This window comes from Metapseudomonas boanensis (assembly GCF_042232855.1).
GTDB lineage: Bacteria > Pseudomonadota > Gammaproteobacteria > Pseudomonadales > Pseudomonadaceae > Metapseudomonas > Metapseudomonas boanensis.
Genome location: NZ_CP113889.1, coordinates 3300248 through 3355358 on the forward strand (window position 1 = coordinate 3300248; position 55111 = coordinate 3355358).

The following is a 55111-nucleotide window of genomic DNA, read 5'->3' on the forward strand; positions in this document are numbered from 1 at the left end:
TCGCCGGAGTTCTGGCCGTCCATCGAGATGTAGTCGAACGGCTCGTCGCCATTCACCTTCTGGTAGGCCAAGGTGAACTTGTGCGCGCCGATGGAGTAAGCGGCAGCAGCGGACCAGGCGGTGCTGTCGAGGTCGCCGGCCAGGGCTTTGCCTTCGTCCAGGGTGCGGTAGACGTTGAAGTCAAGGTTCAGGGCTTGGCTGTCGCTGAACGGAATGTTCCAGTTCAGGTTGCCGTAGTACTGATTCCAGATGTCTTCCAGTTCCGACCCGTACACGCTGGCGGTGACGTTGTCGCTGAAGGCGTAGGAGCCGCCCACGTAGTCGGCGCTGTCGCTAGCGATGCCGGTGTAGGTGGTGGTGATTTCGCCGTGGCTGTTGGTGGAAGCACTGCCATCGCGAATGGAAGTGAAGTGGCCGGCGTCGATGTTCAGGCCTTCGATCTCGCTGCTCAGCAGCTGGAAGCCCTCAGCGGAGCCTGGGAACAGGCGAGCGGTACCGGTGGCGAAGACCGGGGCGGTCGGGAACAGGTTGCCGTACTTCAGCTGGGTGTTGGAAATCTGCGCTTTGACAGCGCCGCCAGCGTAGGAGTATTCGTCCTGGGAGCGGCCATCGCTACCGGTGGGCAGCAGGCCAGTTCCGTTGGTGCCGTTACCGCTGTCGAGCTTCAGGCCCAGCATGGCATGGGCATCAACGCCAAAGCCAACGGTGCCTTGAGTGAAGCCGGACTCGTACATGGCGCTGATGCCGTGCGCCCACTCTTTGCGGTAGTTCTGGCTGGTCGAGGGGTTGTTGCGGAAGTCGCGGTAGAAGAAGAAGTTCTTGTTCAGCAGGGTCAGGTTGCTGTCTTCTACGAAGCCCTTGGACTCGGACTGGCTGGACGCTACTGCCAATTGAGTGGTGCCCGCAGCAACGGCCAGGGCGATAACGCTCCACTTCATCACTTGCATTGTGATTGCTCCTTTGGTTTTGAAGATTCTCGCCGCTTTCTTATATATGGAAGGCGGTTCTTTCTTTTTGTGTCGGCGCTAACTTATAGCACGACGAAAATTATGGCGATAGTTGAAACCCGGTCCTTACGATTTCTTCACGACGCTGTCGCAATTTGAGAAGGGTTGTGTCGCATATTTGTAGGTTTTTGCCGTACATCCTTTCATCCCCAGGCCCTTGAAGCGGGACCGATGGCTCTCCACTGATCTCGACGCCGCCTGGTCTTTGACCTCCAGTTGACTAGCAACAACCGTGCACAAACTCTTGCTCGCTCAGGAAAAAAATTCTGACTGGTGCCCGGGCGGCCCCGTAAGGGTATCAGTTTGTGTTGATGTGCTGCGCTGGAATGGGTTTCTGGGGCAGGCTTTCCGGTTGGGTCGAGGGAGGATCCGGGCTTGACATGGCGTAGGGTGATTGATCCCGATTGCTTGTCCCTGATTGCTGTGCACAAAGACGTAACCTTGCTGTGGCGACTCGTAACGAAAAGGGTCGATGTGGGCTGTTTTGGTGCGCAGAGTAACGTCAATGTCTCGTTGCTGTTCCTTCGGCATCGGGCGAGTGCGTATGCGTGGATGCTGGTTCGAGTGTATCAGCGGTATGGCCGTGAGCGATGTTGGGCAGTAAGCCTTCTTATATAAGGAGGGCAACTCGGAACCTTTCGAGTTTCGTTTCGGGGTGGCATTGGCTTATGCTGCGCGCGCTCCGGCTTACCGATCTCACTGCTTTGCTGGTGGTTGCTGGAGGACTAAGCTCAACACTCACGCAGTCGAACAGGAGAGTCAGTATGTTCGCCCTGGATCCGAGGCTTCAGAAGGACACATTGGTCATTGGCGATTTTCACCTGTGTCGTCTGCTGTTGATGAACGATGCGCAGTACCCCTGGTTCATTCTGGTGCCGCGTCGGAATGAGGTCAGCGAGCTGTTCCAGCTCAGTGATGAGGACCAGCAGCAATTGTGGCGTGAGTCGACATTCCTTGCTGAAACCCTGAAGGACACCTTCCGCGCCGATAAAATGAATGTGGCAAGCCTTGGCAATGTCGTCAGTCAGTTGCACATGCATGTCATTGTTCGTCGACGTGATGACGTGAGTTGGCCTGCTCCAGTGTGGGGGCGCCATCCGGCTCAGCCCTATAGCGATGAGCAGGTGGCCGCAATTTGCACCAAGCTGCGTCTGGTGCTGACGGACGACTTCCGTTTTTGTGAGGGGTGAGCCATGAGCCTGGAAATGCGTATTGCGGAGCTTGAAAGCCGTTTGGCGTTTCAGGATGACACTATCCAAGCCCTCAACGATGTACTGATCGCTCAGCAGCGCGTTGTCGATCGGATGCAGTTGCAACTTACCGCGCTGGCCAGGCGCCAGGAGGAATTGCTCAGTCAGTTCGGTTCGGTCGAAGATGAGGCGCCGCCGCCTCACTATTGATCGGCTCTCATGAAAAAGCCCGCCATTAGGCGGGCTTTTTCGTGTCATTGACCTATTCAGCGTCGGGTGGGCTGAGCGGCGATTACGTCCTCCGCTTGCAGGCCTTTGTCGCGTTGAATGACCGAGAACTCAACGCGCTGTCCTTCGATCAGCACGCGGTGGCCTTCGCCTCGGATGGCGCGGAAATGCACGAAGATATCGTCCCCTGAGTCTCGGGAGATGAAGCCGAACCCTTTGGAGGTGTTGAACCATTTCACTGTGCCGGTCTCGCGATTGCTCATGTCCTGGGAGAGGAGGGCAGTCTGTGTGACTTTGCGCAGGTTGACTCCCAGGTGCAGTGCGATTGCCAAGATCGCACTAGAAATGCTGATCAGGATGGCGGGTTGTTCACTGATGGTGGTCAGTGGTGCCAGAAGGATCAGCGTTTGCAGAATGACAGACAGCACCAGAAGTGCGGAAACCAAGCTCTGGAGCTGGTTGCGAGAGCCTTTCGACCACGCTGGAACGACGGGGGCCAGTAGAAGGTTGAGCAGGCCGAACAGGGCCAGGTAGACGGCATCCGGTTGTTGCAGGTAAGGCAGGGTATCGGCACGCAGGCTTGGGATGAAAGACAAAAACAAAGCAGCAGCGCCCGTCAGGAGATGGACGATTTTCAAGATGTTCAATGGGCTCACCTTCGACATGAATCATCAGCGGAAGAGCCGTGTCTGCCTGAAACCCAGGAGCAGTCTGGGCAAGAAATGGACGCAGACACTGGCCTATGCCGCAATCCTGGTATTGAGATCGCAGCACGGGGCGTATTTAACAGCAAAGGGCTGGGGTTCTCAATTCAAGCGCTTGGCACCGGCTCCTTGATTGCCGGATGAACCTGGTTGCGTCCATTGCGCTTGGCTTGGTAGAGCGCATCGTCGGCGCGGGTTATCAGGGTTTCCACCGTATCGCATGGCTCGGCCAGGGCCATCCCGAAGCTGGCGGTGATGGTGTCCAGCACCTGATCGGTACGCCGCACCTTCACTCGAAGTGCCTGAACCTTGCTACGTAGCTGTTCGGCAAAGTTGCGTGCCACTTCGAGGTCCTTGCAGTCACGCAGAATGATGCAGAATTCCTCGCCGCCGTACCGCGCGGCCATGGCGCGAGGGGGGAGCAGGTCGCGCAACAGTTGTCCCACGTGTTGCAGAACACGATCGCCCAGGGGGTGGCCGAACTGGTCGTTGAACTGTTTGAAGTGATCGATATCGAGCATTACCAGGGCAAGGCCCTGATGCCCATTGTTGAGTGATTGCTCGAGCAGGCGGGTGAATGCCTGCCGATTGAAGACTTGCGTCAGACCATCGAGCGTTGCAGCCAGTTGAGCGCGCTCCAGCTGATTGCGCAGGTGCTGGATTTCTGACTGGGCGGCGCGGAGTCGATACAGGAACTGCTCCTGCTGCTCTTGCATGACCTGGGTGCTTTGTTGCAGCTGGCTAAGCACGTTTGGGAGGTCGTCGATGATCGGTTCGTGCAGCGCGGCCAGGCCTGCAGCGAGGCTGGTCTGATAGGAATGACTGCCACTGACGCTGCGCGAAACGTCGCCCTCGATATCGTCGACCAGATCGATGACCTGCTGCTGCCCTGTGCGAGCCTCCTCAAGCTCTCCGCGGATGATGTAGTCGCGAAACAGCTTCAGGGCAGAGTCGGGCGGAAAGACGTCGAAGTCACTAACGATCTTGTCGAGGCGACGATTCAGATCGGGCATCATGCCCTTGCTGTAGGTGTACCAAAGTGCATAGTGCACTGGGTTTGGGGGTATTGCGTGGCGCACCATCAGCGGCACGGCTTGCTTTAGCAGGTCGGCGGCTTCTCGGGTTTCTTCGGGGTAAAGCTCAAGCAGCGACGGAGGTTTCGGAGGCTGGCTCATGCACTTCACTGTTGCGATTTTTCGAGTTGGCAGAGCATAGAACAGCGAGGCTCTCGTCGCATAGCGGAAGGCCCGGAAAACCGGGCTTTCCGTAGTGGTTGGCTAGCTCAGGCTGCCAGGAGGCTGCGCAGCATCCAGGCGGTTTTCTCGTGCACTTGCATACGCTGGGTCAGTAGGTCCGCAGTGGGTTCGTCGCTGACCTTGTCCAGCAGCGGGAAAATACCGCGCGCTGTGCGTACGACCGCTTCCTGGCCCTGGACCAGTTGCCTGATCATGTCCTCGGCACTGGGGACGCCTTCCTCCTCTTTGATGGAGGACAGTCGGGCATAGGCAGCGTATGTTCCCGGAGCCGGGAAGCCCAGTGCGCGAATGCGTTCGGCGATGGCATCCACCGCCAGGGCCAGTTCGTTGTACTGCCCTTCGAACATGAGGTGCAGCGTGTTGAACATGGGGCCTGTGACATTCCAGTGGAAGTTGTGGGTCTTCAGGTAGAGGGTATAGGTGTCAGCCAGCAGGCGAGACAATCCTTCGGCAATGGCTGCGCGGTCCTGCTCGGCGATTCCAATGTTGATTTCCATACCAGTTCTCCTCTGGGTAGCTGCGGGCTTGGCTGGCCCGGTGATGGCCACAGACTAGCACAGGCTGATTGCGGCTCGGCCTTGGCTTGAGTCAATGGAGGCAATGGTTAGAAGTAATTGGCAGGCCTTGGATTCAACCATTTTCTGGTGCGGCGGGGGCTGATTGAGCTGGAGCTGCTTCCGGCAATCGGTGCTTGCCTGGAGGGGCTAGCGGATCCGGCCAGTTGTCGTTGCGCCTTGTTGTGTCGGGTGGCTGGTTGGTATGGGGTGAGGGGCGGCTGCGCCGCGGCGATTAAACCTATATAATCGCGCGCTTTGCCGCCTAGCCTCGGCTTGCGGCTCGTTTGCACCGATGACCGGAGTCGGCAGATGCCTATTTATGAGTATCAGTGCGCTTCCTGTGGCCATCAGCTGGAAGCGATCCAGAAGTTCAGCGATGCACCGTTGGTCGATTGTCCGACCTGCAAGGCGCCCGAGTTGAAGAAAATACTCTCCTTGCCAGGGTTCCGCCTCAAGGGCGGGGGCTGGTACGAGACTGACTTCAAGACCGGCGCGAAGAAGAACCTGGCCGCTGGCGATGCCGCCCCGGCCTGTCCGGCAGGTGGCTGTGTCGCCGCTGGATGTTCCGCCGCTGACTGAGCGGCCCGACGAATTCAAGACTCAAGAGAAGCGAAACACGACCATGATGCGCAGCCACTATTGCGGCCAACTGAACGAGAGCCTGGACGGCCAGGAAGTCACCCTCTGCGGATGGGTACACCGTCGCCGTGACCACGGTGGGGTCATTTTCCTCGATATCCGCGATCGCGAAGGCCTGGCCCAGGTGGTTTTCGACCCGGACCGCGAAGAAACTTTCGCTCGGGCTGACCGCGTGCGCAGTGAATATGTCGTCAAGATCACCGGAAAGGTGCGTCTGCGCCCGGCCGGCGCAGTCAATCCGAACATGCCCTCTGGCGCCATCGAAGTGCTTGGCTACGAGCTGGAAGTGCTGAACCAAGCCGAGACTCCGCCGTTCCCGCTGGACGAATACTCCGATGTGGGCGAGGAGACCCGCCTGCGTTACCGCTTCATCGACCTGCGCCGCCCGGAAATGGCCGCCAAGTTGAAGCTGCGCTCAAGCATTACCAGCAGCATCCGTCGCTACCTTGACGAAAACGGTTTCCTCGATGTCGAGACGCCGATCCTGACCCGCGCAACTCCAGAGGGCGCGCGCGACTATCTGGTGCCGAGCCGCACCCATGCGGGCAGCTTCTTCGCTCTGCCGCAATCTCCGCAGCTGTTCAAGCAGTTGCTGATGGTTGCTGGCTTTGACCGTTACTACCAGATCGCCAAGTGCTTCCGTGATGAAGACCTGCGCGCCGATCGCCAGCCGGAATTTACCCAGATCGACATCGAGACCAGCTTCCTCGATGAAAGCGACATCATGGGCATCACCGAGAACATGATCCGCAAGCTGTTCAAGGAGGTGCTGGGCCTGGAGTTCGATGAGTTCCCGCACATGACCTTCGAAGAGGCCATGCGTCGCTACGGTTCCGACAAGCCGGACCTGCGCATTCCGCTGGAGCTCGTCGACGTTGCCGACCAGCTCAAGGACGTCGAGTTCAAGGTGTTCAGTGGCCCGGCCAACGATCCGAAAGGCCGCGTTGCCGCCCTCCGTGTGCCGGGCGCTGCCAGCATGCCGCGGAGCCAGATCGACGACTACACAAAGTTTGTCGGCATTTACGGCGCCAAAGGCCTGGCCTACATCAAGGTCAATGAGCGCGCCAAAGGCGTCGAGGGCCTGCAGTCACCGATCGTCAAGTTCATCCCTGAGGCCAACCTCAACGTGATCCTCGATCGCGTGAACGCTCAGGATGGCGACATCGTGTTCTTCGGCGCCGACCGCGCCAAGGTCGTCAGCGAAGCCCTGGGCGCACTGCGCATCAAGGTCGGCCATGACCTGAAGCTGCTCACGAAGGAGTGGGCGCCGATGTGGGTCGTGGACTTCCCGATGTTCGAAGAAAACGACGACGGCAGCCTGACTTCGTTGCACCACCCTTTCACCTCGCCCAAGTGCTCCCCTCAAGAGCTGGAAGCCAATCCGGCTGCCGCCCTGTCCCGTGCCTACGACATGGTGCTGAACGGTACTGAACTGGGTGGCGGCTCCATCCGTATCCACGACAAGTCCATGCAGCAGGCGGTATTCCGGGTGTTGGGCATCAGCGAAGAAGAGCAGGAAGAGAAGTTCGGCTTCCTCCTCGATGCCCTGAAGTTCGGTGCTCCGCCGCATGGTGGCCTGGCCTTCGGTCTGGATCGCCTGGTGATGCTGATGACCGGCGCCCAGTCGATCCGCGAAGTGATCGCCTTCCCGAAAACCCAGAGCGCTGCATGCGTCATGACCCAGGCGCCGGGCGCCGTGGATGCCAAGGCTCTGCGTGAACTGCATATTCGTCTGCGCGAGCAGCCGAAGGCCGAGTAAGTCGAATCAACCCGGGCGGCGCCTGTTGCGCGCCGCCCCGTCACGAAGAGTACGGAGTGAGTTATGGCTGGTCATTCCAAATGGGCCAACATCAAGCACCGCAAAGAACGCCAAGATGCCAAGCGCGGCAAGATCTTCACCAAGCTCATTCGTGAGCTGACCGTGGCCGCCAAGCATGGCGGCGGCAACCCGGCGGACAACCCGCGTCTGCGCCTGGCTGTCGACAAAGCGCTGACCGCGAACATGACTCGCGACACCATTGACCGTGCCATCGCCCGTGGCGCCGGCTCCAATGACACCGACAACATGGTCGAGCTGAGCTACGAAGGCTATGCGCCGAGTGGTGTGGCCATCATCGTCGAAGCCATGACCGACAACCGAAACCGGACTGCGGCCGAAGTGCGTCATGCCTTCAGCAAGTGCGGTGGCAACCTGGGTACCGATGGTTCGGTTTCCTACATGTTCGATCGCAAGGGCCAGATCAGCTATGCCCCTGGCGTGAACGAAGAGGCCCTGATGGAAGCGGCTCTCGAAGCAGGTGCGGACGATGTAGTGGCTGAGGAGGACGGCTCGGTCGAGGTCTACACCACCTTTGCCGATTTCCTTTCGGTCAACGAAGCGCTAACCGCAGCGGGCTTCAAGGGTGACGAGGCCGAAGTGGCGATGATCCCCTCGATCAGTGCGCCTGTCGCTGACCTCGAGACAGCCCAGAAAGTCTTGAAACTGATTGACATGCTGGAAGATCTCGACGACGTGCAGAACGTCTACCACAACGCCGAGATTCCTGACGAGATCATGGAGCAGCTCGGCTGATCGACACCGGTCACCTGAGTCTGGAGGGCCGGAAGCTGGCTGCGCTGTTGCAGGTGCCGCCACTTCCGGCTCTTGGCTTTCTGTCTCGAGTTCCTCATTTATGACTCTGATACTTGGCATCGACCCTGGCTCCCGCATCACTGGCTATGGCGTTGTGCGCGATACCGGTCGTGGCTGTGAGTACGTGGCTTCCGGCTGTATACGGACGGGCGCCGGTGTGCTGCATGAGCGGTTGCAGATTGTCTTTCGCGGCGTGCGCGAGGTGATCCAGGCCTACGGCCCGGTGACGATGGGCATCGAGCAGGTATTCATGGCGCGCAATGCGGACTCCGCCCTTAAGCTGGGCCAGGCTCGTGGCGCCGCGATTGTGGCGGCTGCCGAGGAAGGGCTGGAGATTGCCGAATACACCGCCAGTCAGGTCAAGCAGGCCATTGCCGGAACCGGCGGGGCCGACAAGCAGCAAGTGATGATGATGGTCATGCACCTGCTGAAGCTGGTACAGAAGCCGCAGATCGACGCATCCGATGCCCTGGCTATTGCCTTGTGCCATGCGCACCACCGGCAGAGCCTCATTCCCCATGGCCTGGCAAGTGCCAAGCGCCGTGGTGGTCGGCTTCGTTTGTAACCTCTTCAAAGGACGTTATTCGTGATTGGACGCCTGCGTGGCACCTTGGCGGAAAAGCAGCCGCCGCACCTGATACTCGACATCAACGGCCTTGGCTACGAGGTGGAAGTGCCGATGACGACCCTTTATCGCCTGCCATCGGTGGGCGAGCCGGTGACTCTGCACACCCATCTGGTGGTGCGTGAGGATGCCCACCTGCTTTATGGCTTCTTCGAAAAGCGCGAGCGCGAGCTCTTTCGCGAACTGATCCGCCTCAACGGAGTGGGGCCGAAGTTGGCCTTGGCTCTGATGTCGGGCCTGGAAGTGGATGAGTTGGTACGCTGCGTGCAGGCTCAGGATACCTCGACCCTGGTGAAAATCCCGGGCGTCGGCAAGAAGACCGCTGAGCGCCTGCTGGTGGAGCTGAAGGACCGCTTCAAGGCCTGGGAAAGTATGCCGGCCATCGCCACCCTGGTGGTCGAGCCTCGCGGCGGTGTGGCAGTCTCCACCGCGGAGAATGATGCCTTGAGTGCGCTGGTCGCCCTCGGCTTCAAGCCGCAAGAGGCCAGTCGCGCAGTGTCCTCCGTCAAGGAAGATGGGCTGTCGAGCGAAGAAATGATTCGTCGCGCCCTGAAAGGGATGGTGTAAGCAACCATGATTGAAGCCGACCGCCTGATCACCGCCAGCAGCCGCGACCGTGACGAGCAACTGGATCGCGCCATTCGCCCGCTCCGGTTGGCCGACTACATAGGTCAGCCGGTGGTGCGCGAGCAGATGGAGTTATTCATCCAGGCCGCCAAGGGGCGTAGCGAAGCCTTGGATCACACCTTGATCTTCGGTCCGCCCGGCCTCGGCAAGACGACCTTGGCGAACATCATTGCCAGCGAAATGGGGGTGTCGATCAAGAGCACCTCTGGGCCGGTATTGGAGCGCCCGGGTGACCTGGCGGCGCTGCTGACCAACCTGGAGGCAGGCGATGTGCTTTTTGTTGACGAGATCCACCGCCTCTCGCCCATCGTCGAAGAAGTGCTCTATCCGGCGATGGAGGACTTCCAGCTCGACATCATGATCGGCGAAGGACCTGCGGCCCGCTCCATCAAACTGGACCTGCCGCCCTTTACCCTGGTGGGCGCCACAACGCGTGCTGGCATGCTGACCAATCCGCTGAGGGATCGTTTCGGTATCGTCCAGCGCCTGGAGTTCTACAACACGCAGGACCTGTCCACCATCGTCAGCCGTTCCGCTGGCATCCTTGGCTTGCCGATCGAGGCTGAGGGGGCCTTCGAAATCGCCCGGCGCGCGCGCGGTACGCCGCGTATCGCCAACCGCTTGCTGCGTCGGGTGCGGGATTTTGCCGAAGTGCGCGGCCAAGGACATATCACCCGCACCATCGCCGACAAGGCCCTGAACCTTTTGGATGTGGATGAACGTGGCTTCGACCATCAGGACCGGCGTCTACTGCTGACCCTGATCGACAAGTTCGACGGCGGCCCGGTAGGCATCGATAGCCTGGCTGCAGCCATCAGCGAGGAGCGTCACACCATCGAAGACGTGCTGGAGCCCTACCTGATTCAGCAGGGCTACATCATGCGCACGCCAAGGGGGAGGGTAGTGACCCGTCATGCCTACCTGCACTTCGGGCTGAATGTGCCCAAGCGCATGGCCGATAACCCGACCGCTGATCTCTTCGAAGCGGGTGACGAATAGCGAAGTCCGTGGTCAAAGCGGTCTTCAGGAACCACGGACGGAAAAAACAGTTGCCTGCCCGGATTGGCAACCTTTGGAGTAAGCACTAGAGTATGCGCGCGCAAAATGGGGCCCAGCCTTTCCAGCATCGTTGCCGTGTCTATTACGAAGACACCGACGCTGGCGGCATTGTCTATTACGTCAACTACCTCAAGTTCATGGAGCGGGCTCGAACCGAGCGTCTGCGAAGCCTGGGCTTTGCCCAGTCAGAGCTGGCCGGAGAGAACCTGCTGTTCGTCGTGCACTCGGCTGAAGCCCGTTATTTCGCGCCAGCCAAGCTCGATGACGAGTTGGATGTCAGTGCTGAAGTGATCGAGTTGAACCGTGCCAGCCTGCGATTTCGTCAACAGGTCAGGCGCATCGCTGATAATGCGCTGCTTTGCGAAGGGCAGTTCCTGGTCGCCTGTGTGCGTACCGACAGTTTGAAACCCCGGGCGATTCCCGAAGTGCTGCGTTCGGCCTTCGCTGTCGACCCGGGTCTATCCCCAGCAGGAGATTAAGCGTGGAAGCCAACGTCGTCGACCATACCTCCATGTGGAGCCTGATCAGCAACGCCAGTATCGTGGTGCAGCTGGTGATGCTGACCCTGGTGGCCGCATCGGTCACCTCCTGGATCATGATTTTTCAGCGCAGCAACATGCTTCGCGCTGCCAAGAAGGCCCTGGAAACCTTCGAAGAGCGCTTCTGGTCGGGTATTGACCTGTCCAAGCTCTATCGTCAGGCGGGCAGCAACCCCGACCCGGACAGCGGCGTGGAGCAGATTTTTCGCGCCGGCTTCAAGGAGTTTTCCCGCCTGCGCCAGCAGGCCGGTGTAGACCCGGATGCGGTCATGGAAGGTGTTTCCCGAGCCATGCGCGTGGCGATCTCCCGAGAAGAAGAAAAGATCGAGCAGAGCCTGCCCTTCCTGGCGACTGTGGGCTCCACCAGTCCCTACATCGGCCTGTTCGGCACCGTCTGGGGGATCATGAACTCCTTCCGTGGTCTGGCCCAGGTCCAGCAGGCCACCCTCGCCACTGTAGCTCCGGGTATCGCCGAAGCGCTGATCGCCACCGCCATCGGCTTGTTCGCCGCGATTCCCGCTGTTATCGCCTACAACCGTTTTGCCGCTCGCGGCGAAACCCTGATCGGTCGCTACTACACCTTCGCCGACGAGTTCCAGGCGATCCTGCACCGTAAGGTGCACACCAGCGACGACTGAGGCGCAGGTACCCCGAGAGGATAGGTTTCAAGTCATGGCCAGAATTCGCCACAAACGCAAACCGGTCGCCGAGATGAACGTGGTGCCTTACATCGACGTGATGTTGGTACTGCTGGTGATCTTCATGGTCACCGCGCCCATGCTCAATCAGGGCGTCAAGGTCGACCTGCCGAAAGTCTCCAGCGAGGCACTGCCGCAGGACAACAATGCTCGGGTCCTGACCATCTCGATCAAGGCCGATAAGTCCTATTTCTGGAATATGGGCGAGGAGGTCGATACCGATCAGGGCAAGAACAGCGACACCGCTGTATCCCTCGACCAACTGGTGACTGCAGCTTCCGGGATCATGGCCGAGAACAGCCGCCAGGGTAAAACCGTCCAGGTGTTCGTGCGCGGCGACAAGTCGGTCGACTACGGCGCCGTCATGGCGGTCATGGGTGGTCTGCAGAAGGCTGGCGTGGCCAACGTCGGGCTGATTACCGAGGCGCCCTGATGCAGCAGCAGAGCGAACGCTCCTCCTCGGAAAGCTACTTCTGGCCGACCGTCTGGGCCGTGGGTCTTCACGTCCTGATGTTCGGCATGCTGTTCGTCAGCTTTGCCTTTACCCCCGAGTTGCCGCCATCCCGGCCGATCGTGCAGGCCACCCTGTACCAGCTGAAATCGCAGAGTCAGGCGACGACGCAGACCAACCAGAAGATCGCCGGCGAGGCCAAGAAGACGTCCGCTCCCCAGTTCGAAACCGAGCAGATGGAGCAGAAAAAGTCCGACGAGCAGAAGGTTGCAGCGGCCAAGGCGGCGGAACAAAAGAAAGCCGATGAGGTTCGAAAGGCCGAGCAGGCGAAGAAGGTCGAAGAAGCCAAAAAGGTAGCCGAAGCCAAAAAGGTGGAGGAGACCAAGAAGGCAGAAGAGAAGAAGCTGGCCGATATCGCCAAGAAGAAAGCCGAAGAGCAAGCCAAGAAGAAGGAAGCTGAAGAGGCCAAGAAAAAGGCCGCGGAAGAGGCGAAGAAGAAAGCTGTAGCCGAAGCCGCGAAGAAAAAGGCTGCCGAGGAAGCCAAGAAGAAAGCTGCAGCGGAGGCCGCCAAGAAGAAAACGGCTGAAGAAGCCAAGCGCAAGGCCGCAGAAGACAAGAAGGCCGCTGCATTGGCGGAACTGCTGTCCGAGGACGTTGGGCGTCAGCAGGCATTAGCCGATGAAGTCGGCGACCAGGTTGCCGGCAGCCTCGATGATCTGATCATCAAGCTGGTCAGTGACCAGTGGCGTCGTCCGCCTTCGGCTCGTAATGGCATGAGCGTAGAAGTACTGATCGAGATGCTGCCCGACGGCACCATCACCAATGCCAGTGTTACTCGCTCCAGCGGCGATGCGCCGTTCGACAGCTCCGCCGTGAGTGCGGTGCGCAGTGTCGGGCGCATTCCCGAGATGCAACAACTGGATCGCGCTACCTTTGACCGGATGTACAGGCAGCGCCGCATCATCTTCAAACCGGAGGATTTAGGTCTGTGAACACGCTGATTCGTATCGTCCTGCTCGGAGTGGCCATGCTGGTTGGCTCCGTCCAGGCCGCTGACCCGCTGGTAATCACCAGCGGTACTGACCGGGCGACCCCCATCGCCGTGGTGCCGTTTGGCTGGCAGGGCGGCTCCGTGCTGCCCACCGACATTTCCGACGTGGTTGGTAACGACCTGCGCAACTCCGGCTATTTCGAACCTATCCCGCGGCAGAACATGATCAGCCTGCCGACCCAGGCCAGCGAAGTCATTTACCGCGACTGGAAAGCCCTGGGCGCCCAGTACGTGCTGGTGGGCAGCATCGTCCCGGCCGGTGGCCGCCTGCAGGTGCAGTTCGCTTTGTTCAACGTCACTACCGAGCAACAGGTCATGGCGGGTAATGTCAGTGGCTCCACTGACCAGTTGCGCGACATGGCGCACTACATTGCCGATCAGTCGTTCGAAAAGCTCACCGGCATCAAGGGCGCCTTCTCCACTCGCATGCTCTATGTGACTGCTGAGCGTTTTTCGGTAAACAATACCCGCTACACGCTGCAGCGTTCCGACTATGACGGCCAGCGCGCCGTGACCCTGCTGCAGTCGCGTGAGCCGATCCTGTCGCCGCGTTACGCGCCTGATGGCCGCCGCATCGCCTATGTTTCCTTCGAGCAGAAGCGTCCGCGCATCTTTATCCAGCATGTAGACACGGGTCGCCGCGAGCAGATCACCAACTTCGAAGGGCTCAACGGCGCGCCGGCCTGGTCGCCGGAAGGCAATCGACTGGCTTTCGTGCTGTCCCGTGATGGCAACCCGGAGATCTATGTGATGGACCTGGGTAGCCGTCAGCTGCGTCGTGTGACCAACAACATGGCGATCGATACCGAACCCTTCTGGGGGGCTGATGGCCAAACCATCTATTTCACTTCCGACCGTGCCGGCAAGCCGCAGATCTACAAGACCAGCATCGGCGGTGGCGAAGCGCAGCGCGTGACCTTCGTGGGTAACTACAACGCCAACCCGAAACTGTCGGCTGATGAAAAGATGCTGGTGATGATCCATCGCCAGGACGGCTTCACCAACTTCAAGGTCGCCGCCCAGGATCTGACCCGCGCCGGCTCGGCTCCGCGCATCCTTTCCGGCACTTCTCTGGACGATTCGCCCACTGTTGCGCCTAATGGCACCATGCTAATCTACGCAACTCGCCAGCAGGGCCGGGGCGTGCTGATGCTCGTGTCTACAAACGGGCGCGTACGTAATCCGATTCCCACAGTTCAGGGCGACATTCGCGAACCGTCCTGGTCGCCGTACCTGAACTGAAGCGGTTACCCAAAAAAAATACCTTTTGCTAAACACACCTGGGGTTCATTAGGAGTTACATGATGGAAATGCTGAAATTCGGCAAATTTGCTGCTCTCGCACTGGCCATGGCCGTAGCTGTTGGTTGCTCGTCCAAAGGCGGCGAAGGCACTGGCGAAGGTGCCGTTGACCCGAACGCTGGCTACAACGCTGGCGGTAGCGGCGTAGATGGCAGCATGAGCGAAGAAGCCGCTCTGCGCGCTATCACCACCTTCTACTTCGAGTACGACAGCTCCGACCTGAAGCCGGAAGCCATGCGCGCTCTGGACGTACACGCCAAGGACCTCAAAGGCAACGGTGCTCGCGTCGTTCTGGAAGGCCACACCGACGAGCGCGGTACCCGCGAGTACAACATGGCTCTGGGCGAGCGTCGTGCCAAGGCAGTTCAGCGCTACCTGGTCCTGCAGGGCGTGTCCCCGGCTCAGCTGGAACTGGTTTCCTACGGCGAAGAGCGTCCGGTTGCCACTGGCACCGACGAGCAGTCCTGGGCGCAGAACCGCCGCGTAGAACTGCGCAAGTAATTCGCCATGCGCAAGTGCCGTCGTGCTTTGACCTTCTTGGCCCTCTCCAGCCTGCCGTTCGCAGCGCTGGCTGAGGTTCCCGTGGTGGACAATGATGCTGCCGTCTACGGTGGCACCTATCCGCCTGCCGGTTACGGCACGGCTGGCGCCTACGCCGGGACGGGGGCTTCGGCCCCTGCCTCTGCCCCAGTCTCGGCGCAGGGCGAGCTATTCATGCAGCTCCAGCAGATGCAGGAAGAAATTTCCCGTCTGCGAGGAATGCTTGAGGAGCAGCAGTACGAGATTCAGCGAATGAAGCAGGAAAACCTGGAGCGTTATCAGGACCTGGATCGTCGTCTTTCCGGAGGTGCCGCAGCTGGCGCGCCGGCTACTCTGAATACTCCTCCCGCTGGCGCACCCGCAGCCGGCAGCGCCCCGGCGCCTCAGCAGCCCGCAGCCAGTGCTGAGCCCGGCGATCCGGCCAAGGAAAAGCTGTACTACGACGCTGCCTTCGACCTGATCAAGACCAAGGACTTCGATAAGGCTAGCCAGGCGTTCAACGCTTTCCTGCGCAAGTACCCCAATAGCCAATACGCCGGTAATGCCCAGTACTGGTTGGGCGAAGTCAATCTGGCCAAAGGTGACCTGCCGGGTGCGAGCCAGGCGTTCGCCCGCGTTGGCCAAGCCTATCCGCAACACCCCAAGGTACCTGATTCGCTCTACAAGCTGGCGGATGTCGAGCAACGCATGGGCAACACCGCCAAGGCGAAGACTATTCTCCAGCAGGTCGTCGCGCAGTATCCTGGCAGCTCTGCCGCCCAGCTGGCGCAGCGCGATCTGCAACGTCTTCCCTGATCCTGATTCAGCGATCAAGAAAACCCGCGCTCGTCGCGGGTTTTTTCGTTAGAATCCCCGTCCTCTAACCCTCCTTTCCCGCAACGGAGGCGGATGGCCTGTTTCGCCGTCACGCCCGTGGCTGATATGCAACATACCCTGCGAATTACAGAGATTTTCTACTCGCTGCAGGGGGAAACACGTACCGCCGGCCTGCCGACGGTTTTCGTGCGCCTCACCGGCTGCCCCCTGCGCTGTCAGTATTGCGATACCGCCTATGCGTTCAGTGGCGGTGAGATCATGACGCTCGACACCATCCTCGAGCAGGTAGCGAGCTACAAGCCTCGCTATATCTGCGTCACTGGTGGTGAGCCACTTGCCCAGCCCAATTGCATCCCGTTGTTACAGCGCCTCTGCGATGCGGGCTACGAGGTTTCCATCGAGACCAGTGGCGCCCTTGATGTGTCGGCGGTGGATTCGCGCGTCAGCAAGGTCGTTGACCTGAAGACGCCAGGTTCGGCCGAGGTCGGACGCAATCGCTATGAGAACATCGCACACCTGACGCCCAATGATCAGGTGAAGTTCGTCATCTGCTCGCGCGAAGACTACGACTGGGCCGTTTCCAAGCTTATCGAGTACGGGCTGGACCAGCGGGCTGGCGAGGTCCTGTTCTCGCCAAGCCACAAGCAGGTGGACGCCCGAGAGCTGGCGGACTGGATCGTCTCCGACAACCTGCCTGTTCGGCTGCAGTTGCAGTTGCACAAGATTCTCTGGAACGACGAGCCGGGTCATTGATCGAGCCCGGTTGCGCACCATTCCAGTCCTTGCGCTAAGGCGCAAGGCAGAGCGATATCGAGGGAAATGCTATGAGCGAGAAGAACGCTGTCATCCTGCTGTCCGGTGGTCTGGATTCGGCCACCGTCGTAGCCATGGCTCGCGCTGAAGGCTACGCCTGCTACACCATGAGTTTCGACTACGGGCAACGTCATCGAGCCGAACTCAACGCGGCTGAGCGTGTTGCGCGGCAGTTGGGTGTGGTGGAGCATAAAGTGATCGGGCTCAACCTTAATGGTATTGGCGGCTCGGCGTTGACGGATGATTCCATCGAGGTGCCCGAGAGCCCCACTGAGGGCATTCCGGTCACCTATGTCCCGGCGCGTAACACCGTCTTTCTTTCCTTGGCGCTGGGGTGGGCCGAAGTGATCGGAGCGCGTGACATCTTCATCGGCGTCAATGCGGTCGACTATTCCGGCTATCCAGACTGCCGCCCAGAGTTTGTCGAGGCGTTTGAGCGCATGGCGAACCTGGCGACCAAGGCCGGTGTGGAAGGGCAGGGATTCCGTATCCGCGCACCGTTGCAGAACCTGAGCAAGGCGGAAATTGTTCAGGCGGGAATACGGCTTGGGGTTGATTACGGCCTGACGGTATCGTGCTACCAGGCTGACGACGACGGCCGCGCTTGCGGGAAATGTGATAGCTGCAGATTGCGCGCTGCGGGTTTCGTTGTAGCAGGGGTGCAGGATCCCACACGCTATCTGTAAAAAAATTACGATGAGGTGTTGAATTCCTGAATTAAATCAGTATTATACGCCTCGCGTTGGGTCGTTAGCTCAGTCGGTAGAGCAGTTGGCTTTTAACCAATTGGTCGTAGGTTCGAATCCTACACGACCCACCACTCCTTCCATTCTGTTGTAGCTTTCATTCTCGCCGTTCAGGCATCTTCTCCCAAAAATCGAAAGTTAAGGCTCATCTCTCGGGTGTTTCCGCCTGGATGCCGAACCTGGGATTTTCCATTTTTCCTGCCCGACCCACCTCTGTGTTCGCAAGCCAAGCAGCAGTCTGCAGAGCTGACCCGGTGGCTCTCAATCTGCGCTATCATCCGCGACCTGCAGCCAGTGGCCAGCGAGTTGGGCCTCAGGTGTGGGTGGTATAATTTTCTTCCGTATTACTGCGCCGGCAGGTTCAGCACACATGACACAGCTTTCCGAACGCTTCCTGGTCCAAGCTCACCTTGCCGCCAAGCAGCCCAAACCGCTGACGGCGGAAGAGGAAGCGCATTTTCGTTCTGCCATCACCGCTGAGCTGAAGGCTCAGAATGCCGTGCTGGTGGCCCACTATTACTGTGATCCGGTGATTCAGGCGTTGGCTGAAGAGACGGGCGGCTGCGTGGCCGACTCGCTCGAGATGGCCCGATTCGGCAATCAGCATCCGGCGCAGACGGTGGTTGTGGCCGGCGTCCGCTTCATGGGCGAGACCGCCAAGATACTCAATCCGGAAAAGCGTGTGCTGATGCCAACCCTGGAGGCAACTTGCTCGCTTGACCTGGGCTGCCCGGTGGAGGAGTTCTCGGCCTTCTGTGACCAGCATCCGGAGCGCACGGTGGTGGTCTATGCAAACACTTCAGCTGCGGTGAAAGCGCGTGCTGACTGGGTGGTGACGTCCAGTTGTGCATTGGAGATCGTCGAAAGCCTGATGGACAACGGCGAGAAGATCATCTGGGCGCCTGACCAGCATCTGGGTCGTTACATCCAGCGTGAAACCGGAGCCGACATGCTGCTCTGGGACGGTGCCTGCATCGTCCATGAAGAGTTCAAGGCCAAGCAACTTGAGGACATGAAGGCGCTCTACCCGGACGCGGCTGTGCTGGTCCATCCTGAGTCACCTGAAGCGGTCATCGAACTCGCCGATGCAGTAGGCTCCACCAGCCAGCTGATCAAGGCTGCCCAGATGTTGCCGAACAAGACATTCATCGTCGCCACTGACCGGGGCATCTTCTACAAGATGCAGCAGCTCTGTCCGGACAAGCAGTTCATAGAGGCGCCTACCGCTGGCAACGGTGCTGCCTGCCGTAGTTGTGCGCACTGCCCTTGGATGGCGATGAACACCCTGGAGCGAACCTTGAAGTCCCTGCGCGAAGGCAGCAATGAGATCCTAGTTGATCCGGCACTGATCCCGCGTGCGGTGCAACCGCTCAAGCGCATGTTGGACTTCACTCAGGCCGCTCGCCTGAAGTCGACCGGCAACGCCTGAGCTTGGCCTCATGCATCAACAAAACCCGGCAACAATGCCGGGTTTTTTTGTCCAGGGAAAAAGCTATTCGTTTTCTGCCGTGGGGCTGGTACGTGGCCAGGCGTCGAGGACAGCTTTGAAAAGGGTGGCCAGGGGGATGGCGAAGAATACCCCCCAGAAGCCCCACAGACCGCCAAACAGCAGCACCGCGCAAATGATCGCAACGGGATGCAGATTGACCGCTTCGGAGAATAGCAGGGGCACCAGGACGTTGCCGTCGAGCGTTTGGATCACACCATAGACCACCATCAGATAGATGAACTGGTCTCCCCAGCCCCATTGGAACAGGGCAATCAGGGCGACCGGTACCGTTACCACGACGGCTCCGATGTAAGGCACCACCACCGAAAGACCTACCAGCAATGCCAGCAGGGCGGCGTAGTTGAGACCCAGGGACACGAATGCCACGTAGGTAACTCCGCCGCAGATCATGATTTCGATGACCTTGCCGCGGATGTAATTGGCAATCTGGTCGTTCATCTCATCCCAAACCTGTGTCATCAGGGCGCGCTCCTGCGGCAGGTAGCCGCTTAGCCAGCGACCGATCAGCACGCGGTCTTTCAGGAAGAAGAACACCAGGATGGGCACCAGGACCAGATAGATCATGATGTTGACCAGTAGCGGCAGGCTAGACAGCGAGAAGGTCAACGCCCACTGGCCGAACTTGCCGATCTCGCTGCGGGTGACCTCGATGGCCTTGAGCACTTGCTCGTCAGTGACTAGGTGTGGGTACCGTTCCGGCAGCAGCAGTAGCAGTGATTGCCATTCGCCGAGCATGCGTGGAATTTCGCTGAAAAGGGTGCTCAACTGCTGCCAGAGGAGCGGAACCAGCACCACCAGGATCACTGCCAGGGCGCTGATGAAAAGGGTAAATACAATCCACACTGCGAAGGATTGGGGTAGGTGCAGGCGCTCCAGCAAGTTGACCGCGCCTTGCATCAGGAAGGCCAGCACCAGGCCGGCAAGCACCGGAGCGAGCATATCGCCGAGGGTAAGTATGGCCGTGAAACCGAGTACGAGGATTACAGCTAGTACGACCGCTTCTTCATCCGAGAAGTAGCGTTGAACCCAGTCGCGAAGCACCTTGAGCATCAAAAATCCTTGGGTAGGCCCGCAGTGCGGGCTGGTGCAAATCAGGCTTTGCGCAGCCAGTAGCGGTAGACGCCGTCTTCGACCTCTTCGTGGAGCAGTTGGTGCCCGGCGAGCTGGGCGAATGCTCGAAAATCGCGTTGCGAGCCAGCGTCGGTCGCGATGATCTTGAGCACGGCCCCGCTGGGCAGGCGATTGAGTTCGAGCTTGGCTTTGAGCAAAGGAAGCGGGCAGTTGAGGCCGCTGGCGTCCAGCTCGGCGTCGAAAGTGTCTGTTCGACTCGCTGTGTCAGTCATCGATTATCTCCAGGGAAGGACGCTAGGATACCCAACGCAGTGCAACCCTGGCCAGCCGGCCGGCAGGGAGGCTAAAGTGATGGCTTTGCCGCCAAGAGCCTCGTGCATGAATCTGCTGCGCCCCACTCTGTTGACGCTTGCATGCCTCCTCGCGCCGCCAGTCATGGCGGATGACCTGCCCTCGTTGGGCGATTCGAGTTCATCGATCGTATCTCCGGATCAGGAGCACCAACTCGGCCGGGCCTGGTTGAGCCTACTGCGCGGTCAGGTCGACCAACTATCTGACCCGCAGCTGAAAGACTACGTCGAGACCAGTGTCTATCGTCTATCGGAAACGAGTCAGCTGCAGGATCGGCGGCTGGAGTTCGTGCTGCTCAATAGCCCACAGTTGAACGCCTTCGCTGCCCCTGGTGGGATCATTGGCGTCAATGGTGGTTTGTTTCTATACGCGCCAACCGAGGCTGAGTATGCCTCGGTACTCGCCCACGAATTGGCGCACTTGTCACAGCGGCACTTCGCCCGGGGTGTCGAGGCCCAGCAGCGGATGCAGATTCCGGTCATGGCGGCCATGCTCGCTGGCATCGTTGCTGCTGCAGCTGGTGCGGGCGATGCGGGCATGGCGGCAATCATGTCTACCCAGGCGGCGGCAATACAGGAACAGCGCCGATTCTCCCGGCAGAACGAGCAGGAGGCGGACCGCATCGGCCTGCTCAACCTGGAGAAGGCAGGATACGATCCGCGTGCGATGCCGCGAATGTTTGAGCGCCTCATGCGCCAATACCGCTATGACGCCAAGCCGCCGGAGTTCCTGCTCACTCACCCGGTGAGCGAGTCGCGGATCGCCGATACGCGCAATCGGGCGGAGCAGTTTCCGCCGGGTGGTGTGGAAAACAGCCTGCGCTACCAGCTGATGCGTGCTCGGGTGCAGCTCATGTTCGAGGAAACGCCAGGCATAGCCGCCAAGCGTTTCCGTGCCATGCTTGACGAGGATCCCAAGCTGGACGCTGCCCGCTATGGTCTCGCAATTGCCCAGATCAAGGGCGGCCAGCTCAACGAGGCACGCAAGAACCTCGAGCCGCTGTTGGCCAGGGCGCCGAACGAGATCGTCTATAACCTCGCCCAGGTAGATCTGGAGATCACCGGTAATCGCCTGGACGTTGCCCAGCAACGCGTCGATCGGATGCTGGGGCTTTACCCCAACAACTACCCGCTCAGGCAGATGCGCAGCGATCTCTTGATCAAGCAGGGCAAGGCTAAGGAAGCAGAGAATATGCTGGATGGCTTGCTCAAGAGTCGACCGCAGGATCCAGATGTCTGGTATGAGGTTGCCGAGGTTCGAGGCTTGGCAGGCAACACTATTGGCCTGCACCAGGCTCGCGCGGAGTATTTCGCCCTGGTTGGCGATTTCGATCAGGCGATTGAGCAGCTGGACTTCGCCAAGCGCCGTGCCAGCACCAACTTCCCGCTGGCTGCGCGAATCGACGCTCGCCAACAGGAAATGATCGAGCAGCAGAGAGTGGTCAAGCAGATGATGCGCTGATCCCGTCTGCGTCTTCTGGAAACAAAAAGGTCGCGATGGAAGTCGCGGCCTTTTTTGCTTTCGTCGGGCGGATCAGCCCTTGTTTAGTGCCTGGGCGGAGGCGAGTACCGCATCCACGTGGCCGGGCACTTTCACGCCTCGCCATTCCTGGCGAAGCACGCCTTCCTTGTCGATCAGGAAGGTACTGCGGTCCACGCCCAGGTACTCCTTGCCGTAGAGCTTCTTCAGCTTGATCACGTCGAACAACTGGCAGAGCGCTTCGTCCGGGTCGGAAATCAGTTCGAAGGGGAACTCCTGCTTGCACTTGAAGTTCTCGTGGGACTTCAGGCTGTCGCGCGAGACGCCGAATACCACGGTATTGGCGGCCTGAAAAGCGCTGTACTGGTCGCGGAAGCCCTGACCTTCGGTGGTGCAGCCAGGTGTGCTGTCCTTTGGATAGAAGTAGATCACCACCTGCTTGCCTTTGAGTGCCGAGAGGCTCACCTGCTGGCCGCTGGTGGCTTGGACGACAAACTCGGGAACGGGTGTATCCAGGGCTACTGCCATGTCTGCTGCTCCTTCAAGGGTGTTGCGGGCGCCACGGTTCGATCAGTGCATCCAGGTTGAGCGCGTCGGCGAAATCCAGGAACTGGTCGCGCAGCCAACTGATCTGCGTACCGGCGGGTAGTGTCACTGTGATGGTCGCGTTGAGCATGGTGCCGTTGGTCTGCGGCGCCTGATAGGTGTCGCAGGTAAGGCTTTCCAGCTCGACGCGGTGATCGATGAAGAACTGGCACAGCTCATTGAGGATGTCGGGGCGATAGACTGCACTGACATAGGCGACGTACGGCAACGATTGCGGACGTGGCTCCAACGCGCTGCTGCGTACCACATTGGCGGTGAACGCATGGCGTTTGGCGAGAATCGGCAGACCGGACTCCAGGCGCGCCAGGCCATCCCAAGTGCCGGACACCTGGACCACCAGGGCGCAGTACTCACCATGGCGAGTCAGTCGGCTGCTGACCACTGCGCAGCGGTTTTCCTGGCTGGCACGGCACAGCACATTGGTCAGCTCCATCGGGTTGCGGCCAAGGGCACTGATCACAAGGAATTGTTCGCGGGGCGGGGTGGTGGACATGCAGCATTCCTAAAGCGAGGGGAGGGCGGGCGGGGCCGCACTGTTCAAACCGGAAAGGTTAGCGAAAAGCGCCGCCGAGGGAAATGCTTCGACCTGTTTGACGGCCGTGCGCTCAGCTTGTGCAAGGCCATAGGCGACAGTACCATTACGGCTCTCTTTTTCCGGCAGGAGCGGTTGCATGATTGCGGGCAGTATGGTGGCACTGGTTACGCCCATGGATGCACAGGGTCAACTGGACTGGGACAGCCTGACCAAGCTTGTGGACTTCCATCTCCAAGAGGGCACCAACGCTATCGTCGCGGTCGGCACCACGGGTGAGTCCGCTACGCTGGATGTCAATGAACACGTAGAGGTGATCCGTCGCGTGGTGGATCAGGTCAATGGCCGCATCCCGGTCATCGCCGGCACCGGCGGCAACTCCACCCGCGAGTCGGTGGAACTCACCAATGCGGCCAAGCAGGTCGGCGCTGACGCCTGCCTGCTGGTGACGCCGTACTACAACAAGCCGACCCAGGAAGGCCTGTACCAGCATTTCCGCCACATCGCCGAAGCCGTGGCCATTCCGCAGATCCTCTACAACGTACCGGGCCGCACCGTTTGCGACATGCTTCCGGAGACTGTCGAGCGCCTGTCGAAGATCGGCAACATCATCGGTATCAAGGAAGCCACCGGCGACCTGCAGCGCGGCCAGGAAGTCCTGGATCGTGTCAGCAAGGACTTCCTCGTCTACTCCGGTGACGATGCCACTGCCGTCGAACTGATGCTGATGGGTGGCAAAGGTAACATCTCGGTGACCGCCAACGTCGCCCCGCGTGCAATGGCGGACCTTTGCGCTGCTGCCATGCGTGGTGATGCCGAAACCGCTCGCGCCATCAACGACAAGCTGATGCCGCTGCACAAGGCTCTGTTCATCGAGTCCAACCCGATTCCGGTGAAGTGGGCCCTCCACGAAATGGGGCTGATCCCCGATGGCATCCGCCTGCCGCTGACCTGGCTCAGCCCGCGTTGCCATGAACCGCTGCGTCAGGCACTCCGCCAGTCCGGCATTCTGGCTTAATCCGAGGAAGCATTACGCATGAAGCGACTGGCCGGACTCTCCGCACTCGCCTTGATTATCTCCAACACCAGCGGTTGCGGCTGGCTTTGGGGCGAAGACGGCTACTTCCGCGACCGCGGCAGTGATTACCTTGAAGCGCGCCAGACTGCGCCCATGCAAATGCCCCCGAGCGTCGAAGCCAAGCGCATCGACCCGTTGCTGCCGGTACCCATGAACGTCGCCGACAGCCGTGCTGAAGGTGAGTTCGAGGTACCGCGTCCGCTGGCTCTGCAAGCCAAGGGCGAGGTCAGTGACTACAGCCTGCAAAAAAGCGGCGAATCCCGCTGGGTAGTCGCCCAGCGTGCTCCTGCGGAAGTCTGGCCGGTTGCTCGCCAGTTCTTTGAAGATGGCGGCTTCCGCGTCGTCGACGAGCGCCCGCAGACCGGCGAGTTCAGTACCAGCTGGCAACGCCTAGACCATCTTTCCGCTCCTCTGGCGCGCCGCCTCGGCAGCCGCGTGGGCGGTGTTGAGCCAAACAGCGAAATGCGCGCTCGTGTTCGCATCGAGCCGGGCGTGCAGCGTGGTAGCAGCGAAATCTTTGTTCTGACTACCACTCGTCCTGCCGGCAGCAGCGCCGATACCGATTGGCCGAGCCGCTCCGACAGCCCGAGCCTCGAGGCCGCGCTGCTCGATGAGATGCTTGCCAGCATGGCTCGCAGTGCGGAGCAGGGCGGTTCCGTCTCCCTCCTGGCAGCACGTGATTTCGATGCACCGAATCGCGTAACCCTGTCCGAAGATGGCAACGGCAACCCCATGCTCAGCCTGGGCGCTGATTTTGACCGTTCCTGGTCCAGCATCGGTCGCGCCCTGGAAGCGGGCGACGTACGCGTCGACGACATCAACCGCAGCCTGGGTGTTTACTACATCAACCTGGCTGAGCGTGCTGAGAAGAAGGATGAGAAGCCCGGCTTCTTCGCCAGCCTGTGGGGTGGCGAGCCAAGCCAGGAAGAGATCGATGCCCGCGCTGAGCGGTACCAAGTTCGCCTGACCCAGGTTGGCGATACCGTGCAGGTTACCGTGGACAAGGACATCAACACCGTTGCGCCAGCCGATGTGGCACGCCGCATCCTGACTCTGATCCAGGAAAACCTCGGCTAATCTTGGCTAGCCGCGTCCTCAGCGGCGGGCTGTTGAAACCGAAAGGCGAAACCCATGGGTTTCGCCTGTTTCGTTTGATATAGGCGGAAAAACGACATGAGCACTCCCACCACCCTGAGCCTGAAGAAAATCTACTCGGGCAAGGTCCGCGACCTCTACGAAATCGATGCCAAGCGCATGCTGATGGTCGCGACCGACCGCCTCTCCGCATTTGACGTGATCCTCGATCAGCCGATTCCGGAAAAGGGCAAGATCCTCACCGCCATCTCCAACTTCTGGTTCGACAAGCTCACCGGCCTGGTGCCCAACCACTTCACTGGTGACAGGGTGGAAGACGTCGTGCCGGCCGCCGAGTTGCCGCTGGTGGAAGGCCGCGCTGTGGTGGCCAAGCGTCTCAAACCGGTTGCAGTCGAAGCTATCGTGCGTGGCTACATCGTTGGTTCCGGCTGGAAGGAATACCAGAAGACCGGCACTGTCTGCGGCATTCAACTGCCGGCCGGTCTGAAAGAAGCCTCCAAGCTGCCCCAGCCGATCTTCACCCCCTCGACCAAGGCCGCTGTCGGCGACCATGACGAGAACATCTCCTTCGAACAGTGCGAAGCCATCATCGGCAAAGAGCTGGCGGCCAAGGTGCGCGACACCGCTATCGCCCTCTACAGCACGGCCGTCGAATACGCTGCCACCCGCGGCATTATCATCGCAGACACCAAGTTCGAATTCGGCCTCGATGAAGACGGCACCCTGACCCTGATGGATGAGGTGCTGACTCCTGACTCCAGCCGCTTCTGGCCGGTAGAAAGCTACGTCGAAGGTAAGAACCCGCCCAGCTTCGACAAACAATTCGTTCGCGACTGGCTGGAATCAACCGGCTGGAACAAAGAGCCGCCAGCTCCGGCCGTGCCTGCCGAAGTCGCGCAGAAGACCGCCGACAAATACCGCGAAGCCCTGACCAAGCTGACGTCCTGACGGGTCGTATCTCTCCTCTCTCCGCGGGAGGGGCGGGCGTGAGGGATGCCAATCTCTCGCGCCCCGTTGGGCTTTGGTTCGCCCAACCCAACCTGTATCAGGTACTTCAATACTTCAAATGCGCGTGCCAAACCTGTCTCACCACGCAACCATCTGAAACCACGCGAAAAAATCGCTTTTCGGGCTTCGCCAATGGCCTCTGAGCTGATATCATGCGCGCCGCTACGGGAAGATGCCGGAGTGGCCGAACGGGACGGATTCGAAATCCGTTGTGTCAGCAATGGCACCTAGGGTTCAAATCCCTATCTTCCCGCCATTCAAAGAGCCCCCGATTCCGCAAGGAGTCGGGGGCTTTTTATCGACCGCAAGTAACCCTTCACACCAACGGATCATCGATCGGCTTGATCAGGCCGGGGTGGTCGTTGTGGGTATTTCCTACGGCCCGGCTGACCGGGTACCACTCGAACGCTTCCGCAGTTGAAGCATTGAAGCGAGCAATGTCTTCGGCTTCTTCGGAAGTGACGCCGGGGTCGAGCCAGGCTCGTGCGAGTCCTGGGGACAGGACGATGGGTTTGCGCTCGTGAATGGTTGTCAACCCGTCATCGGCGGCGCTACTGAGGATCACGAAGCCATCACCCTCCAGGGGCTCTTGGCCCTCGCGGGGAAACTGGCCAATGGCGGCAAAGAAGAGCGGCTGGTGATTCTTCAGGCGAATGAAGTAGGGCTGCTTGAGTGTGGGATCGGTCAGGCTGGCTCTCCACTCGTACCAGCCGTCGGCACCGATCAGTGCGCGACCGGTTTTCCAGATGTTGCGGAAGAAGTTGCTCGTGGCTACGGTCTCGATCCGGGCATTGAACGGTGTCGGGTGCTTGCCTGTGGCCCAGATGGGCGCCCAGCCCCAAGTCACCAAGTCGTCGCGCAGGCCATCGTCATCCAGGTGCAGCAGATGGACTGGTGTGTGTGGCGCCACGTTGTAGCGGCCGATCGGTTCGTCCAGTTCGCTCATGCGCAGCTGTTCTGGCAGTAGGCCGAGAGCTTCTGCGTAGCGATGCGGCTTGCGGTTCTGGGCAAAGCGACCGCACATGGCTGAATCCAGTTGAAAGGGTGAACTAACAGCATAGGTTGGCAAGGCATATCCGGGGTGAATTGCCGATACTTTGCGGCGTTCCAGCTTTTCATCAAAAAGGCGACTAACAGCACGTTTTTTCATCAACCCGACGCGAACTGAACAGGCTGCGGCCAGTCTAGTTTCCTAGGCCACATCCCGAGGAAGCCGTACTGGACGATGGCGCAATGCCATTGCAGGCCTGCCACAACCACTTCAAAAGGATTGAAGTCATGACTCAGAAGAACAGCGTCAGACGTGTTGTTGGTTCTTTCGTTCTTGCCGTTTCCACGTCGTCCCTTGCCGCACCAGAGCCGGAAGGTGAACCCTTCAAGGAGTTCTGGAGCCCAGGAAAACCCAACCCCGGCATATGCAAGTCGTCCGTGCTGGTGGGCACACCGCTAGGTCTTCCGCGCTGCCTGGAAGCGACCAATGTGATGACGCGCCTACAAGCCTTGCAGGACATTGCCACTCTCAACGACGGTAACCGTGCCGCCGGCCTGCCGGGCTACCAGGCGTCCGTCGACTATGTGAAGACAACCCTGGAGCAAGCCGGCTATCAGGTGCAGGTGCAGCCATTTCCTTTCACCGCGTTCTTCCCCAAGGGGCCGGGAACGCTGACGGCACTGGCACCCTTGCCAGCCAACTATGTGTGGGAAGAGGACTTCAACTACCTGTCGCAGACCGAGGCGGGTGATGTCAGTGCGTCGGTGGTGGCGGTGGATCTGTCCCTGGGGGCTGGCAATACCTCCAGCAGCGCTTGCGAGCCTGAAGATTTCGCTGGTTTCCTCAGTGGCTCCATCGCCTTGGTCCAGCGTGGCAGCTGTACCTTTGAGATCAAGGCGGAGAACGCTGCCGCTGCAGGTGCTGCCGGGGTCATCATCTTCAATCAGGGCAATACCGAGGATCGCAAGGGGCTGGAAAACGTCACCCTGGGTGATGGCTATGAAGGTGGCATACCGGTGTTTTTCGCAACCTACGATAACGGCGTGACCTGGTCTCAGACCCCCGGGCTGCAGTTGCGCATGGTGTCGGACGTGCTGCGCAAGAAGACCGAGACCTTCAACCTCGTCGCCGAAACCCGACGCGGCAGTCCGGACAATGTGGTCATGGCGGGCGCGCACCTGGACTCGGTGTTCGAGGGCCCCGGCATCAATGACAACGGTTCGGGCAGTGCAGCATTGCTGGAAATGGCCGTACTGTTGGGCAAGGCGCATCCGAACAACAAGGTACGTTTTGCCTGGTGGGGGGCAGAGGAGTCGGGGCTTGTCGGCTCGACCTTCTACGTCAACAGTCTCAGTGACGAGGAGAAGCAGCACATCAAGGCCTACCTGAACTTCGACATGATCGGCTCGCCGAACTTCGCCAACTTCATCTATGACGGCGATGGCTCGTCCTTCGGCCTGCAGGGCCCGCCCGGTTCGGCGGCGATCGAGCGGCTGTTCGAGGCGTACTTCAAGTTGCGTGGGGAGGCCTATGAGGGCACCGAGATCGACTTTCGCTCCGACTATGCGCAGTTCTTCGACGATGGCATTGCCTTCGGCGGCCTGTTCACCGGCGCCGAAGACATCAAGAGCGAGGAACAGGCGCAACGCTATGGTGGTGCTGCGGGTCAGCCCTTCGACCCCTGCTATCACCAAGCCTGCGATGGTATCGGCAATCTCGATCTGAATGCTCTGGAGGTCAATGGCGATGCTATGGCGTTTGCTACCAGTTGGCTCTCGTTGTCGACCAAGATCATCGATGACGAAATCGCTGCCGCGCAGCAGGCGCAAGGCCCGACTCTGCGTAAGCAGGCGGTACGCGATATCGAGCGTTGGGGCAGCGACTACGTCAAGTAACCATAGGCTGACGACCTGACCTGTGGGAGCGATTCGCTCCCTCAGGTCCTTGACCGCCTGCCTTCCGTCTTCCCGGATTGACCGGGAAAGGTCTCTGCGATTTACTGTATATAAATACAGTATTCGTGGATTCCCCTCATGGCCTCGGTAATCGTTCCTGGCCCCATCGGCAGCTCGCTCTTCGAGCTGCTGTCTTTCTATTCCTGCAAGCCGTTGGCGAGGCGTACCTGATGGGCGCCGTGATTGCTTTGGATACGCTGCTCAACGAGCGGCGGGTCTGGAGGGGCCAGCCGAGCGTTTTGCCGACCAGCACTCAGCCGACGGGCCATGCTGCACTGGATATGGCCCTGCCGACCGGTGGCTGGCCGGAGGCCGCACTCACCGAGATACTGGCTCCGTGTGATGGATTGGGCGAGCTTTGCCTGCTGTGGCCGACTCTGGCGCGGCTGACCGCCAGCGGCGAGCGCGTCGTACTGGTGGCCCCCCCCTACATTCCCTATCCCCTGGCCTGGCAGGCCGCTGGCGTGGATTTACGTTGGCTGGCGCTGATAGAGGCGAGTCGCCGTGATGCCCTGTGGGCGGCCGAACAATGCCTGCGTTCGGGCAGTTGCGGTGCGGTGCTGTGCTGGCCGCAGCAGGCGGATGATCGCGCCATGCGTCGCCTGCAGGTCGCTGCCGAAACCGGCCAGACCCTGGCGTTTGCCTACCGCCCCTTGGATGCTGCACATAACCCTTCGCCGGCCGCTTTGCGCATCGCTCTCGACGCGCGGCATGCGCAGATACGGGTGCTGAAGTGTCGGGGTGGGCTGCCGCCTGCATCGCCAATTGCCTTGGGCGGGTGAGCTTCACATGTGTTGGGCCTGCATTCTGTTACCGCAACTGGCGCTGGATGGCGTCCTGCGTGGCCACCCCACGCCTGATGCGCCGTTGGCACTGGTGACGGGCACGCCGCAGCGCCGCGTGCTGCGGGCGCTCAATCCGGCGGCGCGAGCGCTGGGCCTGAACCCTGGCCAATCCCTGACGGCAGCCCATGCCATGACGCGGGATTTCGCCATGGCCGAGTACGACTCGTCGGATATCGAGCGTTGGCACCGCTTCCTGGCCGCCTGGGCCTACCGCTTCAGCTCCCAGGTGAGCTTGTTCTACCCACGCGCACTGCTGTTGGAGGTGCAGTCCAGCTTTGGCCTGTTCGGCCCCTGGCCGCAGTTTGAGGCGCGTTTGCGCAGTGAGCTGGCGGAGCTCGGGTTTCGCCATCGCATCGTCGCAGCCCCTAACCCGGCAGCGGCTCGGATGTTGGCCAATGCCCATGACGGCCTGGCGGTGACAGACCAGGCCGAACTGCATTTGATACTCGGGCAGTTGCCCGTAGACAGGGCAGGATGGTCCCGTGAGGTGGCTACGGCTTTCGGTCGCATGGGGTTGCGCAGCGTGCGCCAGGTCATGACCCTGCCGCGCGAAACCCTGGCCAAACGCTTCCCGGCCGATGTGTTACGGCACCTGGATACCCTGCTCGGCGTCCGACCGTTGGCGCTGGGCTGCTACACGCCGCCGGATGAGTTCGATGTGCGCATCGAGCTGAACTTCGAGGCCGAGTCGCACCTGGCGCTGCTGTTCCCGCTTCGGCGTATGACCTCCGATCTGGCGGCCTATCTTGCCGGTCGTGATAGCGGCGTGCAGCGCTTTACCCTGTATCTGGAGCACCGCGATCGTGTCGATACGCAGGTGTCGGTCGGGCTGCTCAGGGCCGAGCGCGAGGCGGCCTTGCTGTTCGAACTGGCGCGGGGACGGCTGGAGCAGATCCTGGTGCCCGCGCCGGTGCGCGGCTTCCGCCTGGTGGCGCGAGACCTGCCGGCGTTCGTGCCGGAGCGGCGTGAGTTGTTCGACGAGCGTCCACAGCAGTCCGTGCCTTGGGAGCGGTTACGCGAACGGCTGCGTGCTCGCCTTGGCGATGATGCGGTGCATGGTCTGAGCGCGCAGGCCGACCATCGCCCCGAATGCGCCTGGCGGATGGAGAGCGACAGCCGATCAGCCCCCTTATTGCCAGGCTCGCCGCGGCCCGGCTGGTTGCTTCGCGAGCCGGTCCCCCTGCGCGAAACTACGCCGCGCATCCTCGCCGGCCCCGAACGCATCGAGTCCGGCTGGTGGGACGGCGGCGACGTGCGCCGCGATTACTATCTGGTCGAGACCCGTAATGGCCAGCGTGCCTGGGCGTACCGGTCGGTAGATGGCAGTGGCCCGCTGTGGCTGCATGGATGGTTCGCATGAGCCTCGATTACGCGGAGCTGCATTGTCTGTCCAATTTCAGCTTCCAACGCGGAGCTTCCAGCGCCCGGGAATTGTTCGAACGGGCTGCGCTGCATGGCTATCAAGCCTTGGCGATTACTGACGAGTGCACCTTGTCCGGCATCGTGCGTGCCTGGCAGGCCGCTAAGGACGCGGGCTTGCCGTTGATCATCGGCAGTGAGATGTGCATCGAGAATGGTCCGAAGGTCGTGCTGCTGGTGGAAAGCCTCACGGGCTATCAGCACCTTTGCCAGTTGATCACTCAGGCTCGGCGTCGAGCGAAAAAGGGCGAGTACCGCCTGCTGCGCGAGGATCTGGACGTGCCGTTGGAGGGGCTGCTAGCACTTTGGCTGCCCAGACCGGACGACGATGGAGCCGAAGGACGCTGGCTGCTCGACCAGTTTCCCGAGCGCCTGTGGTTGGCGGTGGAGTTGCACCATGGGCCGGACGACAGTCAGCGCCTGGCCCGTTTGCTGGAGCTGGCCGAAAGCCTGGGAATAACGCCCGTAGCGGCGGGCGATGTGCACATGCATGCACGGGGCCGTCGTGCCTTGCAGGACTGCATGACCGCCATCCGCCACCACTGCACGGTGGCCGAGGCCGGGCTACGCCTGTTTCCCAATGGCGAGCGCCACCTGCGTCGACGTGACCTGCTGGCCGCTCTCTACCCGACGGAACTGCTGGCTGAGACGCTGCGCATCGCCCGGCGCTGCACCTTCGACCTCGGCCAGTTGCGCTACCAGTATCCGCATGAGCTGGTGCCCGCAAGGCACAGTCCCGCCAGTTGGCTAAGCGTACTGACCGAGGCGGGGATGAAGGAGCGTTGGCCTGATGGTGCTCCGCTGTCGGCACGGAAACAGGTGGAGCAGGAGCTGCAGCTGATCGCCGAGATGGGTTACGAGAGCTACTTCCTGACGGTGCATGATATCGTCCGTTTCGCGCGTGATCGCGGCATTCTCTGCCAAGGACGCGGCTCGGCGGCCAACTCCACGGTGTGCTTTGCGCTAGGCATCACCGAGATCGACCCGTCGCGGGTGAAAATGCTGTTTGAACGCTTCCTCTCCCGCGAGCGCAACGAGCCGCCGGATATCGACGTCGACTTCGAGCACGAGCGTCGGGAAGAGGTGCTGCAGTACGTCTTCCAGCGCTACGGCAGGGGGCGTGCAGCGCTGACGGCGGTGGTCAGCACCTATCACGGTGCGGGCGCAGTACGCGACGTGGCCAAGGCCCTGGGACTGCCACCCGACCAGGTCAATGCCCTGGCCGATTGTTTTGGCCGTTGGTCAGACTACGCGCCACCGCCCGAACGGCTACGTGAGTGCGGCTTCGACCCGGAAAGCCCGGTGTTGCGGCGGGTGTTGGCGCTGACCAGCGAGCTGATCGGCTTTCCTCGTCACTTGTCGCAGCACCCCGGCGGGTTCGTCATCTCCGAGCAACCGCTGCATACCCTGGTGCCGGTGGAGAACGCCGCGATGGCCGAGCGCACCATCATCCAGTGGGACAAGGATGACCTCGATCTGGTTGGCCTGCTCAAGGTGGATATCCTCGCCCTTGGCATGCTCAGTGCCCTGCGCCGCACATTCGACCTGCTGCGCCGCCATCGCGGGCTTGATCTGACGCTGGCGACCATCCCGGCTGAGGACGAGGCTACCTACGAGATGATTGGCCGCGCCGATACGGTCGGCGTGTTCCAGATCGAGTCGCGCGCGCAGATGGCCATGCTGCCACGCCTCAAGCCGAAAACCTTCTACGACCTGGTGATCGAAGTCGCCATCGTCCGACCCGGGCCGATCCAGGGCGACATGGTCCATCCGTACCTGCGCAGGCGAAAGGGCGAGGAGCCGGTGACTTATCCCAGCGACGAACTGCGCGAGGTCTTCGAGCGCACCCTGGGGGTGCCGCTGTTTCAGGAGCAGGTCATGCAACTGGCGATCGTGGCTGCCGGGTACAGCCCCGGAGAAGCCGATCAGCTGCGCCGCTCGATGGCCGCCTGGAAGCGCCATGGCGGCCTGGAGCCGCATCAGGAACGCCTCACACACGGCATGCTGGAACGCGGCTACAGCGCGGAGTTTGCGGCGCGTATTTTCGAGCAGATCAAGGGGTTCGGCAGCTATGGATTCCCCGAATCCCACGCGGCCAGCTTTGCCCTGCTGACCTACGCCAGTTGCTGGCTGAAATGCCATGAGCCGGCTGCCTATGCCTGCGCACTGATCAATAGCTGGCCCATGGGTTTCTACAGCCCCGATCAGGTGCTGCAGGACGCCCGTCGCCATCGCATCGAGGTGCGTCCGGTGGATGTGCGTTCCAGCGATTGGGACTGCTCGCTGGAACCTGGCAAAGCCGAGCAACCTGCCATCCGATTGGGGCTGCGAATGGTGCGAGGATTTCGCGAGGAGGACGCTCGGCGCATCGAGAGCGCCCGGCAGATCCGCCCCTTCGACAACGTCACCGACCTCTGCCGGCGTGCTCGGCTGGATGCCCGTGCCCGCGAGCTGCTGGCCGATGCCAGTGCCCTGCGTGGCTTGGCGGGGCACCGGCACAAGGCACGCTGGGCGGTAGCGGGAGTCGAGGTGCAGACCCCGTTGTTCGCCGACCTGCCCACGCAGGTGGAGGCACAGGTGGCCCTGCCTTTGCCGACGGTGGGCGAAGACCTATACGCCGACTACGCCACCATCGGTACCACCCTTGGCCCTCACCCGCTGGCCTTGCTGCGTAGCCAGTTACAGAGTCGGCGCTGCCGCAGTTCACGGGATCTGGTCGGTACCCCGCATGGGCGCAATGTCAGCTTTGCCGGGCTGGTGGTTGGTCGTCAGCGCCCACAAACAGCCAGCGGGGTGATCTTCGTGACCCTGGAAGATGAGCACGGCATGGTCAATGTGGTGGTCTGGCACGATCTGGCCGAGCGACAGCGACGCGTGCTGGTGGACTCGCAATTGCTGCAGGTGGAGGGCCGCCTGGAGTCAGTGGATGGCGTGTGTCACCTGATCGCGCGACGGTTGCAGGATCTCACGCCGCTCCTGAGCGGGCTGGATATCAGGAGTCGTGATTTCCGCTGAACGTGGCATGAACAGGTAGTCAAGTAGTGGAGTATTCGTTGTGGATGCGAATGAATTCGCCCCCACAATAATAAGCAGAGCAGGACCGCAAGGCAGCCCTGCAAGTTAGCGGATCAGCTGTGGGTATCAGTGGGGTATCACCGGCGATTGCCGTGCCTTGCTCCGTCGAAACGACCGCGTAGAGCGGGGTGGTGAAGGTGGGCTGTGGTGGTGATGGTGGGAGATCCGAAGCATGGCCCACAGCAGCGCGACCGCTGCCAGTAGCCAACCCATGACCATCAAGGCTATGAAAATTTCGGGACTCATTGCGAACCGCCTCTTGCTCCACCAACTGGGCGCACGCCTTGAGTTTAGTCCGAGCAATATGAAGGAATCCTGAAGCAGGCTGCCTTTGGTCGGTTCGGCAGTTCAGTTGCAGTACTGTTCCATGTTCCGCCGTGCCTTGTCAGTAGGTGCATTGCGGTACTGCTCGGTCCAGAACTGGCACTTTGCATCACCCAGGCGCCGAGCCTCTTCCAGCTTTTGCAGGCGCGCGTTTTCTTCACGTTGGGCCGCGTTGTAATTGTCTTCGTACTGCTGCAGACGCTTCTCGTCAGGCGAGGGTTGCGCCGGTTGCGGAGGAGGAGGAGGAGCAACCTGGCTGACTGGGGCTGGAGCATCGGCCATGTAAAGCTTGTAGCCGGCGTAGCCGGTCAGGGCCACCGCGACGAACCCTAGCCAGATGCCCAGTGCGATGCTCATGGTCAGCAGCCAGGGGTTGAAGCTGATCCGCAGGACGCGGCGACGTTGGATGGGCATGGAGCCTCCCGGCGTAATGCGCAACGCCTTCAGTGTACCTCGACCACTTCGAACACCTGGCGACTATTGCCGATGGCAATCACGACCTCGGCGCCTTCGGCCTTCCCCAGAAGCCCCTGTCCGAGAGGCGAGCGCGGGCTGATCACGGTGATTTCGCGGCCCTGTTCGACAACCTTCAGGCCGGCGGCCTCGGGGCCCAGGAATAGCGTCTGTTCGGAACCATCTTCGGCGGCTAGCACCACCAGCGCGCTGAGCTGGATGCCGCGGCTGGCATCGTAGGCGCGCAGGTTGAGATGCTCGAACAGGCCTAGCGCCTGTTTGATCTCAGCGGCGCGACGGGCCTGGCCAGTGGCCAGATACGAGGCTTCCAGACCCAAGGTGTCGTATTTGTTCTCGGCAACGTTTTCTTCATGGGTCGCCGCCTCATAGGCGGTTTGTGCTGCGCGCTGCAACAGGAGCAGGTCGGCGCCGAGCTTGTCGACGATCAGGCGATGTATCCGGGCTTTGTCCATGGCACGCAGTCGATGGGAGGAGGCTCGATATTCTAAGGCCAGATGACGTGGTTCACTCAATCGCCGGACCGAACGAGCTTTCGACTCTGGCTTGTGCACGGTGTTGGAGCAATCGCTTCAGCAGAACGAACGAACCGGGCTTGGTAAGGCAATTTTTTGCACCACCTGTCGACAGCTGGCACGCCCGTTCTGCCTGGCCTGGCGCAGGCTTTCGACCGGAAATGCCCCTCAAAAGGGCGCGGCGGCTATTGACAGTCGGCAGTTGTGCACAGTTGCGAAGCAGCTTCTCGATCCGCTCCCGATTTGCTTCGTAAGCGTTTGATTCTCAGCGCTGATTTATTAAATAGATGAAAAACAAGGACTTTTTTTGTTGGCGAAAAAATCACCAGTTTGAGCGCAGGCCCCAAAGCACAAGCGATAGGTGATGTTGCTAGCAACTTCTGCACAGAGTTATCCACAGCTTCTGTGGATTGTGCAGAGCAGTTGCTCTAGAACGCTGTCCGCGACAATTGAAAGGCTTTACCTATGGGAAAAAAGGAGTAGAGTTGCGCGCCTTTCCGGTCACCCCTGTCCGATTCATGAAGTACCGCATACCTGCTTCCTCCATTCCCGCAGAGCAGACCCTGCCATTGCGTGTGGCCTTCTGGTTGCTGGATAACCCGCGTCTTGGCCAGGCCTCCAGCGTGAAGCGGTTCGCCGGCAACCTGCTCAAGCAGCCTGCCCGCGAAGGTGTGGTCGAGGCCCAGAGTCGCCTAGGGCAAATGCTCTGCCGCGATTGTGGCAACAACCGTGATCGTCGTATCGGCCTGGAGATGCTTCGTCAGGCCGCTCGTGCCGGCGATCGCCGTGCCCAGCTTGAACTGGGGCGCTTGTGTAGCCAGCCGCGTATCAACGAGCCAAAGCAGGCCCGCTACTGGCTGGAGCAGGCGGCGTCGCAAGGCTCCCACGAAGCCAAGCGCCTGCTTAGCCGTCTTCCGCTCAAGCCCTGATAGCGCCGCGTGAGGCTGGGTATACTGCCCGGCATTCCTGTGCGGAGCCTTCCATGCCCATTGATATTCCCAACCTGCTGATCGGCCTGCTGGCCGCCGCTGTGCCTCTGCTGGGCCTGGTTTGGCACCAGCAGCGTCGTCTGTCGGCCATGCAGGCCAACCTGGCCCTGCTCGAGGAGCGCCTGGCGACCGCGCAGATGGCCCAGGATGGCCTGGCTGTTCAGTTGGATGACAGCCGGGACGAGAACCGCGAACTCAGTCAGTTCAATGCTGCCCAGCAAGCCGAATTGGCAGCCCTGCGCCGTGAGGCTGAGCTGCTGGGTGTCGAGCGCCAGAGCGCCCGAGAGGCACTGTTGGCCTGGAATCAGGAACGCGAACGCAAGGAGGCCGAACTGCGTCATCTGGCCGCTGAGCGCGCGGGGCTGGAGGCTGAGTTACGTGAGCAGCGTGAGGCTCACGCGCAGCGCCTGGGAGACCTGCAAGCGGCTCGTGATGATCTGCGAGCACAATTCGCTGAGTTAGCAGGGAAGATCTTCGATGAACGTGAGCAGCGTTTTGCCGAAACCAGCCAGCAACGTCTGGGCCAATTGCTCGACCCGCTCAAGGAGCGCATCCAGGCGTTCGAGAAGCGTGTCGAGGAAAGCTATCAACAGGAAGCCCGTGAACGTTTTTCCCTGGGCAAGGAGCTGGAGCGCCTGCAGCAGCTCAACCAACGTCTGGGCGATGAGGCGACCAACCTGACTCGCGCCTTGAAAGGCCAGAAAACCCAAGGCAACTGGGGCGAGTTGGTGCTGGAGCGGGTGCTGGAACATGCCGGTTTGGAGAAAGGGCGTGAGTACCAGACCCAGGTCAGCCTGAAGAGTGCCGATGGTGAGCGCTTCCAGCCCGACGTGCTGGTGCAGCTGCCAGGAGACAAACAGGTGGTGGTGGACGCCAAGGTCAGCCTCAGCGCCTATCAGGCGCTGGTGGCCGCCGAAGACGAGGCCAGCCGCAGTGTCGCGTTGAAGCAGCATGTGCTGTCGCTGCGCAGCCACCTCAAGGGCCTCTCGGTGAAGGATTACCAACGCCTGGAGGGCCTGCACAGCCTGGACTTCGTGCTGCTCTTCGTGCCGATCGAAGCCGCCTTCGCCGCCGCACTGCAGGCTGACCCTGGCTTGTTCCAGGAAGCTTTCGAGCAGCACATCGTGATCGTCAGTCCGACTACCTTGCTCGCCACCCTGCGGGTTATCGACAGCCTCTGGAGGCAGGAGCGGCAGAGCCAGAACGCCCGTGAAATCGCCGAGCGCGCTGGGGCCCTCTATGACAAATTCGTTTCCTTCGTGCAGGATCTGGACGAGATGGGCAGCCGCTTGCAGCAGTTGGACAAGGCCTACGCCTCAGCCCGTAACAAGCTGGTGGATGGGCGCGGCAACCTGATCAGCCGAGTGGAGAACCTCAAGTTGCTAGGCGCCCGTGCCAGCAAGAGCCTGCCCAGTGATCTGCTTGAACGTGCGGGGGGATTGCCGTTGCTTGATGAGCAGCTCTGAGGCTGCAGGGGGGGATTCATTGCCTCTGCCTGCGTTGCTGTTACTAGCAATCAATGGCCGGGCTGAGAGCATTGTAGGAGCGAGCTTGCTCGCGAAAGGGTCCGGTTGCGCGAGCAAGAACTCGGCGTCCCCCGCTCCTACAAGGAATGCCGCCACTTGCAACTCTCAACGCAGACAGAGCCATTTCATTCGCGAAAGGGCTGCGCATCAGTCCCAATTGACCTTCCCAAGCGCCAGAGCAGTTCCGGCAGCAGCGGCGTGTGGAAAAAGCCGATGTACCAGGAACTGATCAATTGGCCGAAGACCCTTGCCAGCGCGTGCAAGCTTTTCTCCTTGAAACGATCGCGCATCCAGTGGCCGACGTGGCCAGTAGCCTGCCGCCAGCAATGGGCGTAGTGCCTTGTGTTTCTGTAGCTGGGAAGGGTGATGGCAACGGCGGTGGACGACACGGATCCATCAGGGCGGTCAGCAACAGGCTGCTGTGTGGGGCACCAGTCCGTTGGGGCACGCATCATCGACCGACTATCGTGGATTAACCGAGCGCTCGCGGGCGAATGTGAAAAGCGGCATCCACCCGGCTACTGGCTCATTGCAGTTTGACGTGGCGGCTTATCAGGGCACGCAGAGCCGCAGGCTTGACTGGTTTGGCCAGGTAGTCCAGGCCGGCGGCGTGGACTTCGGCTACCAATTCGGCGCGGCCGTCCGCACTGATCACTACACCGGGCAAGGGCTCGCCGAGGCGGGTGCGCAGCCAGGCCATGAGTTCAGTGCCGGTCTCGCCTTCGTCGAGGTGATAGTCCACCAGCGCCAGTTGCGGGTGTACGGACTCGGCCAGCAGGTGCTCGCATTCAAGTCGATTTCGCGCGGTCCATACCTGACAACCCCAGCGTGACAGCAGGCTGTGCATTCCGGTGAGGATGCTGTCTTCGTTGTCGATGCACAGCACCTGTGTACCGTTGAGGGTCTGGCCATTCCCTTCCAGTGCCTTCTGCACAACCGGCGACGGTTGCTGGATGCGCGCCAGTGGAACGGTGACACTGAAAACGCTGCCTTTACCCGGCCAGGAACGCACCTCGAGCTTGTGTCCGAGCACCCGGCAGAGCCCGTCGGCAATTGCCAGGCCGAGGCCCAGACCTTTTTCCGCACGCGTCTGGTGGCTGTCCAGCCGCTTGAATTCTTCGAATATCACTTTGCGCTTGTCTTCCGGAATGCCCGGACCGCGGTCCCAAACTTCCAGGCGCAGTTGCCCGCCTTCGCGGCGCACGCCCAGCAGTACGTGGCCCTTGGCGTAGCGAAAAGCGTTGGTGAGGAAGTTCTGCAACACTCGGCGCAGCAGTTTCATGTCGCTCTCGACCCGCAGCTTGCTGCCGCGTAGGTGAAAATCGACGCCTTGTTCCTGGGCCAGCACTTTGAATTCGGCGCCCAGGGTGTCGAACAACGAGGCAAGTGGGAAGGCGATGCGGTCAGGGGTGATCCGGCCGCTTTCCAGGCGAGAAATATCCAGTAGATCGGTGATCAGGTCTTCGGCCGAACGCAGCGAGCTGTCCAGGTGGCTGACCAGTTCCCGGGCTTCGGTTGGCAAGGCTTCCTGCTGATGTCCGAGGGCTGCGGAGAACAACCGGGCGGCGTTCAGCGGCTGCATCAGGTCGTGGCTGACGGCGGCTAGGAAGCGTGTCTTGGATTGGTTGGCGGCTTCGGCCGTACCTTTGGCCTCGATGAGTGCCTGGTTGAGTTTGGAAAGCTCATGGGTGCGCTCGGCGACCCGCTGCTCCAGCCCCTCATTGGCGTCCTTGAGCGCCTGCTCGGCCTCACGATAGGCAGTGATGTCGGTGAAACTCATGACGAAGCCGCCGCCAGGCATGGGGTTGCCGATCAGTTCGATGACACGACCGTTGGGGAACAGCCGCTCGGAGGTGTGAGGCCTGCCCTGGCGCATCCAGTACAGGCGTCGGGCCACATGGGTTTCCACTTCTCCGGGGCCGCATAGGCCGCGTTCGGCGTTGAAACGGATGATGTCGGCGATGGGCCGGCCGACGCTGATCAGCCCTTCGGGGTACTCGAACAACTCCAGGTAACGACGATTCCAGGCCACCAGGCGCAGGGACTGGTCGACCACGCTAATGCCCTGGGTGATGTTCTCGATCGCGCCTTGGAGGAGGGCGCGGTTGAACTGCAGCACCTCGGAGGCTTCGTCCGCAATACGCACCACGTCTTCCACCTGCATCTCGCGGCCTTCGATGGCTGCTTTCACCACAGCCCGTGCCGATGAGGCGCCGAGCACCCCCGCAAGCAGGCGTTCGGTGTGGGTGATCCAGTCCTGGTTGGCGTTCTGCGTCGGGTTGAAGCTGATGCCCAGGCGCAGGGCAAAGCGCTCGAAGCTCTGGCGCGCTCGCTCTTCGCCGACGAAACGTGCGGCCAGCATCAACAGGTCGTTGATCTGTACGGCGAGCAGAGAGCGGGAGCTGGTGCGTGCTGACACCTGCTGGCCGACGAAGCGGCTGGCCTGCCAGTGCTCGGACACTCGGGTGCGGGAGAACACCGAGACCCAGGCGAACAGCAGCCAGTTACCCGCAAGCGACAGCACCACGCCCTGGGTCTGCGGCTCGATTGGCAGGCCCAACGGGTTGCTGGACAGCCAGGACAGGCCTGGGAAATTGTCCAGCGGCCAGCCCAGGCCGCGCGCCATCACCGGCAGTACCAGGGTGTAGGCCCAGAGGGCCGCGCCTGCCGCCAGGCCGGCGAATACGCCACGGCGGTTGGCCTGTTTCCAGAACAGCGCACCGATCATCGCCGGGCCGAGTTGGGCGATGGCGGCGAAGGCGATCTGGCCAATGGTCGCCAGGCTCGCGGTGGAGCCGAGCAAGCGGTAACTGACGTAACCCAGCAGGATGATGATGACGATGCTGACCCGTCGCACCGAGAGCATCCAGTGGCGGAAGACCTCGAAGGGCCGTTCCGCGCTCTGCCGGCGTAGCAGCCAGGGCAGGAGCATGTCGTTGGAGACCATGGTCGACAGCGCCACGGCTTCGACGATGACCATGCCGGTGGCAGCCGATGCGCCACCGATAAAGGCCAGCAAGGCCAGGGCCGGGTGGGCTTCGGCCAGGGGCAGGCTGATGACGAAGGAGTCCGGCATCACGCCGTCGGGCAGCATCATTCGTCCGGCCAGGGCGATTGGTACGACGAACAGGGCGGCCAGCGCCAGATAGATGGGAAACACCCAGCGTGCCTGGCGAAGGTCTTTGGGTTCGATGTTCTCCACCACCGTCACATGGAACTGGCGGGGCAGGCAGATGATGGCAATCATCGCCACCCCGGTCTGCACCAGCACGGACGACCAGTCCAGCGATTGTGCCCAGTAATCCTGAAGTTGCGGAGCACTGCGGGCGCGCTCGAAGAGGTCGCCGAAGCCGTCATAGAGGCCGAAGGTGACGAAGGCACCTACGGCAAGGAAGGCCAGCAGCTTGACCAGCGATTCGAAGGCGATGGCCAGCACCATGCCGCGGTGGTGCTCTGTGGCATCGAGGTTGCGAGTACCGAAGAGGATGGTGAACAGCGCCAGCACCAGTGACACGATCAGCGCAGTGTCCTGGGCGCGGGTGCCGGTGGACTCGGCGCCGGAGCCGATCAGCAGGTTCACGCCGAGGACAATGCCTTTGAGTTGCAGGGCGATATAGGGAAGCACGCTGACCAGGCAGATCAGCGCCACCACTACGGCCAGGGATTGCGACTTGCCGTAACGCGCGGCAATGAAGTCAGCGATGGAGGTGATGTTCTCCTGTTTGCTGATCAGCACCATCTTCTGCACCACCCAGGGTGCGAAGACCAGCAGCAGGATGGGGCCGAGGTAGATCGGCAGGAAGGCCCACACCTGGCCGGCGGCCTGGCCGACTGCGCCGAAGAAGGTCCAGCTGGTGCAATACACAGCCAGGGAGAGGCTGTAGACCCAGGCGCGGACTCGAGGCGAGAGCGGCGCGCTGCGGCGGTCGCCATAGAATGCAATGGCGAAGAGGATGGCCATGTAGAGGAAGGCGACCGTGGCGATCAACCCGCTGGACAGCGACATGCAGACTCCGGGAATTCCATTGGCGGGTGCCCGCCAGAAAATCAGTTAGTTGCAGTTTCGCACCAAAGTCGGCAATTCGTCAGGCGGCTGCTACCAAGGTCGCAGGCGGGCTTGAGCCACTTGGTCCGGGCTGTTAGCGTGCCAGCACCGGCTGGGGCGTTCCGTTCGTCCAGCGCGGTCGCTTGCCCGGCACTTCCGCAAATCGCGACGTTCTTATCGGGCAGGTTTTTTCGCCTGAGGAGGGCGCAGATGTTCAAGCCACAACCGGTCATCCTGCAGCGCGGTGCCTTGCGCCTCGAGCCGATGGTCGACGCCGATATTTCCCCCCTGGTGGCTTTGGCTGATGCCAACCGGGATGCCCTGATCTTCATGAACGGCCCGCTGCGGCCGGACTGGTATCGCCAAGGGTTGGCCGCCCAGCGCGAGGAGCAGGCCGTGGTGTTCTCCATCCGCCTTGGGGACAACCTGGTAGGCACTACTCGTTTCGCCGATTTCATGCCGGTCCTACCGGCCGCCGAGATCGGCTGGACCTGGCTGGCCGGCAGCGAGCATGGCAGCGGTCTGAATGCGTCGATCAAGTACCTGATGCTGCGCCATGCTTTCGAAGAGTGGCAGCTGGTGCGGGTGCAGCTGAAAACTGCCGCCAGCAACCTGCGCTCGCAGCGTGCAATAGAGAAGCTCGGGGCGCAGCGCGAAGGCGTATTGCGCAATCACCGCCGCCTCGCCGATGGTCGTCTGGATGACAGCGTGCTGTTCAGCATCACCGACCGCGACTGGCCGGAAGTGAAGCAGAACCTGGAAGCGCGGTTCAGCGCCTGAGGCCATGGAAGACCCCCGTGAGAGTGCGCATTTCTGGCAAGCCGGGCACTTGGGTGGGCTGGAGCTTCTGTCCGCGCGCTATATCGACCATCGCTTCGCGCCGCATGTGCATGACGGCTATGCGATAGCTGTGGTTGAGGCTGGGGCCGAGCGTTTTCGCCACCGAGGCGTCGATCATCTGGCTCCGGCTGGTAGCCTCGCGGTGATCAATCCGGATGAGGTTCATACCGGCTCCAAAGGACACGATGACGGCTGGCGTTACCGGGTGTTCTATCCAGAGGCTCGCCAGATCCGCGGACTGATGGATGAACTGGAGCTGCCTCAAGGTGGGATGCCGACGTTCAGCAGCAGCGTGTATCAGGATGCCGATCTGGTGCAGACCTTCCTGGCGTTGCATCGCCTGGTGGAGGGTGAGGCCAGTGCCTTGCAGCAGCAGACTGCTTGGCGCGAGGCCCTGCTGGCGTTGTTCCGGCGCCATGCCCAATTGCCGAAACCTGGTGAGCCTGGCCGCGAATCGCGGGCCATACTGTTGGCCAAAGACCTGCTCCGCGAGCGCCTGGCTGAGCCACCGTCGCTGGAAGAGTTGGCGGCGGCCGTCAATCTCTCTCCGTTCCATTTCGCCCGGACCTTCCGCCGAGCTACAGGCATGCCGCCGCATGCCTGGCTCAAGCAGCAGCGCCTGGACCAGGCCCGTGCGCTTCTGAAGGCCGGCTGCACGCCGGCTAATACAGCGGCGCAGCTCGGCTTTTCCGACCAGAGCCACCTGACCCGCCAGTTCAAACAGGCCTACGGTGTGGGGCCAGGCGAATACCGCAACGCCTGCGCAAGATCGTTCAAGACACTCTGACTGCCGGTCACTAGGCTTGCGGGACAAGGAGGCCCCATGTCCCGCTTCGCAGAGTTCGTCCGCGGTGCCCGCGACATCGTACCGATGATCGTCGGCGCCATTCCCTTCGGCATCATCTTCGGCACCCTTTCCGCCGGCGCTGGCCTGTCCGCTTGGCAGACCCTGGGCATGTCGCTGCTGGTGTTCGCCGGTTCATCGCAGTTCATTGCTATCACGCTGCTGGCCAGTGGGGCAGGGGCGGTGGTGGTATTGCTCACCACCTTCGTGGTTAACCTGCGCCATGCCCTCTACAGCGCGGTGCTGCAGCCCTTCGTCCGGCACCTGCCGACACGCTGGCGCATGCCGCTGGCATTCTGGCTGACGGATGAGGCTTTTGCAGTGGTCCAGCACCGTTACGCCGAGACCGATGTCTCGCCGCACAAACACTGGTATTTCTTCGGCGGTGCCCTGGCGATGTACCTCAACTGGCAGCTGTGCACACTGGTTGGCGTCATCTTCGGCCAGGCGGTACCGAACCTGGCGGCCTGGGGCCTGGATTTCGCCATGCTGGCCACCTTCATCGGTATCGTCGTGCCCATGCTGCGCAATCGTCCGCACCTGGCGGCAGCCCTGGTGGCTGGAGTCGTCGCGCTCCTGTGCCATGGGTTGCCTTACAAGCTTGGCCTGATGGTGGCCGCGCTGAGCGGCATCGCCGTAGGGGTCGTGCTGGAGCGGCGCTATCGCTTCGATTTGCTGGGAGACGGAGTCTGATGGAAATCTGGAGTCTGATTCTGGGAATGGCGGCCATTACTTTCGCCATTCGCTACAGCCTGTTCGCTTGGCCCAACCTGCGCTTCCCCCCGGTGATCCGCCAGGGGCTGCACTATGTACCGACAGCCGTGCTGACCGCCATCGTGGTACCAGGAATGCTGATGCCGGATGGCGAGCACATCGATCTGGCGCTGGACAATGCGTATCTGCTCGCCGGCTTGGGGGCGATTCTGATCGCGGCACTGACTCGCCATCTGCTGGCGACGATCCTCGGCGGCCTGCTGCTGTTTTTCCTGTTGCGCTGGGCGTTGGGGCAGTTGCCGCTTTGAAAGTGGAACGGCCTCTCGCGAGGCCGTCCAGCGTCGAGCGCCCGGGCGTCAGAAGCTGACTTGGTAGCCCAAGGTGAAGGTGCGTCCGCGGCCAGCGAAGAACTGGTCGTCGCGGGTGCTCGCGGCCTGCGCGTAGTAGGTCATGTAGTCGCGGTTGAACAGGTTTTCCACGCCCAGGGTGGCCTCGCCGACCGGAAGGCGGTAACCGATGGAGGCGTCCACCAGGCTGTAGCCGTCGAAGTCGAGGCCGGGGGTGTCGAAACTGCGGCTGGTGTAATGGTTGGCCTGCACACGAGTGTTCAACTTGTCGCTCCAGTTGGCCTGCCAGCTCAGACCGTAGCGGTCCGGCGCAATGTTAGCGCCGTCCAGGTCGGTATCGACCTTGCCGTCGCCGTCGGTGTCGGACTCGCCGTTGAGATGGCTGTAGGTCGCCTGCAGCCGGTGCGCGTCGTTGACTTGCCAGCCAGCGGTGGCCTCGACACCGTCGATCTCGGTGCGCTCGCGGCGTACCTGATAGACGCCGCCGACGTTCTGCAGACGCGAGCCGAGATCGGAGTCGGACTCGAAGTAGCTGATCTCGAAGTCCAGATCCTGCCAGTTCAAGCGCAAGCCGATCTCACGGTTGTCGGTGACGATCGGCTGGAGGTCGAGGAAGTCGTCGACGCTCTGGCCCGGCTGGCTGATGCCGCGCAGTACGCGGCCGACGTCGGGCATGCCGAAGCCTTCGGAGTAGTTGGCAAACACCTGTGCCCAGTCGTTTGCCTGGAACACCAGGCCAGCGTTGTACAGCGTCTCCTCGAAGTCAGGGTTGCCGCCCTCGACAGTGACGCCGCCAGCCGAAGCGATGGTCTGGAAGCTGTCCACTTCCAGTTTGGCGAACTCGTGGCGCACGCCACCGTGCAGGGTCAGGCGGTCGGTGGCGCGTACCTCGGCCTGGAGAAAGGGCGCCAGGTTCTTGAACACCGTCTCGGGCACCCACTCGCGGTCGGTAGCGATGAGCATCTGGCTGGTGGTGTCCTGCAGGAAGTCGAGGCCGCCGGTGAGCTTGAGGTAGCCGTCGAGCAGATCGTCACGGCTCAGGCTGAGCTTGCCGCCGTACTTGTCCGACTCGTTCTGCGACTGATCGAACAGCGTGCCCACCGGGGCGATGGCCGGGTCCTGGAAGGCGGCGAGGATGCCACCACCGTAACGGGCGCGGAAACGTTGGCTGTAGAGTTGCGCGGTGAGCAGGTTACCCGCCAGGTCGGTGTGGCTGTAGGTCAAGCTGGTGGACAGCACCTCGTTCTGCGGGGCCTTGCCGAGCGGATGGCCCTTGCGCGAGGTGGCGGGGATGCCAGCGTCGCGGTCGCCCGGCACGTTGACGTAGTCATGATCGCCTTCGAGCTCGAAGCGGTTGACCATCAGCTCCAGGTTCTGATCGGCGTCGAGCCAGTAGCCGAGCTTGAGCAGCAGGTCGCTGCTGCGCGAGTCCATGACGTCGCCCTGGGTGTCGTCGACGCCGATCAGCTCGCCGTCAGCGTCGTAGAATACGCCGCGGGTCTGGCCGCTGATGGCCGCCAGGTAGTCCCAGTTGCCCTGGTTGCCTTCGACGCGGTAGTCCAGCTTGTAGCCCATGCTGTCGTGATCGAAGTCGTCTGCGGCCTCCATGCGAGCCCCTACGTGCTGCTTCAGGGTGCCACCCTGCGGGCGGCGGGTGACGTAGTTGATGATGCCGCCGGTAGCGCCCAGGCCGTGTTCGGCACTGGCGCCGTAGATCACTTCGATGCGCTCGACCATGGACAGGTCGATGGTGTAGCCATCGCGCCCGCCGGCACGCAGTGGGGTTGACTGCGGCACGCCGTCGATCATCACCAGGGCGGTGCGGCCGCGGAAGGTCTCGCCGGCATTGCTCAGCTTCTGGCGACTGGGCGAATAAGAGGGGATCAGGTTGCTCAGCACCTGGCCGTGGTCGCTGGTGATGGCCAGTTGTTCCTCGATCTGCTCGCGGGAGATCACGACGATCTTCTGTGGCGTCTTGCCCAGTTGGCTGTGGCCGCGGGTGGCGCTGACAGTCATGGTTTCCAGCTCGAGGGGCTCGTCGACCGTGGCGCCGAAGGTCGGCAGGCTGAGACAGGCCAGGGAGATGGAGAGACAGAGACGGGTCCTGCTGAACATGCGTGCGCTCGCTACTGCTGGTTTAACGGGCTGTTATTGGCGGCGCGAATTTAAATCAATTGTAAATGGTTTGCATTAGATTTTTGCGGCGGCGGACCTGCCCGCAAATGTGGCCTGGCGGGAGGAGCTGCTGTCCAATGCGAGACGGCGAGCCCGCCGAAACCCAGGAACACGGACGATGACCCGACACTCGCAATTCGCCTTGCTGCGCAGCCGACGCTTCCTACCTTTCTTCGTCACCCAGTTGTTCGGCGCCTTCAACGACAACATCTTCAAGCAGTCGTTGATTCTCGCCATCCTCTACAAGCTGAGCATCGCGGGCGACAAGGGCGTCTTTACCAACCTCTGCGCCTTGCTGTTCATCCTGCCGTTCTTCCTTTTCTCAGCTCTGGGTGGACAATTTGGTGAGAAGTTCGCCAAGGATGCCCTGATCCGGGCGATCAAGCTGGCGGAAGTCCTGATCATGGCGGTGGGGGCAGCGGGCTTCGTTTTCGACAGCCTACCGCTGTTGTTCCTTGCCCTGTTCGCCATGGGCACCCACTCAGCGCTGTTCGGCCCGGTCAAGTACTCGATCCTGCCGCAGGTGCTGCGTGAGGATGAATTGGTAGGTGGTAATGCCCTGGTGGAGATGGGCACCTTCCTGGCAATCCTGGCGGGGACCATCGGTGCGGGGATCATCATGTCCGCTGATCGATACGAACCTGTGGTGGCCGGAGCCATTGTCTTCACTGCGTGCTGCGGTTACCTGGCCAGCCGTGGAATTCCACGCGCGGCGGCAGCGTTGCCTGAGCTTGCGCTTGACTGGAACATCTTTCGCCAGTCGTGGCGGATCATGCGTCTGGGGCTCGGTCAGCGGCCCTCCGTATCGCGCTCGCTGGTGGGCAACTCCTGGTTCTGGTTCCTGGGGGCGGTTTACCTGACGCAGATTCCTGCCTATTCGAAAGAACTGCTGCACGGCGATGAGAGCGTGGTGACGCTGATTCTCACCGTGTTCTCCGTTGGAATCGCCCTGGGCTCGATGCTGTGCGAGCGCTTGTCCGGCGGCAAGGTGGAGATCGGTCTGGTGCCCTTTGGCTCAATTGGCCTGACGCTGTTCGGCATCCTGTTGTGGTGGCATTCCGGTGGCTTCCCGCAAGGCGCTGCGCCACACGATTGGTTGACAGTGGTAAGTGAGCCCCAGGCATGGCTGATCCTTGGCGATATCCTCGGCATCGGCCTATTCGGCGGCTTCTACATAGTGCCTCTTTATGCGTTGATCCAGGCACGGACGGCGGAGAACGAGCGGGCGCGGGTGATCGCCGCGAACAACATCCTCAACGCCCTGTTCATGGTGGTGTCGGCGATCGTCTCGATCCTGTTCCTCAGTGTGGCCGGGCTGTCGATCCCGGAGCTGTTCCTGGTCGTGTCGCTGATGAACGTGGCGGTGAACAGTTACATCTTCAAGATCGTCCCCGAGTTCAGCATGCGCTTCCTGGTCTGGCTGCTGGGGCATTCGATGTACCGGGTCGAGCACAAGGGCCTGGACGCCATCCCCGAGGAGGGCCCGGCGGTGCTGGTGTGCAATCACGTGTCCTTCGTCGACGCGTTGTTGATCGGTGGCGCAGTAAGACGCCCGGTGCGCTTCGTGATGTATTACAAGATCTACGATTTGCCGGTGCTTAACTTCATCTTCCGTACCGCAGGCACCGTGCCCATAGCAGCCCGTCACGAGAACTTGCTGGTGTATGACGCGGCCTTCAAGCGTATCGCCGAGTACCTGCGTAATGGTGAGGTGGTGTGCATCTTCCCCGAGGGCAAGTTGACCGCCGACGGTGAACTCAACGAGTTCAAGGGCGGCATCGAGCGCATTCTCGAGGAAAACCCGGTTCCGGTCATTCCCATGGCATTGCAGGGCTTGTGGGGCAGCTTCTTCAGTCGTGATCCGGCCAAGGGCTTCTTCAAGCGCTTCTGGTCGCGCATCAAACTGGTGGTGGGTACTCCGCTGATGCCTGAGTGCGCTGATCGGCTGACCCTGCAATTGCAGGTGGCCGAACTGCGCGGCGACTTGCGCTGAGGCAGTCTGGCGAGCGATTTCATTGACGCTGCCCCCAGTCAGTTGTTGCAACTGGCTGCATTTTCCGTAGGAGCGAGCTTGCTCGCGAAGGGGGCCTCTTCGCGAGCAAGCTCGCTCCTCCATCACACTCAGCCCGAAAAGCGTGAGTGCGGGCAGAAACAGTCCATTTGCCAACCGGGGGCATGCAGGCCCGGCATCGTCAATGACTGAGCTTTAGCCCGACCAGCCCACCGACGATCAGCCCGACGCTGAGCAGCCGCAGCAGAGCCATCGATTCACCGAACAGGATGACGCCGGCGATCACGGTGCCGACGGCGCCAACGCCCGTCCAGATCGCATAGGCGGTGCCCAGCGGCAAGTCCTTCATAGCCAGGCCGAGCAGGCCCAGGCTGATAAGCATCGCTCCTACAGTGAGCGCGGTAGGCAGGGGGCGGCTGAAACCGTCGGTGTACTTCAGGCCAACGGCCCAGCCCACTTCGAACAGGCCAGCAAAAAACAGAATGATCCAGGACATGGTGACCTCATAAGAGACAGAGCGCTTTGGGGCCGTCCCCGGTGATCACTGCGAGAGTGGTAAGGTCGTCCTTACGATGCGCAATATTTTGCACATCTCGCCGAGCAGGGCAAGCCCGGCGGGATGAGAGGGCAAGGCAGTCAGCCCTTGCTGTCGTTCACCGGTTTGTCCATGCGCCGGAAGCCTGCTGCCAGCAGGGGGCCGGAGAGATTGTGCCAGACACTGAACAGCGCGCTGGGTACGCCGGCCAGTGGAACGTCGAACAGCTTGCCGGCGAGATAGCTCAGGGCCAGCCCGGGCATGATGATGAATTGGGCGAGCACCCCGATCAGCACCTGCATCGGATGACGTGCAACTTCACGGAGGCTTTCGGCTTTCAAAGTCAGGCCCACGCCGAACATGATCAGGCCGGGCAAGGGCACTATCCAATTCGTCAGAGGCAGGAAGAGGGTGGGCTGGCAGAAGGCCGGCACGGCGAACAACAGGATCCACAGGGCAAAGGTATTGCCTGCGAATCGGCAGAGGACAGCGAGGGCGCGCATGGTTGTTTCTTGTGCGTATCGCGGTCGCGCCGGTATTCCCGAACTGAGCGGGAAGCCGGCGCTTGCCAGGGTCAGACGCCCTGTGGAATCTCTTCGCCGCCGAGTGCTTCGAACAGCTGCGGGATGAACTCCACCAGCGTCAGCATCATCAGAGTGAAGCTGGCGTCCAGTTGGCTGAGGGAGTCGTCGCCGCCATCCTGCTCGGCCTTCTCTTGCAGCAGGTCCTCGAAGCGCAGGCGCTTGATCACCAGCTTGTCGTCGAGGATGAAAGACAGCTTGTCCTGCCAAGCCAACGAGAGCTGGGTGACCAGCTTGCCGGAGGTCAGGTGCAGCTGGATTTCGTCGCTGGTCAGGTCCTGGCGCTTGCAGCGTACGACGCCGCCGTCTTCGTCAGTGTCACGCAGCTCGCATTCGTCGAGCACGTAGAAATCGGTCGCTGCTTGCTGGGTCTTGACCCATTCGGTCAGGGTGGCCGTCGGCGCTATCTTCACCGACGCAGGGCGTACCGGCAGCGAGCCAATAGCTTCGCGCAGGGTGCTGAGCAGATCCTCGGCCCGCTTCGGGCTGGAGGCATCGACCAGGATCAGGCCCTGGGCAGGGGCGATGGCGGCAAAGGTGGCGGTTTTGCGAATGAATGCGCGTGGCAGGAAGGTCTGCACGATCTCGTCCTTAAGCTGATCGCGTTCCTTCTTGTAGACCTTGCGCATCTGCTCGGCTTCGATCTCATCGACTTTTTCCTTCAGCGCATCGCGGACGACGCTGCCTGGCAGGATGCGTTCTTCCTTGCGTGCGGCGATCAGGAAGAAGCCTTCGCTGACGTGCACCAGAGGTGCGTCCGCGCCTTTGCCGAAGGGGGCAACGAAACCATAGGTGGTCAGCTCCTGGCTGGCGCACGGACGTGCCGGCTTGGTGGCCAGCGCAGTTTCCAGCACCTCGGCATCGATATTCAGATCCTGGGTGAGGCGATACACAAGCAGGTTGCGAAACCACATGGGGGAAAATCTCCAGACACAAAGCGCGCATTATTCTCGCCGGGAGCCCTCAGGCCAACCCTGAGCTAAGCCTTTGGAAGCACTCAAAAAATTTTTTTAAAATGGGCTTGCCAGGCGCGGGATACCGCTCTAGAATGCGCCCCACTTCGAGAGTGAAGGGTGATTAGCTCAGCCGGGAGAGCATCTGCCTTACAAGCAGAGGGTCGGCGGTTCGATCCCGTCATCACCCACCAATCTTGCAGTAATGCGCAGCGGTAGTTCAGTCGGTTAGAATACCGGCCTGTCACGCCGGGGGTCGCGGGTTCGAGTCCCGTCCGCTGCGCCATATTCAGAAGCCCTCAGGTGGCGACACCTGAGGGCTTTATAGTTTTCGAGAGTGAAGGGTGATTAGCTCAGCCGGGAGAGCATCTGCCTTACAAGCAGAGGGTCGGCGGTTCGATCCCGTCATCACCCACCAATCTCGCAGTAACACGCAGCGGTAGTTCAGTCGGTTAGAATACCGGCCTGTCACGCCGGGGGTCGCGGGTTCGAGTCCCGTCCGCTGCGCCATATACGAAAGCCCTCAGGTAGCGATACCTGGGGGCTTTTTCTTTTCGCCCGCCAAAGTCTCGTCGCCTTTGCCGATTCTGCTTGCCGCGTTTTGCTGCAAGTCACTGAACTAATTGGCAACTCTCTGTTCTCATTGCCCATAGCCACTACTTGCGGCGGCCTGCTAAGCTCGCCGTTCCATCGAATTGCCATCACGGCGACAGACAAGGATTCAGCATGAAACAACATCGGTTGGCAGCCGCGGTGGCCCTGGTGGGCCTGGTTCTAGCGGGTTGCGATTCACAGACCAGCGTGGAACTGAAGACTCCGGCGCAAAAGGCGTCTTACGGCATCGGCCTGAATATGGGCAAGAGCCTGGCTCAGGAAGGCATGGATGACCTCGATCCCAACGCTGTTGCCCAAGGTATCGAAGACGCTATCAGCAAGAAAGAACAGCGCCTGAAGGACGAAGAGCTGGTAGAGGCTTTCGCCTTCCTGCAGAAGCGCTCCGAGGAGCGTCTGGCTGCGATGAACGTTGAAAACGCCAAGGCCGGCAAGAAGTTCCTCGAGGACAATGGCAAGCGTGAGGGCGTGGTGACCACCGCCTCCGGCCTGCAGTACGAAGTCGTAAAGAAAGCTGAAGGCGCGCAGCCTAAAGCCACCGACGTAGTGACCGTTCACTATGAAGGCAAGCTGACCGATGGCACCGTCTTCGACAGTTCCATCCAGCGTGGCAGCCCGATCGACCTGCCGGTCAACGGCGTGATCCCGGGCTGGGTCGAAGGCCTGCAGCTGATGCACGTTGGCGAGAAGTACAAGCTGTATATCCCCAGCGAGCTGGCTTACGGTGAGCAAAGCCCAAGCCCGGCCATCCCGGCCAACTCCGTACTGGTGTTCGACCTGGAACTGATCAGCATCAAGGACCCGGCTGCCCAGCAGTAATTGCCGGCAGTCGTTTCCATGAAAACGCCCCGTTTCGACGGGGCGTTTTCATTTTCGGGAGCAGTCTGGTCGGAGCCGGTAAATGACCTCTCGGTCAGAATGAAGAACTGCTTCGATAAAGTGTTACGGTTATGCACATGCCAGGGTAACTGTACAAGTAGGCAATGCGACCGGCGGTCGCAGTCTGGCATGCTTTTGTAAGCTATTGATTTTATTGGATTTGTAAAGATGGGCAAAAATTGCCCGATTTGTCGCTAAGCCGCATCAGGTGGGCGTTTGCCTGGGTCATCCATAATCTGCTCACAAGGTTATCCACAGTTTCCGTGGATAACCGGCAAAACGCCTCTAGGCTGGGGATCAGCTCAGGAGTCCCGATGAAAGCACCTTGGAATTTTTCGCGTTACCTCACCTTGGCTCAACGATTCCTTGCCGGCGGCCGGCTACCGTCTCTGCTGCTGGCCGTCTCTCGCAAGGGCTCGCGGGAGGCTGGCAGGTTGGGGGCCGTGAAGGAAGACCTACGCCTGTTACTGTCCTTGTGTAACGCCTGGCTGCGTGGTGAGTACCGCCGCGTCAATCCACGTGCGTTCCTCGCTGTGGTGGCTGCGTTACTGTACTTCGTTACGCCCCTGGATGCGTTGCCGGACTGGCTGGTAGGGTTGGGATTCGTTGATGATCTGGCAGTGGTCGCCTGGGTGCTCAAGACCTGGTCGCACGAACTGGACGCGTTTCGCGCCTGGCGTCAGGCGCAGTCGCCGGAAGTGCAGGCTGCGCTGGAGCGATTGCCGGCCCCGGACGGGAAATCCCGTCAGTGATCCTGCAGCCGTGCCCGAAACTGCTCGCCGTCAAGCAGGCGTTCGATTTCGCCGCTGTCTCTAAGGCTTTGCAGGGTGGCATCCAGCTGCTCCGCAGTGACCGGTAGTCGAGGGCCATACGCGCAATGCATGCTGTATCGATCGATCACCCAGGGACTCGACACAAGGGGTAAGCCCGGACGGACGGCGAGTTCAAAGGTCAGTGATCGGCGCATTTCGATGATTGCGTCCAGGCGTTTCCGGCTAAGCAGGTTCAGGCGTGTATCAAGGTCGCGGATGTCCTGGCGGATGACCTGCTTGTTCGCGAAGGCTTCCATCAGCGGCATGCTGTATGTGAAGCCGAGTGTGGTGCCGACAGTCTTGCCCTTGAGGTCGGTGAGGCTGGTGACGGGGGCGGAGTCGCGGTGCTGCAGCAGTGCGTGCGTTTCTTCGAACAGGGGCGGTGACCAGTGGAAGGCCGGCGCATCGGCCAGCCATTCCGGATTGGTGTTGCAGATTACATGGATGCGCCCATTCTTCAGCGATTCTTCGATGCGCTTGTTCGGGGTTTCAACGAAGCTCACCGTTACTCCGAGCGTTTCAGCAACTTGTTCGCCGAGATGCCGAATGAATCCGCCGAGCAGCGCATGGTCGCTCACCTGAACGTAAGGCATGCCCTCTGCAGGGCCGAAGCCCCAGTGCAACTCTTCAGCGACCGCTAGGTGGGACCACAGGCTGAGCAGCAGCAAGATGTTCACACGAAAATGCAGATTCACGCGCTTCTCCCCCTGGCTGGAGGCAGTATAGTTCACCCCTTCCAGGCTTTTGGCCTGTTAAGATGGCGCCTGCAAGGGGGGTGCTGAAGCAGTCGGCACTTTGTTCCACGGGGAGCTTCAATGAGTGTGCAAGTGATCATGCGTGACGGCCAGGCGGAGTACGCGGTATTGCCTTGGGCCGAGTATCAGACGCTGCTGCGCGCCGCCGGTCAGGCCAGCGCAGATCCGGCCAACGAGACCAGCAAAACGGCGTTTGGCCAGTTGAAGTCGCTACGCGAGGCTCAGGGGCAGAGCCTTGAGGCATTGGCTCGTGCGGTTGGCATCAGCCCTCATTATCTAGGGCTCATCGAAAATGGTGAGCGTGAGCCTGATGAGGCGATCAAGCGCGCTCTGGCACGGGCCTTGGGAGTTTCCGGCTGGGAGTCCGGATCTTGAGCCTGCGTATAAGCCGCCAGCATTGGCAAGCGTTACTCGATGAACTGGAAGATGCGCGCCGCCAGCGCCACCTTCTGACTTACCGGGCCTTGATCGAGCGCTTGCAATTGCCCACCCCGGCGATGCAGACGCTTACGGCGGCCCTTGAGCACCTGGCGGCACTGGATGCCCGAGCGGAGCGACCATTGCGTAGCTCACTGGTGATCAGCCAGGGCGCCAGTCGCCTTCCTCGCACGGGCTTTTTCGAGTGCGTCGAGCGCCTTGGGCGTTTTGCCGGTCCGCCGGATGGGACGGCAGCCGCCTCATGGCATGCC

At 61.1% G+C, this 55111-nt stretch carries 54 protein-coding genes, 6 tRNA genes and 2 pseudogenes (2 of these 62 cut by a window edge); 43 read left to right on the forward strand and 19 right to left on the reverse strand.

Annotation, left to right across the window (positions count from 1 at the left end):
• On the reverse strand, positions 1-947 hold the 5' portion of the coding sequence (locus OXH74_RS15300; protein ID WP_375737756.1) for an OprD family porin. Its footprint begins 391 nt before the window's first position; the window shows 947 of its 1338 coding nt (coding positions 1-947); it begins with the start codon at positions 945-947; its stop codon lies beyond the left edge, outside the window.
• An 824-nt stretch (positions 948-1771) separates the two neighbouring features.
• On the opposite strand from OXH74_RS15300, the gene OXH74_RS15305 reads away from it, so the two are divergent.
• Together OXH74_RS15305 and OXH74_RS15310 are read left to right on the forward strand one after the other, a co-directional pair.
• The gene (locus OXH74_RS15305; RefSeq protein WP_375737757.1) at positions 1772-2197 is read left to right on the forward strand and encodes an HIT family protein; all 426 of its coding nucleotides are present in this window, start codon (positions 1772-1774) and stop codon (positions 2195-2197) included.
• Between the two features lie 3 nt (positions 2198-2200).
• On the forward strand, positions 2201-2407 hold the full coding sequence (locus OXH74_RS15310) for a SlyX family protein (RefSeq protein ID WP_375737758.1): 207 nt from the start codon (positions 2201-2203) through the stop codon (positions 2405-2407).
• 56 nt (positions 2408-2463) lie between these two features.
• On the opposite strand, the gene OXH74_RS15315 is transcribed toward OXH74_RS15310, so the two are convergent.
• From OXH74_RS15315 to OXH74_RS15330, 4 genes and pseudogenes are all read right to left on the reverse strand, one after another.
• Positions 2464-2688 (reverse strand): cold shock domain-containing protein, encoded by a 225-nt coding sequence (locus OXH74_RS15315; protein ID WP_215377083.1) that lies wholly within the window; start codon positions 2686-2688, stop codon positions 2464-2466.
• A 57-nt stretch (positions 2689-2745) separates the two neighbouring features.
• Positions 2746-3090, reverse strand: a pseudogene (locus OXH74_RS15320) (cold shock domain-containing protein membrane protein); the annotation flags it as partial.
• Positions 3091-3236: 146 nt separating this feature from the next.
• Positions 3237-4304, reverse strand: coding sequence for a GGDEF domain-containing protein (locus tag OXH74_RS15325; RefSeq protein ID WP_375737759.1), 1068 nt, complete (start codon positions 4302-4304; stop codon positions 3237-3239).
• Between the two features lie 107 nt (positions 4305-4411).
• Complete coding sequence (locus OXH74_RS15330) at positions 4412-4882, reverse strand: Dps family protein (protein ID WP_215376749.1); 471 nt, start codon at positions 4880-4882, stop codon at positions 4412-4414.
• Positions 4883-5251: 369 nt separating this feature from the next.
• Between OXH74_RS15330 and OXH74_RS15335 the strand changes: the two genes are divergently transcribed.
• The 17 genes from OXH74_RS15335 to nadA all read left to right on the forward strand — a co-directional run bounded on the left by OXH74_RS15335 (position 5252) and on the right by nadA (position 18908).
• On the forward strand, positions 5252-5521 hold the full coding sequence (locus OXH74_RS15335; RefSeq protein ID WP_375737760.1) for an FmdB family zinc ribbon protein: 270 nt from the start codon (positions 5252-5254) through the stop codon (positions 5519-5521).
• A gap of 43 nt (positions 5522-5564) precedes the next feature.
• Positions 5565-7340: an aspartate--tRNA ligase gene (gene aspS, locus OXH74_RS15340; RefSeq protein ID WP_375737761.1), complete on the forward strand. Its 1776-nt coding sequence runs from the start codon at positions 5565-5567 to the stop codon at positions 7338-7340.
• A 63-nt stretch (positions 7341-7403) separates the two neighbouring features.
• Positions 7404-8153, forward strand: coding sequence for a YebC/PmpR family DNA-binding transcriptional regulator (locus OXH74_RS15345; protein ID WP_215376738.1), 750 nt, complete (start codon positions 7404-7406; stop codon positions 8151-8153).
• A 100-nt stretch (positions 8154-8253) separates the two neighbouring features.
• The gene (gene ruvC / locus OXH74_RS15350; protein WP_375737762.1) at positions 8254-8778 is read left to right on the forward strand and encodes a crossover junction endodeoxyribonuclease RuvC; all 525 of its coding nucleotides are present in this window, start codon (positions 8254-8256) and stop codon (positions 8776-8778) included.
• 21 nt (positions 8779-8799) lie between these two features.
• Entirely contained in the window at positions 8800-9405 is a 606-nt protein-coding gene (ruvA, locus tag OXH74_RS15355; RefSeq protein WP_375737763.1) for a Holliday junction branch migration protein RuvA, read from the forward strand.
• 6 nt (positions 9406-9411) lie between these two features.
• A complete protein-coding gene (gene ruvB / locus OXH74_RS15360; RefSeq protein WP_215376729.1) occupies positions 9412-10464 on the forward strand; it encodes a Holliday junction branch migration DNA helicase RuvB in 1053 nt (350 codons plus the stop codon).
• Positions 10465-10556: 92 nt separating this feature from the next.
• A complete protein-coding gene (gene ybgC / locus OXH74_RS15365; RefSeq protein ID WP_375737764.1) occupies positions 10557-11003 on the forward strand; it encodes a tol-pal system-associated acyl-CoA thioesterase in 447 nt (148 codons plus the stop codon).
• A 2-nt stretch (positions 11004-11005) separates the two neighbouring features.
• Positions 11006-11701, forward strand: a complete 696-nt coding sequence (tolQ, locus tag OXH74_RS15370) for a protein TolQ (protein ID WP_215376723.1) — start codon at positions 11006-11008, stop codon at positions 11699-11701.
• 34 nt (positions 11702-11735) lie between these two features.
• The gene (tolR, locus tag OXH74_RS15375; RefSeq protein WP_215376720.1) at positions 11736-12194 is read left to right on the forward strand and encodes a protein TolR; all 459 of its coding nucleotides are present in this window, start codon (positions 11736-11738) and stop codon (positions 12192-12194) included.
• The gene (tolA, locus tag OXH74_RS15380) at positions 12194-13204 is read left to right on the forward strand and encodes a cell envelope integrity protein TolA (RefSeq protein ID WP_375737765.1); all 1011 of its coding nucleotides are present in this window, start codon (positions 12194-12196) and stop codon (positions 13202-13204) included. Before tolR ends, tolA begins: the two co-directional genes overlap by 1 nt.
• On the forward strand, positions 13201-14505 hold the full coding sequence (gene tolB / locus OXH74_RS15385) for a Tol-Pal system beta propeller repeat protein TolB (RefSeq protein WP_375737766.1): 1305 nt from the start codon (positions 13201-13203) through the stop codon (positions 14503-14505). Before tolA ends, tolB begins: the two co-directional genes overlap by 4 nt.
• Positions 14506-14567: 62 nt before the next feature.
• Positions 14568-15065, forward strand: coding sequence for a peptidoglycan-associated lipoprotein Pal (gene pal / locus OXH74_RS15390; RefSeq protein WP_215376711.1), 498 nt, complete (start codon positions 14568-14570; stop codon positions 15063-15065).
• Between the two features lie 6 nt (positions 15066-15071).
• On the forward strand, positions 15072-15899 hold the full coding sequence (gene ybgF, locus OXH74_RS15395) for a tol-pal system protein YbgF (protein ID WP_375737767.1): 828 nt from the start codon (positions 15072-15074) through the stop codon (positions 15897-15899).
• A 126-nt stretch (positions 15900-16025) separates the two neighbouring features.
• Positions 16026-16673: a 7-carboxy-7-deazaguanine synthase QueE gene (gene queE / locus OXH74_RS15400; RefSeq protein ID WP_375737768.1), complete on the forward strand. Its 648-nt coding sequence runs from the start codon at positions 16026-16028 to the stop codon at positions 16671-16673.
• A gap of 71 nt (positions 16674-16744) precedes the next feature.
• Positions 16745-17419: a 7-cyano-7-deazaguanine synthase QueC gene (queC, locus tag OXH74_RS15405; RefSeq protein WP_215376700.1), complete on the forward strand. Its 675-nt coding sequence runs from the start codon at positions 16745-16747 to the stop codon at positions 17417-17419.
• Positions 17420-17477: 58 nt separating this feature from the next.
• A tRNA-Lys gene (locus OXH74_RS15410) sits at positions 17478-17553 on the forward strand.
• A 296-nt stretch (positions 17554-17849) separates the two neighbouring features.
• Positions 17850-18908 carry a quinolinate synthase NadA gene (nadA, locus tag OXH74_RS15415; RefSeq protein ID WP_215376698.1) on the forward strand — a complete coding sequence of 353 codons (1059 nt, stop codon included), beginning with the start codon at positions 17850-17852 and terminating at the stop codon, positions 18906-18908.
• Positions 18909-18971: 63 nt separating this feature from the next.
• Here the strand turns inward: nadA and OXH74_RS15420 are convergent, their stop codons facing one another.
• Both OXH74_RS15420 and OXH74_RS15425 read right to left on the reverse strand, forming a co-directional pair.
• On the reverse strand, positions 18972-20039 hold the full coding sequence (locus OXH74_RS15420) for an AI-2E family transporter (protein WP_375737769.1): 1068 nt from the start codon (positions 20037-20039) through the stop codon (positions 18972-18974).
• Positions 20040-20080: 41 nt separating this feature from the next.
• Positions 20081-20332 carry a sulfurtransferase TusA family protein gene (locus OXH74_RS15425; RefSeq protein WP_375737770.1) on the reverse strand — a complete coding sequence of 84 codons (252 nt, stop codon included), beginning with the start codon at positions 20330-20332 and terminating at the stop codon, positions 20081-20083.
• Positions 20333-20438: 106 nt separating this feature from the next.
• Between OXH74_RS15425 and OXH74_RS15430 the strand changes: the two genes are divergently transcribed.
• The gene (locus OXH74_RS15430) at positions 20439-21872 is read left to right on the forward strand and encodes a M48 family metalloprotease (protein ID WP_375737771.1); all 1434 of its coding nucleotides are present in this window, start codon (positions 20439-20441) and stop codon (positions 21870-21872) included.
• Between the two features lie 72 nt (positions 21873-21944).
• Here OXH74_RS15430 and OXH74_RS15435 read toward each other — a convergent pair whose 3' ends face one another.
• Positions 21945-22418, reverse strand: coding sequence for a peroxiredoxin (locus OXH74_RS15435; protein ID WP_375737772.1), 474 nt, complete (start codon positions 22416-22418; stop codon positions 21945-21947).
• 13 nt (positions 22419-22431) lie between these two features.
• Entirely contained in the window at positions 22432-22989 is a 558-nt protein-coding gene (locus OXH74_RS15440) for a glycine cleavage system protein R (protein WP_215376680.1), read from the reverse strand.
• A gap of 178 nt (positions 22990-23167) precedes the next feature.
• On the opposite strand from OXH74_RS15440, the gene dapA reads away from it, so the two are divergent.
• The 4 genes from dapA to OXH74_RS15460 all read left to right on the forward strand — a co-directional run bounded on the left by dapA (position 23168) and on the right by OXH74_RS15460 (position 26465).
• Complete coding sequence (gene dapA / locus OXH74_RS15445) at positions 23168-24046, forward strand: 4-hydroxy-tetrahydrodipicolinate synthase (RefSeq protein ID WP_375737773.1); 879 nt, start codon at positions 23168-23170, stop codon at positions 24044-24046.
• A gap of 18 nt (positions 24047-24064) precedes the next feature.
• On the forward strand, positions 24065-25183 hold the full coding sequence (gene bamC / locus OXH74_RS15450) for an outer membrane protein assembly factor BamC (RefSeq protein WP_375737774.1): 1119 nt from the start codon (positions 24065-24067) through the stop codon (positions 25181-25183).
• A gap of 96 nt (positions 25184-25279) precedes the next feature.
• Positions 25280-26149, forward strand: coding sequence for a phosphoribosylaminoimidazolesuccinocarboxamide synthase (locus tag OXH74_RS15455; protein ID WP_375737775.1), 870 nt, complete (start codon positions 25280-25282; stop codon positions 26147-26149).
• Positions 26150-26375: 226 nt separating this feature from the next.
• Positions 26376-26465 (forward strand) — tRNA-Ser (locus OXH74_RS15460).
• Between the two features lie 60 nt (positions 26466-26525).
• Here the strand turns inward: OXH74_RS15460 and OXH74_RS15465 are convergent.
• Positions 26526-27233, reverse strand: coding sequence for an SOS response-associated peptidase family protein (locus tag OXH74_RS15465; RefSeq protein WP_375737776.1), 708 nt, complete (start codon positions 27231-27233; stop codon positions 26526-26528).
• A 254-nt stretch (positions 27234-27487) separates the two neighbouring features.
• Here OXH74_RS15465 and OXH74_RS15470 point away from each other — a divergent pair, with 254 nt between their 5' ends.
• The 4 genes from OXH74_RS15470 to OXH74_RS15485 all read left to right on the forward strand — a co-directional run bounded on the left by OXH74_RS15470 (position 27488) and on the right by OXH74_RS15485 (position 34434).
• On the forward strand, positions 27488-29095 hold the full coding sequence (locus OXH74_RS15470; RefSeq protein ID WP_375737777.1) for a M28 family metallopeptidase: 1608 nt from the start codon (positions 27488-27490) through the stop codon (positions 29093-29095).
• 230 nt (positions 29096-29325) lie between these two features.
• Positions 29326-29937: a translesion DNA synthesis-associated protein ImuA gene (imuA, locus tag OXH74_RS15475; RefSeq protein WP_375737778.1), complete on the forward strand. Its 612-nt coding sequence runs from the start codon at positions 29326-29328 to the stop codon at positions 29935-29937.
• Between the two features lie 7 nt (positions 29938-29944).
• The gene (locus tag OXH74_RS15480) at positions 29945-31360 is read left to right on the forward strand and encodes a DNA polymerase Y family protein (RefSeq protein WP_375737779.1); all 1416 of its coding nucleotides are present in this window, start codon (positions 29945-29947) and stop codon (positions 31358-31360) included.
• Positions 31336-34434, forward strand: a complete 3099-nt coding sequence (locus OXH74_RS15485; RefSeq protein WP_375737780.1) for an error-prone DNA polymerase — start codon at positions 31336-31338, stop codon at positions 34432-34434. Before OXH74_RS15480 ends, OXH74_RS15485 begins: the two co-directional genes overlap by 25 nt.
• Positions 34435-34842: 408 nt before the next feature.
• Here the strand turns inward: OXH74_RS15485 and OXH74_RS15490 are convergent, their stop codons facing one another.
• Positions 34843-35232 carry a hypothetical protein gene (locus OXH74_RS15490; RefSeq protein WP_375737781.1) on the reverse strand — a complete coding sequence of 130 codons (390 nt, stop codon included), beginning with the start codon at positions 35230-35232 and terminating at the stop codon, positions 34843-34845.
• A gap of 29 nt (positions 35233-35261) precedes the next feature.
• On the reverse strand, positions 35262-35744 hold the full coding sequence (locus OXH74_RS15495; protein ID WP_215376618.1) for a GreA/GreB family elongation factor: 483 nt from the start codon (positions 35742-35744) through the stop codon (positions 35262-35264).
• 578 nt (positions 35745-36322) lie between these two features.
• On the opposite strand from OXH74_RS15495, the gene OXH74_RS15500 reads away from it, so the two are divergent.
• Both OXH74_RS15500 and rmuC read left to right on the forward strand, forming a co-directional pair.
• Entirely contained in the window at positions 36323-36733 is a 411-nt protein-coding gene (locus OXH74_RS15500; protein ID WP_375741627.1) for a tetratricopeptide repeat protein, read from the forward strand.
• A gap of 167 nt (positions 36734-36900) precedes the next feature.
• Complete coding sequence (gene rmuC, locus OXH74_RS15505) at positions 36901-38259, forward strand: DNA recombination protein RmuC (protein WP_375741628.1); 1359 nt, start codon at positions 36901-36903, stop codon at positions 38257-38259.
• A 185-nt stretch (positions 38260-38444) separates the two neighbouring features.
• On the opposite strand, the gene OXH74_RS15510 is transcribed toward rmuC, so the two are convergent.
• Positions 38445-38708, reverse strand: a complete 264-nt coding sequence (locus tag OXH74_RS15510) for a hypothetical protein (RefSeq protein WP_375737782.1) — start codon at positions 38706-38708, stop codon at positions 38445-38447.
• 137 nt (positions 38709-38845) lie between these two features.
• Positions 38846-42325, reverse strand: coding sequence for a NahK/ErcS family hybrid sensor histidine kinase/response regulator (locus OXH74_RS15515; RefSeq protein WP_375737783.1), 3480 nt, complete (start codon positions 42323-42325; stop codon positions 38846-38848).
• A 249-nt stretch (positions 42326-42574) separates the two neighbouring features.
• Between OXH74_RS15515 and OXH74_RS15520 the strand changes: the two genes are divergently transcribed.
• Genes OXH74_RS15520 through OXH74_RS15535 form a run of 4 tightly spaced genes read left to right on the forward strand, consistent with a single transcriptional unit; the run spans position 42575 to position 45070 of the window.
• A complete protein-coding gene (locus OXH74_RS15520) occupies positions 42575-43144 on the forward strand; it encodes a GNAT family N-acetyltransferase (RefSeq protein WP_375737784.1) in 570 nt (189 codons plus the stop codon).
• Between the two features lie 4 nt (positions 43145-43148).
• Positions 43149-43991, forward strand: a complete 843-nt coding sequence (locus OXH74_RS15525; protein WP_375737785.1) for an AraC family ligand binding domain-containing protein — start codon at positions 43149-43151, stop codon at positions 43989-43991.
• Between the two features lie 36 nt (positions 43992-44027).
• Complete coding sequence (locus tag OXH74_RS15530; protein WP_375737786.1) at positions 44028-44741, forward strand: AzlC family ABC transporter permease; 714 nt, start codon at positions 44028-44030, stop codon at positions 44739-44741.
• The gene (locus OXH74_RS15535) at positions 44741-45070 is read left to right on the forward strand and encodes an AzlD domain-containing protein (protein WP_375737787.1); all 330 of its coding nucleotides are present in this window, start codon (positions 44741-44743) and stop codon (positions 45068-45070) included. Before OXH74_RS15530 ends, OXH74_RS15535 begins: the two co-directional genes overlap by 1 nt.
• Before the next feature lie 48 nt (positions 45071-45118).
• Here OXH74_RS15535 and OXH74_RS15540 read toward each other — a convergent pair whose 3' ends face one another.
• Positions 45119-47224 (reverse strand): TonB-dependent receptor, encoded by a 2106-nt coding sequence (locus OXH74_RS15540; RefSeq protein ID WP_375737788.1) that lies wholly within the window; start codon positions 47222-47224, stop codon positions 45119-45121.
• A gap of 178 nt (positions 47225-47402) precedes the next feature.
• Here OXH74_RS15540 and OXH74_RS15545 point away from each other — a divergent pair, with 178 nt between their 5' ends.
• Positions 47403-49277, forward strand: coding sequence for an MFS transporter (locus OXH74_RS15545; protein ID WP_375737789.1), 1875 nt, complete (start codon positions 47403-47405; stop codon positions 49275-49277).
• Positions 49278-49476: 199 nt separating this feature from the next.
• Here OXH74_RS15545 and sugE read toward each other — a convergent pair whose 3' ends face one another.
• From sugE to rdgC, 3 genes and pseudogenes are all read right to left on the reverse strand, one after another.
• Positions 49477-49791, reverse strand: coding sequence for a quaternary ammonium compound efflux SMR transporter SugE (gene sugE, locus OXH74_RS15550; RefSeq protein WP_375737790.1), 315 nt, complete (start codon positions 49789-49791; stop codon positions 49477-49479).
• A 251-nt stretch (positions 49792-50042) separates the two neighbouring features.
• Positions 50043-50333: pseudogene (locus OXH74_RS15555) on the reverse strand (bile acid:sodium symporter family protein); the annotation flags it as partial.
• 71 nt (positions 50334-50404) lie between these two features.
• Positions 50405-51325 carry a recombination-associated protein RdgC gene (gene rdgC, locus OXH74_RS15560; RefSeq protein WP_375737791.1) on the reverse strand — a complete coding sequence of 307 codons (921 nt, stop codon included), beginning with the start codon at positions 51323-51325 and terminating at the stop codon, positions 50405-50407.
• Between the two features lie 157 nt (positions 51326-51482).
• Here rdgC and OXH74_RS15565 point away from each other — a divergent pair.
• The 6 genes from OXH74_RS15565 (at position 51483) to OXH74_RS15590 (ending at position 53607) form a co-directional block, all read left to right on the forward strand.
• A tRNA-Val gene (locus OXH74_RS15565) sits at positions 51483-51558 on the forward strand.
• A gap of 15 nt (positions 51559-51573) precedes the next feature.
• Positions 51574-51650 (forward strand) — tRNA-Asp (locus tag OXH74_RS15570).
• A 56-nt stretch (positions 51651-51706) separates the two neighbouring features.
• Positions 51707-51782: transfer RNA gene (locus tag OXH74_RS15575), tRNA-Val, on the forward strand.
• Between the two features lie 15 nt (positions 51783-51797).
• Positions 51798-51874, forward strand: a tRNA-Asp gene (locus OXH74_RS15580).
• A gap of 216 nt (positions 51875-52090) precedes the next feature.
• Entirely contained in the window at positions 52091-52795 is a 705-nt protein-coding gene (locus tag OXH74_RS15585) for an FKBP-type peptidyl-prolyl cis-trans isomerase (protein ID WP_215376580.1), read from the forward strand.
• 374 nt (positions 52796-53169) lie between these two features.
• A complete protein-coding gene (locus tag OXH74_RS15590; RefSeq protein WP_375737792.1) occupies positions 53170-53607 on the forward strand; it encodes a YkvA family protein in 438 nt (145 codons plus the stop codon).
• On the opposite strand, the gene OXH74_RS15595 is transcribed toward OXH74_RS15590, so the two are convergent.
• Positions 53601-54362, reverse strand: a complete 762-nt coding sequence (locus tag OXH74_RS15595; RefSeq protein ID WP_375737793.1) for a substrate-binding periplasmic protein — start codon at positions 54360-54362, stop codon at positions 53601-53603. The two genes, OXH74_RS15590 and OXH74_RS15595, sit on opposite strands and share 7 nt — an antisense overlap.
• Positions 54363-54482: 120 nt before the next feature.
• Here OXH74_RS15595 and OXH74_RS15600 point away from each other — a divergent pair, with 120 nt between their 5' ends.
• A complete protein-coding gene (locus tag OXH74_RS15600; RefSeq protein WP_375737794.1) occupies positions 54483-54797 on the forward strand; it encodes a helix-turn-helix domain-containing protein in 315 nt (104 codons plus the stop codon).
• Positions 54794-55111, forward strand: the 5' portion of a protein-coding gene (locus tag OXH74_RS15605) for a hypothetical protein (protein ID WP_215376571.1). It continues 48 nt past the right edge of the window; the window shows 318 of its 366 coding nt (coding positions 1-318); it begins with the start codon at positions 54794-54796; its stop codon lies beyond the right edge, outside the window. Before OXH74_RS15600 ends, OXH74_RS15605 begins: the two co-directional genes overlap by 4 nt.

What these genes read in the sequence shown, in the direction of transcription:
- OXH74_RS15305 (WP_375737757.1), top strand. Translation starts at nt 1,772, where the DNA reads ATGTTCGCCCTGGATCCGAGGCTTCAGAAGGACACATTGGTCATTGGC.
- OXH74_RS15310 (WP_375737758.1), top strand. Translation starts at nt 2,201, where the DNA reads ATGAGCCTGGAAATGCGTATTGCGGAGCTTGAAAGCCGTTTGGCGTTT.
- OXH74_RS15315 (WP_215377083.1), bottom strand. Translation starts at nt 2,688, where the DNA reads ATGAGCAATCGCGAGACCGGCACAGTGAAATGGTTCAACACCTCCAAA.
- OXH74_RS15325 (WP_375737759.1), bottom strand. Translation starts at nt 4,304, where the DNA reads ATGAGCCAGCCTCCGAAACCTCCGTCGCTGCTTGAGCTTTACCCCGAA.
- OXH74_RS15330 (WP_215376749.1), bottom strand. Translation starts at nt 4,882, where the DNA reads ATGGAAATCAACATTGGAATCGCCGAGCAGGACCGCGCAGCCATTGCC.
- OXH74_RS15335 (WP_375737760.1), top strand. Translation starts at nt 5,252, where the DNA reads ATGCCTATTTATGAGTATCAGTGCGCTTCCTGTGGCCATCAGCTGGAA.
- aspS (WP_375737761.1), top strand. Translation starts at nt 5,565, where the DNA reads ATGATGCGCAGCCACTATTGCGGCCAACTGAACGAGAGCCTGGACGGC.
- OXH74_RS15345 (WP_215376738.1), top strand. Translation starts at nt 7,404, where the DNA reads ATGGCTGGTCATTCCAAATGGGCCAACATCAAGCACCGCAAAGAACGC.
- ruvC (WP_375737762.1), top strand. Translation starts at nt 8,254, where the DNA reads ATGACTCTGATACTTGGCATCGACCCTGGCTCCCGCATCACTGGCTAT.
- ruvB (WP_215376729.1), top strand. Translation starts at nt 9,412, where the DNA reads ATGATTGAAGCCGACCGCCTGATCACCGCCAGCAGCCGCGACCGTGAC.
- ybgC (WP_375737764.1), top strand. Translation starts at nt 10,557, where the DNA reads ATGCGCGCGCAAAATGGGGCCCAGCCTTTCCAGCATCGTTGCCGTGTC.
- tolR (WP_215376720.1), top strand. Translation starts at nt 11,736, where the DNA reads ATGGCCAGAATTCGCCACAAACGCAAACCGGTCGCCGAGATGAACGTG.
- tolA (WP_375737765.1), top strand. Translation starts at nt 12,194, where the DNA reads ATGCAGCAGCAGAGCGAACGCTCCTCCTCGGAAAGCTACTTCTGGCCG.
- pal (WP_215376711.1), top strand. Translation starts at nt 14,568, where the DNA reads ATGGAAATGCTGAAATTCGGCAAATTTGCTGCTCTCGCACTGGCCATG.
- ybgF (WP_375737767.1), top strand. Translation starts at nt 15,072, where the DNA reads ATGCGCAAGTGCCGTCGTGCTTTGACCTTCTTGGCCCTCTCCAGCCTG.
- queE (WP_375737768.1), top strand. Translation starts at nt 16,026, where the DNA reads ATGCAACATACCCTGCGAATTACAGAGATTTTCTACTCGCTGCAGGGG.
- queC (WP_215376700.1), top strand. Translation starts at nt 16,745, where the DNA reads ATGAGCGAGAAGAACGCTGTCATCCTGCTGTCCGGTGGTCTGGATTCG.
- nadA (WP_215376698.1), top strand. Translation starts at nt 17,850, where the DNA reads ATGACACAGCTTTCCGAACGCTTCCTGGTCCAAGCTCACCTTGCCGCC.
- OXH74_RS15420 (WP_375737769.1), bottom strand. Translation starts at nt 20,039, where the DNA reads ATGCTCAAGGTGCTTCGCGACTGGGTTCAACGCTACTTCTCGGATGAA.
- OXH74_RS15425 (WP_375737770.1), bottom strand. Translation starts at nt 20,332, where the DNA reads ATGACTGACACAGCGAGTCGAACAGACACTTTCGACGCCGAGCTGGAC.
- OXH74_RS15430 (WP_375737771.1), top strand. Translation starts at nt 20,439, where the DNA reads ATGAATCTGCTGCGCCCCACTCTGTTGACGCTTGCATGCCTCCTCGCG.
- OXH74_RS15435 (WP_375737772.1), bottom strand. Translation starts at nt 22,418, where the DNA reads ATGGCAGTAGCCCTGGATACACCCGTTCCCGAGTTTGTCGTCCAAGCC.
- OXH74_RS15440 (WP_215376680.1), bottom strand. Translation starts at nt 22,989, where the DNA reads ATGTCCACCACCCCGCCCCGCGAACAATTCCTTGTGATCAGTGCCCTT.
- dapA (WP_375737773.1), top strand. Translation starts at nt 23,168, where the DNA reads ATGATTGCGGGCAGTATGGTGGCACTGGTTACGCCCATGGATGCACAG.
- bamC (WP_375737774.1), top strand. Translation starts at nt 24,065, where the DNA reads ATGAAGCGACTGGCCGGACTCTCCGCACTCGCCTTGATTATCTCCAAC.
- OXH74_RS15455 (WP_375737775.1), top strand. Translation starts at nt 25,280, where the DNA reads ATGAGCACTCCCACCACCCTGAGCCTGAAGAAAATCTACTCGGGCAAG.
- OXH74_RS15465 (WP_375737776.1), bottom strand. Translation starts at nt 27,233, where the DNA reads ATGTGCGGTCGCTTTGCCCAGAACCGCAAGCCGCATCGCTACGCAGAA.
- OXH74_RS15470 (WP_375737777.1), top strand. Translation starts at nt 27,488, where the DNA reads ATGACTCAGAAGAACAGCGTCAGACGTGTTGTTGGTTCTTTCGTTCTT.
- imuA (WP_375737778.1), top strand. Translation starts at nt 29,326, where the DNA reads ATGGGCGCCGTGATTGCTTTGGATACGCTGCTCAACGAGCGGCGGGTC.
- OXH74_RS15480 (WP_375737779.1), top strand. Translation starts at nt 29,945, where the DNA reads ATGTGTTGGGCCTGCATTCTGTTACCGCAACTGGCGCTGGATGGCGTC.
- OXH74_RS15490 (WP_375737781.1), bottom strand. Translation starts at nt 35,232, where the DNA reads ATGCCCATCCAACGTCGCCGCGTCCTGCGGATCAGCTTCAACCCCTGG.
- OXH74_RS15495 (WP_215376618.1), bottom strand. Translation starts at nt 35,744, where the DNA reads ATGGACAAAGCCCGGATACATCGCCTGATCGTCGACAAGCTCGGCGCC.
- OXH74_RS15500 (WP_375741627.1), top strand. Translation starts at nt 36,323, where the DNA reads ATGAAGTACCGCATACCTGCTTCCTCCATTCCCGCAGAGCAGACCCTG.
- OXH74_RS15515 (WP_375737783.1), bottom strand. Translation starts at nt 42,325, where the DNA reads ATGTCGCTGTCCAGCGGGTTGATCGCCACGGTCGCCTTCCTCTACATG.
- OXH74_RS15520 (WP_375737784.1), top strand. Translation starts at nt 42,575, where the DNA reads ATGTTCAAGCCACAACCGGTCATCCTGCAGCGCGGTGCCTTGCGCCTC.
- OXH74_RS15525 (WP_375737785.1), top strand. Translation starts at nt 43,149, where the DNA reads ATGGAAGACCCCCGTGAGAGTGCGCATTTCTGGCAAGCCGGGCACTTG.
- OXH74_RS15530 (WP_375737786.1), top strand. Translation starts at nt 44,028, where the DNA reads ATGTCCCGCTTCGCAGAGTTCGTCCGCGGTGCCCGCGACATCGTACCG.
- OXH74_RS15535 (WP_375737787.1), top strand. Translation starts at nt 44,741, where the DNA reads ATGGAAATCTGGAGTCTGATTCTGGGAATGGCGGCCATTACTTTCGCC.
- OXH74_RS15540 (WP_375737788.1), bottom strand. Translation starts at nt 47,224, where the DNA reads ATGTTCAGCAGGACCCGTCTCTGTCTCTCCATCTCCCTGGCCTGTCTC.
- OXH74_RS15545 (WP_375737789.1), top strand. Translation starts at nt 47,403, where the DNA reads ATGACCCGACACTCGCAATTCGCCTTGCTGCGCAGCCGACGCTTCCTA.
- sugE (WP_375737790.1), bottom strand. Translation starts at nt 49,791, where the DNA reads ATGTCCTGGATCATTCTGTTTTTTGCTGGCCTGTTCGAAGTGGGCTGG.
- rdgC (WP_375737791.1), bottom strand. Translation starts at nt 51,325, where the DNA reads ATGTGGTTTCGCAACCTGCTTGTGTATCGCCTCACCCAGGATCTGAAT.
- OXH74_RS15585 (WP_215376580.1), top strand. Translation starts at nt 52,091, where the DNA reads ATGAAACAACATCGGTTGGCAGCCGCGGTGGCCCTGGTGGGCCTGGTT.
- OXH74_RS15590 (WP_375737792.1), top strand. Translation starts at nt 53,170, where the DNA reads ATGAAAGCACCTTGGAATTTTTCGCGTTACCTCACCTTGGCTCAACGA.
- OXH74_RS15600 (WP_375737794.1), top strand. Translation starts at nt 54,483, where the DNA reads ATGAGTGTGCAAGTGATCATGCGTGACGGCCAGGCGGAGTACGCGGTA.